Genomic DNA, 54,360 nt, shown 5'->3' with positions numbered 1-54,360 from the left:
CCGCGAGTCGCTCCTTTCCGAACTCCTCGACGTCCGTCGCGTCGACCTCGAGGACCGTCGACTCCCGGAGTCGATCCCTGAGCCACGTGACTCGCTCCGGATCCCGCTCCACGACCCGGGTACTCAGGTCGCGCTCCTCGAACAGCCGGGCGATCTGATAGCCCAACGGGTCACCGCCGACGACCATGATCTCGTCGTCCGGTTCCGGCGCCGGGCGATCGGAGACGTCGGCCGCGAACCTGGAGACGGCCGACTGACTCCCGATGACGACGAGGTCGTCGCCCGGCTCGATGACAGTCTCACCGTCGGGAATGAGGACGTCGTCCCCGCGGACGATGGCGGCGAAGGTCAACGACGGATAGCTGTCGGCCTCCGCGACGGTCCGGTTCGTGACCGGCGTGTCCTCGCCCACCCGGAACTCGGCGACCTCCGCCTGGCCGTCGGCGAACATCCCGACGTCCCGAGCGCCCGGCAACGTGATGGTTCGGACGAGCGCTCGAGCGGCGAGCAGATCGATGTCCAGCATCGTATCGACGCCGAACCCGCTCTCCGAGGACTGCCAGGCCCGGAACAGTCCGACGTCCTTGACCCTGGCGATCGTGTGCGGGTCCCCGACACGCTCTGCGGCGTTGCAGACCATCACGTTGGTCGCGTCGTTGTCGGTGCTCGCGATGACGACGTCCGCCCGTTCGAGCCCCGCCTCCCGGAGCGCCGTCAGCGATCGACCGTCGTCGACGACCCCCGTCGCGTCCAGATGCGCGGTCAGTTCGCCGACCCGCTCCGCATCGCGGTCGATGATCGTGAGATCGTGGGACTCGGAGAGGTCACGAGCGACGTTCGACCCCACGTCTCCCGCTCCGATGATCAGGATCTGCATCTCACACCCTCCTACAGTTCCGCCACCCATATAGGTTACTGGGTGAAAAATTAACGCGGATTATATTTTTGATAGGAAAATATAATCCGGATATTTTCAGGATTCAGTATAGAGAGGGTTAGACACCGGGGGATCGCCCGGAAAACGCCGTTCGAACGGCTACGAGTCGCTACGGGGGCGCGGGCCGCGACTGCCCGGACGATCAATGTTCGGTTCGCGCAGTACGCGGACGCCTTCACGTCCTACGCGTGATCGTAGGGGCGAATCGCCGGGGTGCGACGAGCGACCCGCTCCACGACGAACTCCCGGTGGGTCCTCAGTCGTCCGAGTCGCTACCCGAGCCGAACAGGCGCTCGCGGATCGAGCGCTTCGAGGGGCGTTCGGCGAGCAACACGGAACACTCGACCTCGTCGACCACGTCGAAGACGAGCGACCCCCGGACGAGCCGCGAGAGCAGGCCGCGCTCGGTCGCCCCGATGATCACGAGGTCGCGTTCGGCCGCGGCACGGCCGATCGCCCCCTCGACGTCGCCCGAGTCGTCGATCAGGATCTCCGCGCCCGAGAGGTCATGGCCGGCCGCCCAGTCTCGGAGGAACGCCTCGCCCTCCGCGCGCTCCTCGGGACCGTCGACGACGTACAACAGCGCGATCGCCGAGCCGACCCCATCGCGAAGCGTCCGGGCGACCTCGGCGCTCAGGTCCGAGTCCGGTCCCCCGGCGGTCGGCACGAGCACCCGATCGACGCCGAGGTCCCTGTCTTTGAGGACGAGGAAGTCACACGGCAGGTCGTAGGCGAGTTCGTCGAACGCGCTCTCGGCGCGGCCGGCGGCCCACGGGCGGTCCTCGCTCCAGCCCATCACGACGGTGTCCGCCTCGGTCCGTCGAGCGGCGTCGAACACCTCCTCGAACGACTCGTGGGAGACGATCGTCGTGGTCTCGACGGGCGCGCCGAACGTCTCCGCGTCCTCGCGGGCGGCGTCGAGGAGTTTGCTCGACTCGGCGTCGATCCGATCGACGTGTTTCGACCCCTGCTGGAGCGGGGTCTGGTCGGGAACCTGGACGACGTGGACGGCGTGGACGACGCCGTCGTTCGCCTTCGCGAGCGTGCTCGCGAGCGAGATCAAATTGCTCTCGGTCCGTGGGTTCGCGAGCGGGACCATCACCCGGTAGTCCGCGGCCTCTGGCTGGACCGTCTCGGCCGCCGAGACCGCGGCGTCGGGCAGTTCATCCGCCCGCGAGAGGATGTACTGGCCGAGGAGCCCCTGCTGTTCGGTTTCGGCCCGAGCATAGATGAAGAACCACGCGATCGCGCCGACGACGAAGAGCGCCGAGAGTGCGATCTCGACGGGAGCCATGAAGCCGATCAGCGCGAGCGAGAGTATCGCCCCGGCGATCGGCGTGATCGGATAGAGTGGCACGGTGAAGTCGGGATCGTACTCGGGGATATCGGCCCGACGAAACACGATCAATGCGACGTTCATCAGCGCATAGACGATGAGGTGGAGGACGCTCGCTGCTTTCGCGAGGATTTCGAGGTCGTTGCCGAGCCCAGCAATGAGAACGACGATGATCGCACCGGTGACGAGGATCGACCGATAGGGAGTGGCGAACTTCGTGTGGATCTCGTTCAGGGCGTCGCTAATCAGTTTATCGCGTCCCATCGCGAAATTGATCCGGGCCGACGCGAGGATCGAGGCGTTCGCCGAGGAGGCCGTCGCGAGCAGTGCGCCGAGTGTCATCATCGACGCGACTCCAGCGACGATGACGGCCGGAAGGCCGACATCGGCGAAGGCGACGTCCGCGGCCTGTGCGACCGGCGTTTCGAGGCTGAGATCGGGCCACGGAACGACTCCGACCATCACCGTCACGAGCACCGCGTAGATCACGGTGACGAGCGCGACGCTGCCGATAACCGCGATCGGGAGGTTTCGTCCGGGGTTTTTGAGCTCCTCGGCGACGGTAGCGATCTTCGCATAGCCCAGAAACGAGACGAACACGAGCGCGGTCGCAGGCAGGATCGCATCTGATCCGAACGGTGCCAGCCCGCCATCACCGACGAGCGTCGCGTAATCGAAGGTGAGGAAGCCACCGATCGAGAAAACCGCGAGGATTCCCAGCAGAATCAAGACGATAACGCTCTGGACACCACCCGTCTCCTTCGCGCCGATGTAGTTGATGCCGACGAACGTCACCCCTGCGAGTAGCGCGCCGAGCTGGACATCGGACAGGAAGAGCACGCTCGGTAGCGGGACGAACGTGGTGAGGTAGCCGCCGAAGCCGATGCAGTAGAAGGCGCTCGCGAACGCGAGGCCCATCCAGTCGCCCATGCCGGCGATCGATCCGAACACGGGACCGAGCGCACGATTGATCCAGTAGTACGCGCCGCCGGCCTTCGGCATCGCGGTGCCGAGTTCGGCGACAGAGAAGGCGTTGACCAGTGCGACCATTCCACCGACGACGAACGAAACAACGACTATGGGTCCGGCCTCTTGGGCGGCGACGCCGGGCAGGACGAAGATGCCCGCGCCGATCATCGTCCCGATACCGATCGTCAGTGCGGACAACAGTCCGAGATCCTTCGCGAGCTCCTGATCACTAGTGGTCATTGTATCGTTGGTAGCACTCCGGTGATGATCGAGGCGGTCAGGTCCCCTGCGGAACGGGAGGACTCATACACCTATCGAGAGGATCCAAAAGGATAAACACGACGATTCGATTGGCGGATACACATTATTCGTGAGAGAAGTTACGGATCCAAAAATCACACACATATTTAGTGCTGTATCGCCATCAGAGCGGCATGCACGAATGGCCCCGCGAAACGCGAACCGACTCGTCGTATCGGGTCGACGAGATCGACCGGCGCATCATCCACGCGCTGATGGCCGACGCACGGGAGACGTCCGCGCCGATGATCGCGGAGGAAGTGAACGTCTCCGCCGGAACCATCCGGAACCGTATTCGCCGCCTCAAAGAACACGGTATCCTCACGGGCTACCACGCGAAGGTCGATTTCGAGCGCATCAACGGCCGGCTCACGAACCTGTTCATGTGTAACGCGCCGTTCGAGAAGCGTGAAGTGATCGCCCAACAGGTACGGGCCCTCCCCGGCGTGATCAACGTCCGCGAGTTGATCGGCGGGCGGATGAATCTCCACGTGCTCGCGATCGGAACGGACACCGACGACCTCCATCGGATCGGCCGGTCGATCGCGGAACTCGGGGTCGAAATCGAGGACGAGGTGCTGGTTCAAAACGAGTGGGACGTACCCTACGCACCGTTCGGGCCCGACGACCAACCGCTGAAACCGCCGACGGATTTCATCAGCCTCGCCGGCGATTCCGAAGTCGTCGAGGTGACCGTCCGTACCGACGCGCCGGTAGCCGGTCTCACGCTCCAGGAGGCCGGTCGACGGGACTTGCTGGACGAGGACGTCCTCATCATCACGATCGAACGGGAGGGGACCGTCCTCACCCCGCATGGTGACACGGAGATTCGGTCGGACGACGTCGTGACGGTCTTCGCTCAAGCCGGGATCGACGATGGCGCACTGGACGCGTTTCTCGGCGAGGAAGCGTCGTGACCACACTCCGTCAAACGGCTCATCATGACCCTCCTCGATACCCTGCGAAAACGACTTCCCGTGCTCGTTCACCTCGTGAGCGGTGATGATCCGATGGTGTACGAGTGTCGCCGCTGCGGGACGTCGTTCGACACGAAACCCGAGAGGTGCTCACAGTGCGGCGCCACGTCGATCGCCAGCTACCACCCATCGACCTTTCGATAACACATGACCCGACCGACCGTCGACCGAGTACTGCTTCCGGTCGCCACCGAGGACGATGCGAAACGGACGTGTACCGCCCTCCGTCCACACCTGAGCGAGGACGGCGCGGAGATCATCGCGCTGTACGTCGTCGAGAGGCGAGCGGGAGGTCCAGCGGCGGCGTCGATCGAACAGCTAGAGGAACACGGGAGAAACACGCTGGCGACCGTCGAGGAGGCCTTCGATGGGTCGACGGTTACCGTCGAGACGGAGATACGGGACGGGAGAGACCTCGTCGGGACGATCTTCGAGGCTGCGAAGGACGGCGACGTCGACTGTATCGCGTTCGTCCCGCGACCGAAGGGCCGATTGGTGGCGTTGCTGTCGGGCGATCCCGGCTGGAAGCTCATCAACGAGACCCGGTATCCGGTTCTCGTGCTTCCCCGTCCTCTCGACCGAGAATGAGACGACCGAGCATCAGAAACCCGCGGTCGGTCTGGGACGTCATTGCCGTGTTGGCTACATACATCCTCTTCGAGTACACCGTACTCCGGATAACGGGTGACCTGCTCGTCCGTCGGGAACTCGTCGTCGTCGGGATCATCGTCGTTCTCTGGGCGATCTGGGCGGCGTTCCACGTACTCGACGAATCCACCTGAGGTCGTCGCCGAGCCCGGTCCGGGGTCCGTGGCGAATCCGCGTCGATCGCCCGTCGGACGGTTCGTTCGGATACGGAGACACCCGTAAGTCGCTGGTTGGAGGGCGTCGGGGAAGGACGACTCGCGCTGGCGAACGGGCCGACTGTCACGGTCAGGACGACTACATCGACGGACCGACGACCGTCGATCAGTCGTCCGATGGGCTGGTTCCGAACAGCCGATCGCGCAGCGACCGCTCGGACTTGCGTTCGGCGAGCAGCACCGAGCAGTCGAGGTCCTCGATGACGTCGTAGGCGAGCGACCCCCGGACGAGCCGCGAGAGCAGGCCGCGCTCGGTCGCCCCGATCAGCACCATGGTGTGCTCGGCGGCCGCCCGCTCGATGGAGCCCTCGACGTCGCCCGACGTGTCGACCCGGAACTCGGCCGCCGAGAGGCCGTTATCGACGGACCACTCCTCGAGGAACGCCTCGCCCTCGGCGCGTTCGTCCTCGTCGTCGACGACGTGCAACAGCGTGACCTCGGAACCGTACTCCTCGCGGAGCAGGCGTGCGGCCTCGGCGCTCAGGTCCGAGTCCGGTCCCCCGGCGGTCGGCACGAGCACCCGCGAGGGGTCGAACCCGCGGTCGTTGAACACGAGGAAGTCACACGGCAGGTCGTGGGCGAGTTCGTCGAACGCGCTCTCGGCGCGGCCGGGCGACCAGTGGGCGTCCTCGCTCCAGCCCATGATCGTCAGGTCGGCCTCGTAGGTCCGGGCGGCGTCGAACACCTCCTCGAACCCGCGATGGGAGACGAGCGTGTGGGTCTCGACGGGCACGCCGAACGTCTCGGCGTTCTCACGGGCGCGTTCGAGCAGCGTCGACGACCCGGCGTCGAGTTCGTCGATGTGGTCGGCGGCGGCCGACAGCGGCACCTGATCGGGCACCTGCACGATGTGGACGGCGTGGACCGTCCCCCCGTTCGCCCTCGCGGCGATGCTCCCGAGCGTGATGAGGTGCTCCTCGGTCCGGGGGTTCGCGAGCGGGACCATCACCCGGTAGTCCGCGGCCTCGGGTTTGACGCTCTCGGCGGCCGAGACCGCGGCGTCGGGCATCTCCTCCGAGCGCGAGAGGATGAACTCCGAGAGGACCCCCTCGTGTTCGGTCTTGGTCCGGGCGTAGACCAGGTACCAGACCGCCGCGAAGACGACGAACACCCCACAGAGGACGATCACGACCGGTTCGATGAAGCCGATCAGGGCAAAGGAGAGCACGGCGCCTAGTACGGGCGTGATCGGGTAAAGAGGAACGGTGAAGTCGGGGTCGTAGCCCGAGGGCTGGGCCTCGCGCATGACGACCAGCGCGACGTTCAGCAGGCCGTAGACGACCAGGTGGAGGACGCTCCCGGCCGTCGCCAGCAGTTCGAGGTCGCCGACGACGATGAACAGCAGGATCAACGCCCCGGTGATCGCGATCGAGCGATACGGCGTCCCGAACTTCGGGTGGATCTCGTTCAACTGCGGGCTGACGATCTTCTCGCGGCCCATCGCGAAGTTGATCCGCGACGACGAGAGGATCGAGGCGTTCGCCGAGGAGGCCGTCGCCAGCAGGCCCCCGAACAGCATCGCCGCCCCGCCCAGCGGCCCGATGAGGAGTTCCGCGACCTGCACGACCGCGGTGTCGTTGTCGGCGACGAGCGAGTTGGGCACCGCCGCGAGCACCGCGAGCAACACCAGCGCGTAGATCGCCGTCACGATCACGACGCTGCCGACGACCGCGATCGGGAGGTTCTTCCCGGGATTCTTGATCTCCTCCGCGACCGAGGTGATCTGGACGAAGCCGAGATACGAGACGAAGATCAGCCCCGTGACCGGGAGCAGAGCCGCGTAGCCGTCGGGTGCGAGCGGGCGAAGCGTCTCGAGGTCGGCGTTCAGCACGCCGAACAGCGTGAACACGACGAGGATCCCGAGCAGCGTCACGACGATGACGTTCTGGAGCCTGCCGGTCTCCTTTGCGCCGACGTAGTTGACGCCGACGAAGAAGCCCGCCCCCAGCAACGCGACGATCTCCGGGCCCGAGAGCGCGAGGGCGCCGAGGCCGATGCCGGGCACGGAGACGAACGCGGCGACGTACTCGCCGAAGCCGAACATGTAGAATGCCGAGGCGAACGTCAGGCCGATCCAGTTGCCCCAGCCGGCGATCGACCCGAACAGCGGCCCGAGCGCGCGGTTGATGTAGAAGTACGCGCCGCCGGACTTCGGCATCGCCGTGCCGAGTTCGCTCGCCGAGAGCGCGGTGAACAGCGCGATGACGCCGCCGAGAACGAACGACGCGGCCGCGAGCGGCCCGGCGATGCTGACGGCCGCGCCGGGCAGGACGAAGATGCCCGCGCCGATCATCGTCCCGATCCCGATCGTGAGCGCCGACAGCAGTCCGAGGTCCTTGGCGAGTTCCTCGTCGGCCATCAGTGATCGCGTCCGGTCGCGTGGCCTGTCCTACCGCGCTCCCGATCGATATAACTCGGAGAGGGTGACATGGCCCTTCCTTTTCGAGGAGGCTCCTTAACACGTTCGAAGCCGGAATCGTCGGCTAGTCGAACCGGAGGAACCGGGCGGCGTACTCCGGTTCGCCGTGGCGCGGGTAGATCATGACGAACGACCGGGGCGGGAGTTCGACGAGCCGACCGGGCAGTTCGGCCAGTTCGGAGTGCCAGCCGACCTCGCCCTCGCGCGCCGAGAGGGTGACGATCAGGTCGTCGGCCCCCGCGCGGTTCTCGAGCGTTTCCAGCAGGCCGCCCCACCTAGTCGTCCGAAACTCGGTGTCGACCTCGTGTTCGACCATCCCGAACAGCCGCTCGTACTGGTGGGTCTCGCCCTCCATCACCAGCACCGTCACCGGCGTGCCGAGTTTCGATGCCAGCCGTTTGACGACGTGGACCGCCTCGTAAAAGCCCTCGTGGTGGTCGATCCCGTCGGGCAGAACGAGGAACACCCGCTCGGTGGTGTTGATCGGGTGGCCGAGCCGCGAGACGAGGACGGGTATCGTCGTTCGCCGGAGAATCTGATCGATGATGTCGCCGAAGACCCGCCGGCCGAACGAGACGTTCGCGTCCCAGCCCATGAGGATCAGGTCGGCGCGCGTCTCGACGCTCCCGCGGACGATCCCCGAGGCGATGTTGTGGTTCACGCGGGTCTCGCTCGCGACGGGTACCTCGGCGGCACCGCCGAACGCCGCCGCGCGTTCGAGGTCGCGTTCGACCTGTGCGACGCGCTCTTCGGTCTCGCCGGATGTGGGCTGGACGACGGTCAGGAGGTGGATCGGTTCTACGGCGTCGGCTTCCTTGAGGACGAACGCGAACTCGAGCAGGCGCTGTCGTCGCTCGGCGTCGGCCGACAGCGGCAACAGGATCCGTGGATCGAGGTCGTCGCCCTCGTCGGGTTCGACCGCCGTCTCGCGGGCGAGGCGCTGGCCGGCGCGTTCGGTCCACCACGGGCTGACGACCGTGGCGACGAGCATCATCAGCACGACCGCGTTCAGCACGTCCGCACCGAACAGCCCCGCCTCGAACCCGATCAGCGTGATCGCGAGCGCCGCGGCGGCCTGCCCAACGGAGAGCCCGTAGATCACGCCCCGTTCGTTCGCGTCGTAGCCCTGCACCCGGCTCACGACCCACGCGGCGACCCACTTGGTCGCGAACATCGTCCCCAGAACCACCGCCGCGACCTGCAGGGTTCGGGGGCCGTCGAGGATCACGCCGGGGTCGACGAGCATCCCGACGTAGAGCAGGAAGAACGGGATGAAAAAGGCGTTCCCGAAGAACTCGATGCGGTTCATGAGCGTCCCGCCCCGCGGGACGAGCCTGTTGAGCGCGAGCCCCGCGACGAACGCCCCGAGGATCGAGGCCAGCCCGAGGACCTCCGCGAGGCTGCCCGCCGCGAACAGGACGGTGGCGACGAAGAGGAACTCGAAGTAGCTCTCCTCGCTCAGGTTCTGGAAGAACCACCGGGCGATCGGCGGGACGACGAACCAGACGCCGGCGAAGAGGACGACGAGCGACCCGAGCACCTGTGCGACCAGTAAGGGGGTCAGCCCGCCGTCGAGCGAGCCCATCACGAGCGCGAGCACGACGAGCGCGAGCGTATCGGTAAAGAGGATCCCGCCGAAGACGGCGGTGACGGCCCGGTTCTTCGTGATGTCGAGGTGGTTCGCCACGGGGTACGCGAGCAGGGTGTGCGAGGCGAACACCGCCGCGAGCAGCGCGGACGCCGGCACCGACAGCCCGAGGACCGAAATCCCGAGAGCGGTGCCGACCACGAACGGAAGCGAGAAGCTCGTCAGCCCGAAGAGAGCGGCGTTCTCGGGGGCCTTCGAGAATCCCCGGAGGTCGAGTTCGAGACCGACGGTAAACAGCAGGTAGACGAGGCCGACGTTGCCGAGCAGTTCGATCGCGCTCGTCAGCGAGAGGATTCCCAGCCCGTTGGGGCCGATCAGCGCGCCGACGAGGACGACTCCGACGATCCCGGGAAGGCCGGCGCGCCGGATCACGAGGGGTGCGACGAGGAAGACCGCGAGCGCGAGCGTGAAGACGACCACCGGCTCCTCGACCGGGAGCCACTCGAAGGGCCCGTCGAGGACCATCTAGGGCCTCCGCGACCGGAGTCGTCGCGACTGTTCGGAGCGAAGGGGGTGGATCACGGCGGGGGCTACGCTCGCGGGGAGAGGCGGGCAGTTCGACCGAACGGGACGCCGTCCGACCGGGTCGGGGCGATCGGCCGGCCGACTCGAACGCGTACGACCCTGAGAGTCGGGCCGATACGCGCGGTCGGTTCGACCGCCCGGCTGTTCACGGTTCGAACCCCTCGACCAGCGCGACCCCCGAAGAGGCGCCGATCCGCTCGGCCCCGGCGTCGAGCATCGCCCTCGCAGTCGCGTAGTCGCCGATCCCGCCGCTGGCCTTCACGGGGAGGTACTCCGCCAGCAACTCGACATCCTCGACGGTCGCCCCGCCCTCGCCGAAGCCCGTCGAGGTCTTGAGCATGGCGGCGTCGGCCTCGACGGCGAGTTCGGCGGCCTGCCTGATCCGCTCGGCGGGGAGTTCGGCCGTCTCGATGATCACCTTCACCGGGACCGGCACCGCGGCGACGATCTCGGCGATCTCGGCGTGGAACCGTTCGGGTTCGTCGCCCAGCAGTCGCCCCCGGTTGCAGACCACGTCGAGTTCGTCCGCGCCCGCCTTCCACGCCTCGACGCCCTCCTTTCGCTTGGTCTCGGGCCTGTTCTGGCCGTGGGGGAAGCCGATCACGGTCGCGAGCGTCACGTCGTACTCGCTGGCCTCCTCGACGTAACACGGCGGGATGCAGGCGTTCATCCCGTACTCGCTGGCCTCCCGGACGACGCCGAGTGCCTCGGCGCGGGTCGTCTCCGGACCGAGGACGGTGTGGTCGATGGCCGCGGCGAACTCCGCTCTGTCCATGCGCCGTCGGAGACGCTCTGGAACCAAATAGGCTACCGATCCGCGGGCCCGCACCGACCGGTCGCGATCACTGCTCGGGCCGTATCGGGCCGTGGGTCCGGCCGTCGTCCGAACGCAGCGTGCGCTCGATGAGCCGCCCGTGGCCGCGCCGGAGGCGCTCGGAGAGCGCCTGATGGGAGACGCCGAGCACGTCCGAGAGGTCGGAGAGGGAGGATTTACGGGGGACGTCGTAGTAGCCCATCTCCTTGGCCTTCAGGAGCGATGCGTGCTGTGAGTCGGTCAGCCCGTGTTTCGAGCCGTCGCTGCTGTCGGGTTCGTAGATCGCATCGACGGTGAGCGTGAGGCCGTTCTCCCCGCAGAACGTGTAGATCTCCGAGAGCGAGTGGTGTTCGGGACACATCAACTGGAACTCCCACGCCCCTCCGCCCGTCTGGAGGGCCGTGATCGCCCCGTCCTTTTCGAGCAGGAGGTCGAGGACGAAGCGGACCTCGTCGGCCCACTCCATCCGATAGAGCCGGTCGTCGTCGTACTCGGCGATACAGGAGGCGGCCTCGACGGAGGGATCGACCGCGAGCGCGCGTTCGAACCCCTCGAAGTCGTCCGTCCGGACCCGGACGAACGGCATGGCCGAATCGGTGGCCTGCACGGCGAAGCGCTCGGCTTCGACGTCGAGTTGCGCCACCGCCTCGAACGTCGTGGCCAACGCGAACCGGTCGAGGGGGATTCGGAACTCGATGATCGAGACCATGGAAACCTAATGCTACCGACCAGAATAAGGGTTCAGATCGTCCGGATCCCACACCTGTGTCGGAGACGCCAGGTCAGAATCGGCCGAACGAGGGCTATACCACCCGTTTGTAACCGTTTGATGCGAGGCACTATCGAATAGAACATACGAGGGGAATCGGGGACCGTCACGGACGGTCGCACTGTAGTCACGGGCGGTCGTAACGGTCGGCGGGTGCTCGAAGGGGATCGTATCGCAACGCTTTCTATTTCCGGGAGAGGTGTGCGGGTATGGTCCTTCCCGACGGCTTCTCCCTCCCCCCGCTCGCGTACCTCCTCGTCCTGCTCGCCGCGGCGGCGGCGGTCGCGGCACTGCTCTCGCGTCGGCGACCCCCGATCGGGGAGGCGACGGTGCTGGCGTTCGTCCCGTGGATGGTCGCCGGCGCGGCGGGCCACGTCCTCGAGGTGATCGACGCCGTCCCCGAGGTCGTCGCACCGCTTCTTGGGACCCCGAGCGTCTACGTCAGCACGTTCGTCCTCGCGGGGGCGGTCTGGGGGCTCTCGGACGACCGGGTACTCGCGCTCGCGGGCACGCTCGCGGCGCTGTTCGCGGTCGGGGCGGCCTTCGCCGTCGGCTACCTCCGCGGGACGATCACGCCCGTCTGGCCGGTCGTCGCGCTCGTCGGCTCGATCGTCCTCGCCGCGGGGACGTGGGGGCTCTTTCGGCGTGCGCTCCCGGGCGTGGCGGCGACGACCGGCGCGGCCGGCGCGCTCGTCGTCCTCGGGCACGCCCTCGACGGCGTCTCGACCGCCGTGGGGATCGACGTCCTGGAGGTCGCCGAACGCTCGCCGCTCCCGCGGGCGATCATGGGCTTCGCCGAGACGCTCCCCACCTCGGAGGTCATCGGCGTCGGCTGGCTGTTCGTCCTCGTGAAACTCCTCCTCGCGACGGGGATCGTCTGGCTCATGGCCGAGTACGTCGAGGACGCCCCGAGCGAGGGGTTTCTCCTGTTGGGCGCGATCGCCGCCGTCGGGTTCGGCCCCGGCGTCCACAACCTGCTGCTGTTCGCGGTCGGAGGGTGATACCGTCGGTCATAGCTCCGTGTATCGGGTGTCGCCACGACGGGCGTGATTCGTGCCCGTCGGATCACGCTACCGCAGGTCATACGCCCATGACCGACGGTATGGACCGCACGGCTTTTGCCCGGTCCCCGAGACTCGCGCGTATGGCGAAACAACCACACCTGCTGGTCGAAGAGGGCGACCTCAACGAGATCGCGCTGATCCCCGGCGACCCCGGCCGGGTCGACCGGATCGCCGGCCTCTGCGACGAAAGCGAGGTCGTCGCCGAGAACCGCGAGTACAAACTCGTCAACGCCACCTACGAGGGCACGGGCCTGACGATCTGTTCGACGGGAATCGGCTGTCCCTCCGCGGCCATCGCGATCGAGGAGCTAGAGCGCGTGGGCGTCGAGACCGTCATTCGAGTGGGTACCACGGGCGCGCTCCAGCGCGGGATCGAGATCGGGGACATGGTCGTCGCGACCGGCGCGGCCAAGGACGAGGGCACCACGAAGCGCTACGAGTCGGCCACCTATCCGGCGGTCCCGGACTTCGAGGTGCTCTCGGCGCTGGTCGACGGCGCGGAGGGTCGGGACGAGGAGATCCACGTCGGTCCGATCGCGAGCGACGACGCGTTTTACGCCGAGACCGACGAGTACGTCGACGAGTGGGAGCGGGCGGGGATCCTCTCGGTCGAGATGGAGGCCGCCGCCGTGTTCACGCTCGCGCGGCGCAAGGGGATGCGTGCGGGCGCGATCTGCACGGTCGACGGAAACCTCGTCGAGGGGACCCAGAAGGGCGAGACCGACGACGAGGAACTGCCCGAGAAGGCGAAGGACAACGTCGAGCGGGCGATCGGGATCGGCCTCGACGCCGTCCTCGCGCTCTCGTAGCGCCGGGTCGTTTTATCCCCCTCGATGGCGTGTCATCTCGCATGGACGTGAGCAGGGGGTTCATGCTGTTCGTGATCGGCGCGCTCGGCGCGCTGTCGCTCGCGATCGTCTGGCCCTTCCGCCAGTACCTGCTGCTGGCGGTGTTGATCGCGTACCTGCTCACCCCGGTCTATCGTCGTCTCGCACCCTTCGTGGGCGGGACCGGCGCGGCGCTGGCGCTGATGGGGGGTGCGACCGGCGCGGTGATCCTGCCCTTTGCCGCGCTGATCTCGTTCGTCGCGAGCGACGCGCTCGATCTGGCACAGCGCCTGAGCGACAGCGACATCGAACTCGCGGAGGTCGAGGCCGCCATCGCCGATTCGACGGGCCGGGAGGTCGACCTGTCGACGACGCTCGGGACCGCGGCCGAGAACTTCGCGAGCGTGCTCGTCGGGAGCGCCTCGGACCTGGTCGGCGTGTTCACCCACGCGGTGATCGGCATCACCCTCTCGGCGTTTCTCCTGTTTTTCTTCCTCCGGGACGGCCGCTACTTCACCGCGTGGCTGTTCGAGGTCACGCCGCTTCCCGACGGCGTTCTGAGGGAACTGTCCACGAACGTCGACGACCTCATGTGGGCGGTGCTCGTGGGCCACGTCCTCGTCTCGGCGATCCAGGGGCTGCTCGCGGGGATCGGACTCGCCGTCACGGGCATCCCGAACGCCCTCTTCTGGACGTTCGTGATGATGTTGCTCGCGCTGTTGCCCGTCGTCGGCGCGTTTCTCGTCTGGGGTCCGGCGGCGGCCTATCTCGTCGCGCTCGGCGATCCCGTCGCGGGCGGCGCGCTGTTCCTCTACGGGGCGACCGTCGTGGGCCTCTCGGACAACTACCTCCGGTCGATCCTCGTCGACCGCAGGGCACGACTCAACCCCGCGACGATCATGCTCGGGGTCGTCGGCGGGCTCTACCTGTTGGGCGTGATGGGGCTCTTTTTCGGGCCGGTGATCGTCGGCGCGTTCAAGATCGCAATCGAGACGTTCGACGAGTACTACGTCGACCGGTGACGCAAGCCGGCGTTTTATTCGGCGGGCGGGCAGAGGAACCGTATGAACGTGCGACGGGGGTTCCTGCTCGCGCTGATCGCGCTGTTGCTCGCGGTGTCGTTCGCGCTGATCAAGCCGTTCTTACAGTACGTGTTGCTCGCGCTGTTGCTGGCGTTCGTCCTCTATCCGCTGCAGCGGCGGCTCGAACCCCGGTTCGGGGAGGCGATCGCCGCCTCGGTCCTGATCGTCGGGGCGGTGATCGCCTTTTTCATCCCGTTCGCCGTGGTCGGCGCGACCGTCGCGGGCGACGCGATGGCGCTCGCACGGCAGCTCCAGACCGGCGGCTTCGGCGGATTCGGTATCTCGCGGGTCGAATCGCTCATCCAGCGCTACACCGGCCAGCAGATCGACATCGCCTCGCGGCTGAGCGCGTACGCCGAAAGCGCCGCACAGACCCTCGCCGGGAGCGCACCCGACGTGTTCTCGGCACTCACGCACGTCCTCGTGGGGCTCGGACTGCTCGTCTTTCTGCTCTTCTTCCTGCTGAAGGACGGCGAGAAGCTCTACGGGTGGGTTCGAAACACCACGCCGCTGCCGGAGACGGTCCAGGACGACCTCTATACGAGCCTCAACGCCATCACGTGGGCGGTGCTGCTCGGTCACGTCCTGGTCGCCGTCGTACAGGGCGGGATCGCGGGGCTCGGACTGATCGTCACCGGGATCCCCAACGCCGTCTTCTGGACGTTCCTCATGATCGTCCTGTCGCTGATCCCGGTCGTCGGCTCCATTCTGATCTGGGGGCCCGCGGCGATCTACCTCGTCACGAGCGGCCAGACGGTCGCGGGGGTCGCGCTGGCCATCTGGGGGCTGGTCGTGGTGAGCGCCACCGACGACTTCCTCCGGCCGATCCTCGTCGACCGCTACGCCGAACTCAACCCGAGCATCATCATCGTCGGCGTGATCGGCGGCGTCTACCTGCTGGGCTTTATGGGACTGTTCATCGGGCCGATCCTCGTCGGCGCGCTGAAGGTCGTCCTCGAGCTCTTCGACGAGTACTACGAGGCGCTGTAGCTCGACTCACCGATCGCCGAGCAGCCTGTCTGCGACGTCCTCGGTGTCCGTACGGCCCAGCGCCGACTGGACCATGAGCCGTCCCCCGATGGTCGCGGGGCTGATGACGGCGTCCGCGCCGGCGCGCCTGAGTTTGTCGACGTTCTCGCGGTCGGTCGCCGCCGAGACGATCCGAACGTCGGGGCGGAGCTGTCTGACGGTCAGCACGGTCAGGGCGTCCTCGGCGTCGGTGTCGGTCGCGACGACCGCCGCGCGCGCCCGATCGAGGCCGGCGCGCTCGATGGTCTCCTCGTCGCTGGGATCGCCCCGGAGGACGAGGACGTCGCGATCGGCGAGGCGCTCCGCGCGCTCGTCGTGGTCGGTCACGACGACGAACGGCGCGCGGGTTTCGAGTTCCTGCAGGATCGGCTCGGTGAGTTCGCCGTAGCCGAGAACCAGTACGTGATCGTCCAGTGAGGCGAGTTCTGCGTCGTTCATCTTTCCGAGTGCGGCCGCGAGGCGGGCTTCGATGACGGGGCTGAGCAGGGCACCGAGCGCGACCGCGAAACTGGCCGTACCCACGAGCAGGACCGACATCCCGAACAGCCGGGCCTCCTGGGTGACGGGGGTCGCGTCGCCGTAGCCGACGGTGCTCGCGGTGACGAGCGTGTAGTAGAAGGCGTCGAGGATGGTGTCGACCTCGGCGAACCCCTCCCGGAGCGCGTAGGTGCCGAGCGTGCCGTAGGCCTGTGCGCCCACCAGGGCGAGGCCGGCGGCGATCTGCGTGTTCGTGAGTTGGAGTTCGCGGTCGAAATGCGAGCGGTTCGCGAGCAGGTTCGGCATCGCGAGCGCGGAGACGACTATGAGGGGAAGCGAGAGCACGCTCGACTGGAGCAGTCCCTGGATCGCGGTCATCGGCAGCAACACGGCCGTCGACCACCAGGCCGCCCGGAGGCGGGTCCGAAGCCCGTAGGCCGAAAGCAGCATCAAAAAGCCGGTCATCGCGCCGGTGAAGCCGGCGGTCCGGTGGACGATCGCCGGGATGGCGATACGGTCGTGGAGCAGTCCGACCGCCGGCGCGCTGATGTTCGCGATCCCGGTGACGATCGAGAGGACGGCGACGATCGCCGTCAGCGCGACCGTCAGGTGCGTGCCGATCAGTCCCCAGCGCTCGCCCCACTCCATACCACCCATCGCTCGCTCGACGTTATAGACCTCTCGTGTTCACCCGAGGTCGCGTCGGTCCGCGAGCGACGAGAAGCCGAGTTCCTCGAGGGCGCGAAGCTCCTCGCGGTGGGTGACTTCGACGCCAGGGGCGGCGTCGCCCTCGATCACCGCCGTGACGTGTCCGATCAACTGGTCGGACGCGAGCACGTCCGGCACGACGACGTAGAGCGCACCCCGATCGAGCAGGGCGCGTGCGTCGTCGGTGTCGTCGGCCCGCAGGATCACGTCGGCCCCGAAGTCGAGTTCGAGGATCCGCTCGGAGACGGGCCGCTGGTCGATCGTCGAGATCACGAGGCGGGCGTCGTCGACCCGCGCCTTCTCCCAGGAGTAGCGGTGCATCGCGTCGCCGAAGACGTAGTTCTCACACTGTTCTCGTAGGGGGTCGAGCATCGCGGGATCGTTCTCGACGACGACGAACTCCCGACCGGATTCCTCGCAGGCGTGTGCGAGCCGACGACCCTGCCGGCCGAATCCCGCGATCACGACGTGATCGACGGGCGAGCCGATCCGACTTCGTTCGTCGATCTTCTCGGTGTGGACCCGCCCGGCGACGTGGCGCAACAGCGTCTCGTAGAGGCGGTGGTCGTGTCTCCGGGTGTAGGCGGAGGTGATCATCGTCACACCCGCCGCGATGATGATCGCGTCGAAGAGGGCGGGGGAGATCGCCCCCTCGATGAGCGCGCCGATCGCGAGAAAGAGCGCGAACTCGCTGACCTGATCGAGGCTCAGGCTCGTCAGCGAGGCGGTGCGGGCGTCGTAGCCCTCCCACAGCAGGGTGCCGAGCATGACGAGCGGCTTTACGACCGCCGTGAGGACGATCAGCGTGAGCGAGACGACCACCACCTCGACCGTCGGCGTCGAGACGAGCGCGCCGATCGTGACGAAGAAGATCGCGGCGAAGAAGTCCTTGATCGACTCGATCCCGTTCAGCATCCCGAGGTGGCCCACGTCGCGCTTGATCGCCAGCCCGGCGGCGAACGCCCCGACGACGATCGAGAGGCCGATGAACTCGGCGAGCGCGAGGAAGCCGATCAGGATCGAGATGCCCGTCATCAACAGCAGTTCCTGAGAATCGCCAGCGAGCCGCGAGAACGGGTCGAAGAGGTAGCGATGGACGACCCCCGCGGCCGCGAGCAGTAGCACGCCGTAGCCGAGTTTCATCGCGACGTCGTCGGCGGCGAAGGCCTCGGCACTGAGGACGAGGAGCAACACCACCGCGAGGACGTCCTGCAGGAAGTGAACCGACTTCGCGAGTCGACCGTGGACAAGGTTCTCGCGGATGTCGACCCTCCTGAGCCCCGTGCCGACGATGGTCGACGAGAGCGTGGCCGCGGCGCTGAAGTACAGCGCGTTCAGCGGGTCGAACCCGAGTACGAGGCCGACGCCGAAGGAGAGCGGGCCGACCACGAGCAACTGGACGATCGTCATGATCTCGCCGTCGCGGATCACGGTTCTCAACGAACCGAACTCGAGGCTCACGCCGAAGACGAACACGAGGAAGGCGATCCCCCACTGGGCGAGTTCGAGGAGTTCGGGCTGGTCGACGAACGCCCCCACCACCAGTCCGGCGAGGATGTAGAAGGGCACCGACGACAGCGAGAGGCGGTTGGCGATCAGCAGGAACGCCCCGGCGCTGATGAACACGAGCGCGAGGGTGTTGATCAGGTCAACCATCGATCCCACCCCGGCGGATCCGGCGGACGTCCTCGCCGATGGCGGCCTCGAACGCCTCGCGGTCGTCGAAGTACGACTCGAGGTAGGCGGCGAGTTTCTCGCCGGTGAGGTGCGTGCTCAGGATCACGTAGTCGGCACCCAGGTCGTACAGCCGTTCGGCGTCGTCGATTCGTTCGGCCTCACAGAAGACGATCGTTCCCGCCGAGACCTCCCCGAGCAGGCGTTCGTTGAGTTCGGGCTGGACGGTCGAACTCAACACGAAGTCGGCGCGTTTCAGGCCGGCGGCCTTGCGGATCTCGCCGTGTTTGAAGTCGCCGTAGACGGACTCGTACTCACCCTCCTCGCGCAGTCGTTCGATGTGATCCGTCCGGCGGTCGATGACGACCACCTCGCCGTAGCGCTCCTTCAACCGCGGGAGGGCCCGTTCGGTGATCTCGTCGTAGCCGATCGCGACGGCGTGATCGCGGTACTCGGGGAGGGAGACGTCGCCTTTCCCCTCGCCCTCGAAGCGGGCGAACCACGGCTCGACGCGGTCGTAGATCGCGTGGTTGTAGTTGATGACGTAGGTCGAGAGCGTCATCGTCAGCAGCGCCATCAGGCTGAGATAGCCCAGGACGGGGGTGTCGACGAACCCCTGTGCGACGGCGATCCCCCCGACGACGAGCGAGAACTCGCTGACCTGCACCATGTTGATCGAGCCCAGAAACGAGGTCTCGACGCTGAAGTCCTCGCGGTCGATGAGGTAGAACATGATCCAGAAGTTCCCGATCATCAACACCGCGCTCGCGACCACGGCCTCGACCCAGTAGGCGAGCAGGTCGTCCGCGGCCAGTCGAAGCCCGATCGACGCGAAGAAGACGAGGATGAAGAAGTCGGTGATCGGGGCGATTCGCTCCTCTAGCTCCTTGCTGTAGGGGAGTTGGGCGAGACTGATCCCCGCGAGGAAGGCCCCGACCTCGATCGAGAGGTCGAGCCCCTCGCTGACGACGATGAAGAGGAAGGCCCACGCGATGGCGATGACGAAGAAGACGTCCTTGTCGTCGGCGATCCGCCGGAACAGTCCGGGCAGGAGGTATCGCGAGGAAGCGAGCGAGAACAGGGCGATGGACGACATCATGACGGTGATCGTCACGAGGGTGAGCCCGACGTCCGCGACGCTCGTCAGGCCGCCCGCAGAGAGCATCGCGAGGACGAACACGAGGTAGATGTCCTGGACGATCAGCACGCCCACGTCGATCTTCCCCGGGAGTGCGGTGATCTCGTCCTTGTCGGTGAGGACCTTGACGATGATCGGTGTCGCGCCGAAGACGGTCGCGAGCGCGATGACGACCGTCTCGACGAGCGTGAAGCCCAGCACGTACGCGACCGCGAAGGCGAGCGCGGTCTGGAGGACCGTCTGCCAGACGGCGATGGTGACGATCGGCCGGAGGATGTTCCGGATGTCGTCGAAGCGCATCTTGATCCCCAGAAGGAACAGCAGGAAGCCGAGGCCGAGTTCGGCCATGAGTTCGACGAGTCCCTCCTCGGTGACGACGTCGAGGAAAACGGGTCCCAGAAGGAGGCCCGTGAGGATGTAGGCGATGATGGTCGGCTGGCCCGTCTGCTTCGCCACAAAGCCGATCGTCGTCGCCGCGACGACGATGACGGCGAAGTCCGTGGCGAGCGCGATCTGGTCCACCATCTACCGGTGTTCCAGCCTTCGGGTTCGGATCGATTAGTGGTTTCGTTTCACGCCTGCGTCGGTTCGTTCGATAATCTGGAGATCACACGGTCCTCGAAGACGCTCGAATACCGCATCAGGGTCGTCCCGAGGATGCTCATGACGAGGACGTAGCCCACCGCGAACGCCTGGATCGTGTTTGCCGTCGTCTCGGGGAGCGTCACGCCCGCGCCGCCGACGGCGACGGTGGCGATGATCAGCGAGAACTCCCCCCGGGTGACCATGCCCAACCCGACCCGCGTCGAGCGCCGGTCGTCGAGGTCGTAGACCCGGCCCGCGAGAAAGCCGCTTACGAGCTTCGTCGGCGTCGTGAGGAGGACGGCGAGCCCGACCAGCCCGGCGACCGCCGGGAACAACAGGGGATCGGTGACGAGGCCGATCCAGAAGAAGAAGACCGCGGCGAAGGTGTCACGGATCGCCTCCAAATTGTGTTCGAGTTCGTCGACGTAGTTCGTGGAGCTGAAGGCCATCCCGATGAAGAAGGCCGCGACGGCCTCGCTCACCCCGGCGGCCAGCGCCGCCCCGGCGACGAGGACCGTGATCCCGATCGCCCGCAGGACGAAGAACTCGTTCGAGGGGGTGTGGAGCGCGCGCTCGAACCACGCCGTCCCGAAGTAAACCACGAGGAGCAACACGAGGATGAAGCCCATCGCGAGGCCCACGGACTCGACGGCCTCGCTCACGTCGCCGCCGCCCAGAACGAGCGCCGAGACGATCGACAGATAGACCGCGATGAAGAGGTCCTCGTAGACCAGCGTCCCGAGCATGGGGTCGCTCTCCTGGTTGGCGATCCAGCCCAGGTCGATCAGCGACTTGGTGATGATGGCACTCGAAGAGATGTAGACGATCCCGGCGATCAACAGGGCGGGCAGGAGGGACCCGAAGACGAGGTAGCCGAGGACGAGCCCGACCCCGAAGTTGATCCCGAGGTCGATGGTGCCGGCCCGGCCGATGCGGTCCTTGTTCTCGATCAGTCGGTCGATGTTGAACTCCAGGCCGAGGAAGAACAGCAGGAAGACGATGCCGAGTTCGGCTCCGACCTCGACGAAGGTGGTCTCCTCGACGAACGGGAGGCCGAACGCCCCGAGGACGTGTGGCCCCAGCAGCATGCCGATCAGGATGTAGAAGGGGATCACCGACTGATCGGCCCGGTTGGCGACGACGCCGGCGGAGGCGACCGCAGCGAACATGATCCCGACGTCCAGCAGGTGGTTCTCGACGGCCATACTCAGCGACGCGGAAAGAGACGGGCGCTCGGCCGACGGTACATGTCTACCCGATTCGGGAGGCCGGGGAATAGCCTTTCCATCCGATCGAGGGGTCCCACATTTATAGGGTCGAGGACGACAATCGGAGCATGGACGTCTCGGAAACGGACCTGCCGGGGGTCGGCAAGCGCTTCGAGGTCGAACTCGAGGAGGGAGGTGTCGCCGTCGTCGTCATTCACAACAGCGGCCGGCGCGAACTGTTCTATCGGGAGTCGCCCGACGCCGACGGGGAGGAACTGCTCGACCTGACCGATCGGGAGTCCCGGGTCGTGGGGTCGATCCTCGAAGGGGCGTTCTTCCAGCCGGTCCGAACCCAGGCGCCGGAGACGACGCTCGGCGAGGGCGTCATCCTCGAGTGGTACACCCTCGAGCGAGACAGCCCGGTCGTCGGGGAGACGCTCGAGGAGAGCGACATTCGGAGACGGACCGGCGCGACGATCATCGCGGTCGAGCGCGGCGAGGAGGTCTTCGCCAGCCCGGAGGCCGACTTCACGCTCCGTGCGGGCGACGTCGCCGTCGCCGTCGGCACCCGCGAGAACCAGACCGAACTCGAGAACCTGCTGGAGTAGTCGACAGGCCTATGGTCGGTCGCCGGGAGCGACTCTTCATGCCCGACTCGATCCTCGCACAGGTCCTCGTGGGGCTGTATCTCGGCGCCCTCACGGGCGTGTTGCCCGCGCTCGTCTCGTGGGCGCTCGGCTTCTCGTTTCGTTACGTCACCGGCGTCACCGTCCCCGGGCTGGGTGTCGTCGTCGTCGCGGCGGCGATCGCCGGCGTCTCGGGGGGGTTGCTCGGCCTGCTCGATCCCGCCATCTCCGAGACCCCGGTGGGAGTGGTCGCGGCGCTGGTCGTGCTGATGGCCTCCTTCTGGGCGCACAACCAGGGCGACAAGATGGGCGAGGCGTTCCCGCGGCGGATCACCCTCGAATCCATCCGCCGGCGGACGCTCTCGGGCGAGGTCGTCGACCGGGTCGGCCGGTTCGGACAGGTTCGCGTGCGCGTGACGAACGTCGAGGACGTCGAGGGGTACCCGCCCCTCCCCGCGGGGGTGCGCGAGAAACTCGAGGGCGAGCGGTTCTCGCTGCCCGCCGACCTGCCGCTGTCGGAACTCGAAACGCGCGTGCGCGATCGCCTGCGCTCGTCGTACGACCTCGAGACGGTGAGCGTCTCGCTCGACCGCCGCGCGAACGCGACGGTCGCGGCCGCCCCCGCCCTCGGCGGGTTCTCCCGACGCGTGCCGGCGGGCCAGCGGGCGGTCTCGGTCGAAACGCTGGTCCCCGCGGGCGCCGACCGGGGCGACCGGGCGCTCCTCTGGCTGCCCGAAACGACCGTCGAGGGCCACGTCCTCGGCGTCGGGGAGCCGTCGGAGGACGACGACCGCCCGACGAGACGGCTGACCGTCGCCGTCTCGCCGGGCGAGGTCGAGGCGGTGCTCGCGGCCGAGGAGGTCCGGGTCGCCGTCCTCGGGGAGGCGAACGGGCGGGACCTGCTCGCCCGGCTCAAGGCGGCCGGGCTACGGGTTCGAACGCTCGAGTCCGTGCGCTCGCGGACTGTGGATCCGACGGCCCTTCGGAGCGAGACCGGCGCACAGGTGTTCGCGGTGCGTGGACCCGCCGGGCTACGGGTGCCCGACGGACCCGTCCGCGTCCGGGCGGGCGAGGAACTGCTCGCGGTCGGCACCCCCGACGCGCTGCGGGGGCTTCGGGAGGTGGTCGCGTGAACGGAGTGAGCGCGATTACGCCGGACGACGGTCCGGAGGTGGTCGCGTGATCCCGTTCCAGACGGAGGTCGGGACCCTGGTCTCGATCGCCGTCCGCGTCCTCGGCCTGGCGGTCCTCTCGGGGGCGGTCACGGGGACGGTCGCGGCGGGCTACCGCCTCTACGCCCGGGAGACGATGCCCGCGCGGCTGGGCGTGCTCGTCGGGCTGAGCGCGGTCGCGGTCTGGCTCAACACGGTCGTCGCGCTGACCCAGTACGTCGACACCGGAACCGATCCGCTCGCGACGACGCGTGCGGTGCGCAACGTCCTCGCGTTCGCCGCGAGCGCGGGGGCGGCCGACGTCGGGCGGCGGGTGGGCGATCGGCTCGCGGCGAACTCCTCGGTGCTCGCGGGGGCACGCTCGGTCGAGGGCGAGGTCAGCCCGCTCGTGAAGGCCGTCGGGCGCGTGATCACCGTCACGCTCCCGGCGACGGTCGAGGACGCGCCGGGCTACGAGCCGATTCCCGAGGAGACCAAAGAGGAGCTAGCGGGCGCGACGCTCGTCTTCCCGCGGGGGCTGACCGTCGCGGAGCTCCACGAGCGCCTCGAAACCCGGCTGGCCGACGACCACGGGATCGGCCACGTCGACTGCGAGATCGGCACGGATGGAACGGTGACGGACCTCGCGGTCGGGTTACGTGCGTCGGGGCTCGGCCCGCGCCTCGCGCCGGGAACGGCCGCGCTCGCGATCCACGCCGATCCGGCCCCGGGTGCGAGCCCCGGCGACACGGTCCAACTCTGGCGCGAGGGCGAGCGGGTCGCGACGGGCGAACTCCGGGACGCGAGCGACGAGGCCGCCACCGTCGCCCTCGAATCGTCCCTGACGCCGCTTCCCCCCGGAGAGTACCGGCTGGTGACGCTGGCGGAGGGAAACGGCGCCGAACGGAGCGCACGCGCGCTGTTCCGGTCGGGCGTGAACGAGCGCCGCGCCGACGCGGCGCTGGCGGGAACCCGGGTAAGAGAACACGAGGGCGTCGTGCTGGCGGTCGGCGGCGAGCGGTTCGAGGCGCTGCCAGATCCCGACCGCCGACTCGAAGAAGGCGAGGTCGTCTACGTGCTCGATCAGGCCGCGACGGCGTAGCGCTCGCCCTCGCGGGCGACGAACCCCTCGCTCGAGAGCGTATCGAGGACGGGGAACAGCGCGAGCTGTTTCATGCCGAGCGAGGACTGCAGTTCCTCGATGGTGGCCTCGCCGGCGGTGTGCAGGTAGAGGTAGACGAGTTTCGAACCGGCTGATTCGATTTCGGTCGGGATCTCGGTGCGGTCGTGAGTGAGTGTTGCCGTGCTCATACCCGAATGCTGTCTGCCATCCAATATAAACCTAGTCCATATATCGGATAATGCGTAAGTGTGTTATATAACCACATAATGTGGCGTGGTGGCGTGTGACGAGGGGGCGAGCGGAACGCTCATTCGGCCCGGGTGGCGAGTACGGGTATGGAGTGGAAACTCTTCGCCGACCTGGCGGAGCTAGCGGGCGGGAAACGGATCGCGGTCGACGCCGGGCCCGGCGACACGGTCGGGGAGGCGCTGGAGGCGCTGCTCGAATCCCACCCGGAACTCGAGGAACGCGTGCTCGACGACGAGGGCGAACTCGAGGATCACATCAACCTGCTTCGCAACGGCTCGAACGTGTTCACACAGGAGTCGGGGCTGGAGACGGAACTCGAGGCGGGCGACGAACTCGCGCTGTTTCCGCCCGTCAGCGGCGGGTCCGGGCAGCGGTGAGGTCCGCGCCCAGCACGAAGTCGGGTTCGTCGGCGACCCCGACGCGTGCGTAGGCGGCGTCCGATACCGCACGGGGGGTCTCGGGGATCAACACCCGTGTTCGGTCCGCGCCGACCGCGGCGGCGTCGCGGGCGATCGCGGCGAACAGCGCGCGGGCGGCCGGGAGGTCCTCCCAGGAGCCGACGCCGTACTCCGCCCACCGTTCCGTTTCGCCCTCCTGCTCGCGCTCGTAGGTCCGACTCCGGTAGGCCATTCCCCGCAGGCCGTCGTCCCGAACGGCGAGGACCGACGATTCCTCGGCCGCGCGTTCGAGGTCCGCCCGCGTGAGTTCGCGCACCGCCCACGACTCGTCGGCGTCCAGCGCCAACCCTCGTAGGTGCTCGCGGGCGTCGCCCTCGGCCCACGCACGCCACGCGGCGGCCGGATCGGCGACGGTTTCGAGGACGGGTTCGGCGTCGGGATTCGGCTCGGGATGCGCCCAGCGGAACTCGGTGACGGGGTCGAACCCCACGGATCGGGACTGGCCGAGTCCGACAGCGTTCCACGAGAAGACCATGTTGCGCGCGACGAGCGCGCCCCGCTCGCGCGCCCAGTCGAACGCCCCGTAGCTCAGCCGTTTCGAGACGTCCGCTCCCCGAAACTCGGGGTTGACGCGCATCCCCTGGCACCAGGCCTCGTCCGCGGAGAGCAACACGCACTGGACGATTCCCGCGATGTCGTCGCCCGCATCGACTACCAGGGTGTGTCTGTCCTCGCCCTCGATCCACTCGGGGTAGACCTCGGGGATGTAATCGCCACTCTCCCGGTCGGGCCACGTCTCGCGGGTGAAGGTCGCGACCGCCTCGTGGTCTTCCTGTCGTGCTTCCCTCAACTCCATGGCACGGATCGCTCGGTGAGTTCGCCCGCGAGGTCCGTCCGCATCGTTTCGTCCACTTCGGCGACCGACTCGGCGTTCGCGAGCGCCCACATCAGTTTGACCTTGGCAGTACCGGGCAGGGTGTCGCCGGCCTCGATGGTGCCCGCCTCGAGGAGGTCTCGACCGGTGTCGTAGACCCGGTCACAGACTCGACCCTCGATGCACTGGCTGGTCATCACCACCGGCGTCCCCGATTCGACCAACTCCTCGATCCGGGGGATCCAGTCGGTGTGGACGTGGCCAAGTCCCGTGCCCTCGATCACGAGGCCCGCGCTGTCCTCGGCGATCGAAAGGGCCTCGGGCCCCGTTCCGGGCGTGTATTTCAGGAGTTCGACGTCGGCTTCGAGGTCGGGAGAGAGCGCCGGATCGCGCTCGCCCCGCGTCGCGTGCTCACGACGGACCGTGATCTCGCGGCTCCCGTAGTCGATCTCCGCGAGGGGCTTTCGTCCAACGGTTTCGAAGGCATCCCTCCGAGAGGTGTGGTTCTTCCGGACCCGGGACCCGCGATGGAGCGCACACCGGTCGTCGGACTCGGTGGCGTGCATGCAGACGAGCACCTCCGCGAGGTCGCTCTTGGCGGCCTCGACCGCACAGACCGCGTTCATCACGTTGTCGGATGAGGGCCGATCCGCCGAGCGCTGACTGCCCGTGAACACGACCGGAACGGGGGTGTCGAGCATGAAGGCGAGGGCGCTCGCGGAGAACTGCATCGTGTCGGTGCCGTGCATGACTACCACGCCGTCGGCGCCGGCCTCGATCTCCTCGAAGACCGCGCGAGCGAGGTCCCGCCAGATCTCGGGCGTCATGTTCTCCGAGAGGATGTTCGCGACCACGCGCCCGCGGTAGTTCGCGAGCCCCGCGAGGTCCGGAACGGCCCGAAGGACGTCCTCGGCGTCGAACTGCGCCGTGACGGCCCCGGTTCGGTAGTCGACGGTCGAGGCGATCGTCCCTCCCGTCGAGATCAGCGAGACGGTGGGGAGGTCGTCGTCGAACGCGACCTCGCTGTCGCCCTCGCTCTCGCCGCCGATCTCGTAGACCCCGGGGTCGAGCACCTCGACCTCCGCGTGCTCGCGTTCGACCCCGACGTTGTACCCCCCGTCGAGTTTGAGGACGAGGTGCTCCTCGCTCGAGGAGGGCAGGAGGACCCCCTCGTACGTCGTGTCGGCCCGCCTCGCGCGGACGCGGTCGCCTGCGTTCATGGAGTTGGGTTCCCGACGAGCGGACTTCAATGCATCCGTTCGGCCGACCCCGTCGAAAGGTCCTTGCTCCTACGGAAACGAGCGTGTGTATGGCGGAACGAACCGACCAACTGACCGAGACCCGTCCCGTGGACCACGAGGTCGACATCGGCGAGTCCGCTTCGAGGGGCACCCGGATCCGCGAGCGGGCCGGCACGCTGTTCTCGCCGCGGCGCTTTCTCCTCGCGCTCGCGCTCGTCGCCGCGGGGACGCTCGTCGGCGGGGCGACGCTGCCGGTCGCCGGCGGCGTGCTCGGCGCGTTCGTCGGCGCGTTCGTCCTCGGCGTCGCGAGCGAACACCGTCCGATGGCCGAGGCGGGAACGGCGGGTGCGGCGGTACTGGGGCTCTCGACGGCGTTCGACTACCTCGTCTGGATGGTCGTCGGCAGCGGCCTGCCGATCGCGGCGCTCGGGGCCGGTCTCGGCCTCGTGGTCGGCGCGCTCGGGGCCTACCTCGGCTCGGACCTCCGCGACGGGCTGACCCGCGACCTCTAGTCGAGCGCCCAGCCCTTCTCGGTCCGCTGAACGATCCCGTTGTCGGCGAGCACCGAGAGGGCGTCCTCCGCGACCGGCGTGGGCAGGCCGGCCTCGCGGGCGATCGTCTCGGCGTCCGTCGCTCCGCCCTCGATCGCCGAGAGGACCGCGGCGTACAGCCGGCTGTTCTCGGCGTCGCCGATCGCCTCGCTGATGCGTTCGTGGGCCTCGGCGATGCGGCCCTGGACCCAGCGCTGGGCGAGCGAGAGTTCGTCCTCGAGTTCCTCGAGGGTTCGCAACTCGCCGGCCAGATCGCAGACGTCCCCGCCGTCGCTGACGGCGACGTTGATCGAGAGGTGAGAACAGGAACTCGTCATGTCGAGGCTGGAACTCGCGGGATAGGCGCTCTTCGAGGCGAAGCCGTAGGGCGAGACGCTCACTTCCAGCCGGAGGTTGCGCGCGATGTGGAAGTACTTTCGGCGTTTGTCGTCGACCCGGCTCTCGACCACCCCCGCCTCCTCGAGCTTTCGGAGGTGGTCGATCACCGCCTTGGGGCTGACGCCGAGGTACTCGGAGATCTCCGTGACGTAACAGGGTTTGTGCGAGAGGAGACGCAGGATCCGCCGCCGGTTTTCGTTCCCGAGGAGATCCAGCAACGCCGCGGAGTCCATCTATTCGAACGCTAAGCGACGGGGACTGAAAAGCGTGTCTCCGTTTCCACATTACCGGCTTGCAGGTGCAGGCTCCAGCCTGTCGAACGCCCGCGCGGCGAGCCACACCGAAACGAACGAGAGGCCGACGGTCGCGAGCGCGAGGACGAGTCCGGGGTCGTAGCGAAGCGGCGGGTGATACCCCAGAACGTAATCGAGGACGTCGTTGGCCAGAAGCACCGCGAGCGCGAGGCCGAGTGCCCCCCTCGTGGTTCGCCCGTAGTGCGGTATCAGGTAGGCTTCGAGGACGAACGCCAGGTGGGTGAGGACGATGAACCAGTAGTCGTAGAGGTCGGGAAAGTAGGCAGAGAAGCCGAGGTTGAGCGCGAGGAACGTCCACAGGCCGTACTTGACGAGCCAGACGAACGCGAGCGTGTGGAGGTACGCGAGCGCGCGGTTCTGCGGGACCTCGTCCAGCGGGTTCCCGAGGTTCCCGAGCAGCGTCACGAGCGAGAGCGTCGCCAGAAAGAGCGCGGCCGGCGAGTCGAGGTAGAAGGGCCACAGGAACGTCGGGACCGCGGGCATGGTCTCGACGTAGAAACGCACGCCGACGAGCATCGCGAGCACGTTGACGCCCAGCAACCAGACCAGACTGGGGGCGTTCTCGAGGTAGTAGCGGGCGTGCCGCCGGGGGAGCATCGTTCGTGGGCGGGGGTGCCACCCCTAAAGCCGTACCGCTGTCCTCGACTCGCGGTTCGACATAAACATGTCCCACAACCGTTATATCCTCGCGCGGCGAACGTGTTACCGAATAGCATGTTTGAGACGTTCTCCCGCAGCTACTACGTCGGGCGGCTGTTCGTCGAGCCGTACGACGGCGAGCACGCGGTGTTGCGCCGCGATCACCACGAGCGAGTCAACGAGCAGCTCTACGCCACCGGCGAGGGCGTAGAGCGCCTCGACCTCCCGCTCGTGATGAAGCTCGCCCAGCGCCACTTCGCCGTCCACGGCGAGGACGGCGTGCCCGAACACACGCTGTTGGTCCCCCGCGAGGGGCTCGACCCCGGCTACGTCGACACGCTACCGGCCCCCCGCGAGGTGTTGCTGGCGAAGGCGGACCGCGCCTCCCAGCTCCTGGACATCGTTTCTGCCGGTCGGGCCGGAAGATAAAAGCCGGCCCGCCGCCGCCCACCGGTATGCTCGACGGGTTGCTCGGCCGGACCGAACTCAAGGAACGCATCGAGGAGCTACGGGAGGAACGCGACCGCCTCGAGGAGCGCTTCGAGGCCGAGCGCGAGCGCCGCCGCGAGGCCGTCCGCGAGAGACAGGAGGCACAAGAGCGCGAGAACCGCCTCGAGGACAGGATCAGCGACCTGGAGGGACGCCTCGAACGGATCGACGAGGAGTCGGATCTCGAGTTCCGCGGGGTCGAGACCCTCCGCGGGGAGCGCCTCCGGGAGGTCCTCGACCGCCTCGACAGCTTTCGAACCGGCGAAGAGGGCGTGCTGACCGCGATGGTCGACGGCGAGGTCCCCGCGGCGGGCGAGGCGGCGTTCGGCGAGCGCGCCCCGCTGCTCGCGCGGGCCGAACCCTGCCTCGCGGTGGCCGACGACGCCGGCCTCGTGAGCGTCACCCTGACGCCCCCGCTCGCGCCCGATCCGTTCTGGACGTGGGGCGACACGGTCGACCTCGAGTACGGCTGGTTCCTCCCGGAGGGCGAGTTCGCGTTCGCGCTCGTTCGCTCGGACCTCTTCGCGATGGGCGAGTATCGCGGAACGGAACGCGAGTCGGTTCGCGCCTTCGAGAGCGACGTGAAGGGCGACCACTCGAAGGGCGGGTTCTCGCAGGGTCGTTTCGAGCGCCGTCGGGACAATCAGGTGAAAGCCCACCTCCAGAAGTGCGGAGACGCACTGGCCGACCGCGACGCCGACCGACTGATCGTCGTCGGCCAGCGCACCCTCTTAAAGGAGTTCGACGCCGACGTCACGCGGGCGGTCGACGCGACGGGAGACCCCGAGGACGCCCTAGAGAGCGCGTTTCGAGACTTCTTCACCGCTCGACTCTACCGGCTCTAGACGCCCCAGATGAGGGCGATCCCCAGCGTGGTGACGACCGCGAGGATCAGTTGGAGGGGAGCGCCCACGCGCGCGAAGTCGGCGAACCGGTAGCCGCCGGGGGCGTAGACCATGAGGTTGGTCTGATAACCGATGGGGGTGAGCATCGCGGAGGAGGCCGCGAACGTGACCGCCAGCACGAACGAGAACTCGTTGGCGCCGATCCGGTTCGCGGCGTCGACCGCGACGGGGATCATGAGCACGACGCTGGCGTTGTTGCTGACGACGTTCGTTATCAGCGCCGTGAACAGGTAGAACACCCCGAGGACGACCACGGCGTCGAACGCGGTCGTGTTCGCGACGACGTGCCCCGCGAGGAAGGCCGCCGCGCCGGTGCGCTCCATCGCCATCCCGAGCGGGATCAGCCCGGCGAGCATGAAGATCACCGACCAGTCGATGGCGTCGTAGAGTTCGGTGGGTCGCAGGACGCCGGTCGCGACCATCGCGACCGCACCGGCCATCGAGGTGACGAGGATCGGATAGAGATCGAGGGCGGCAACCGCGACGACGGCGGCGACGATCGCGAGCGCGATCGGGAGCTTCGAGCGGCGGTACTCGGCGCGGGCGACCTCGCTCCCAACGACGAAGTCGCGGTTCGCGCCCAGTCGCTCGATCGAGCCGCGGCTGGCCTGGACGAGCAGGGTGTCGCCGCCGCGCAGTTCGACGTGGTCCATCCGGCGATGGAGCACCGTCGGCCCCCGGCGGAGCGCGAGCACGGTCGCGTCGTAGCGATCGCGGAAGTTCGCACTCGAGAGCGTCTCGCCGACCAGCGAGGAGTCGGGCGGGATCATCACCTCGACGAGGTCCTGCTCGGTCCCGCGCTCGGTTCTGTCCGCTCCGTCCGCGGCCAGGTCGGCGTCGGTAAAGGCGACGTGCGGGAGCAGGTCGACCCCCTCGACGTCGATGATGTCGACCACGGTGTCCCGGCCGGTGCGCACCACGAGGACGTCGCCGGGTCTGATCGTCTTCTGGGCCAGCGGCTCGCCGAACACCTCGCCGTCCCGGACTAGCTGGACGAGGTCGAACTCGAACTCCTCGCCCTCGATCGCCTCCCGGACCGTGCGCCCGACGAACGGCGAGTCCTCGCGGACGACCACCTCGGTGAGGTAATCGGCCATCTCGAACTCCTCGGTGAGTTCGCCCTCGGCGGGAAGCCGGTCGGGCAACAGTCGTGGAGCGGCGACGAGCAGGTAGAGCGAGCCGACGACGAGGACGAGCGCGCCGAGGCTCGTGAACTCGAACATCGAGAAGGGACGACCGATCAGACGCGCCGAGACGTCGCTCGCGAGGATGTTCGTCGAGGTGCCGATCAGCGTCAGCATCCCGCCCATCATCGAGGCAAACGAGAGGGGGATCATGAATCGCGAGGGCGAGACCGTTACCCGGCGGGCCAGATCGCTCGCCATCGGAATCATGATCGCGACCACCGGGGTGTTGTTGATGAAGCCCGATGACAGGCCGGAGACGCCGATGATCGACCCCAGAAGCTTTCGCTCGTCGTCGCCGGCGAATGCGGAGATCCTCGCGCTGACGATCTGGACGAGGCCGGTCTTCCGGATCCCCTCGCTCAGGACGAACATCATCAGGACGGTGATCGTCGCGGAACTCGCGAAGCCCGAGACGCCATCTGCGGGCCCGATCCCCGTCCACGGTTCGAGGACGATCAACGCCACCATCACCGCGATCGCGGTGACGTCGATCGGCACCGGCGCGGTGATGAAGAGCGCGAGCGCGAGAAGGACGATCCCGAAGACGACGAGCATCCCCGCCGTGAGGGCGGGGATCTCGGCCGCCGCCTGCAAGAAGGAAGCGATATCGAGGAGGGACGAACGCGAGAGAGTCATCTCGTACCCATAGGGAGGAAACGAGTAAAAGCGTACAGGACCGCCGTCGTTCGATTCGATCCGGTCGTGGGGTTCGAAAGCGGGTTACGCGGGACCGCGTCGTCGATCTACCGGACGACCGTGACCGGGACCGGCGACCGGCGGGCGACCGTCTCGGCGATATTCCCGAGCAGAACGCGCGAGGAGAGGTCGCGTCCGTGTCCGCCCAGTACGACGACGTCGAAGGCGTCGGCCCGCTCGACGATCGTCCGGGCGGGCGGTCCGAGGGCGACGGTCGTGTCGATCTCGGCGTCGTGCTCGGCGGCGAGCGCGCGGGCGCGCTCGAAGACCGGCCGTGCGCGCTCGGCCGCCGCCTGCTGGGGGTCGTCGGCCAGCGCCAACCCGGTCGCCTCCCCCATGAACCACGTCGGGGCGCCGACGACGGTCAGGACGGTGATCTCGGCGTCGGGGTAGGCGTCGAGGGCGAACTCCAGGGCCTTCTCGGCCATCTCCGAACCGTCCATCGCGACGAGGACGCGAGCGATCATGCCCACCCTACGCGCCGGGGGACGATAAATCCGGGACGGCGAGTCACGGCGTCCCCGCGATCGGCAGGAGGACGAACGCGATGTACGAGAGGATCGTCGCCGTTGACGGCCCGATGATCCAGAAGGAGACGAACCGGATCACGGCCGACTCGTCGAACAGCCGCTGGACGCCCTCGAGGTCCTCGGGGTCCTCCTCGCCGACCCGCGGGATCTCCTCGGCCGTCTCGGCCGTGATCGCGTCGACCGACATGTCCGTCGAGACGTCGCCCCGCACGAGGTCCCGCGCGGTCGCCACCCGCGTGGCCCGTCCCCACCCGAGGCCGACGATGCACATCACCGTCGCCATCGCGAGGCTGATCGGAATGCCGAGCCACGAGAGGAACGTCGTGATGCTCGCGGCGACGACCATGACGATCATCGCCGCCAGAAGCGGCAGCGCCGTGAGGTCGTTGCCGACCGAGTCCATCGTCCGGCGTGCGATCGTAAAGGCTCCCAGCCCGATCGCGACCGTCCCGAGGACGACCCCTCCCTCGACGCCGACGAGGCCGCCCCCTACGAGCGGCGCGACGGCGTTGGCGACGTTGCTCGCGCCCGCGCTGAACGCCATGTAGCAGGCGATGGCGACGACGATCGTGGTGCTTGCGGCCTCCTTCGGCGTCGTTCCGGGTCCCAGCGCCGGTTTCGGGACCGTTCCCGTTCGGTCGAGGACGAGCAGGGGCCCCTCCGATTGCTCGAGGGCGACCTTTCGGTCGAGGTAGGGGTAGAGATACCGGCCGACGACGGCCCCACACCAGAACCCGACGATCGGCGCGACCATCCACCAGACGACGATTCCGCCCAGCACCTCCATGTCGAGCGTCCCCGTCGCCAATCCGAGGCCCGAAATCGCGCCGACGGCCGTCATCGAGGTCGAGACCGGCACGCCGTAGACGTTGGCCAGGAGCATCCCGAGCCCGATGAAGAAGAGGACGACGATGCTCGCCTCGATCGTGAAGACCGTCTGCGGGACGACCTCGCCGCCGAGGGTCTCGATCACGTTGCGCCCGACCGTCCACCCGCCGAAGAAGACGAAGAACGTCATGAGCGCCGCGGCCGCCGTCTTGTCGATGATCCGCGCACCGACCGACGGTCCCCACGCGACACCCGTCGACGACCCGCCGATGTTGAACCCGACGAACACCGCCGCCAACATGCCCAGCGCCAAGAAGAGGGAGATCATACGATAACTTACGGAATGGATAGGGGTATACGTTCCGATACTGATAGAATGAGAGACAGGTGTGCCGTACCGGACGGGACGGCCGGGGACGCCCCGCGGCGCGGTCGGCATCTAAAGGGTTAACATCCCCTTGTGCCTCCCTCCGGTATGCAAGTCGCAGTTCTCGCACACGAGAAGTTCCCCGAGCGCGCGAAGACCGCCGTCGGCGTCATCCGGTACGGCGAGTACGACGTGACCGCCGTGCTGGACCGCGACCGGGCCGGGGGGCGGGTCAACGAGTACCTGCCGGGCGTCCCGGACGCCCCCATCGTCTCGGGCATGGCCGACGTCGAGGAGGCCGACGCCCTCCTGATCGGAATCGCTCCGATCGGCGGGGGGTTCGACGAGAGCTGGCGCGAGGACGTCGAGAACGCCCTCTCGAGGGGTTGTGACGTGATCTCGGGACTGCACTACTTCCTCTCGGAGGACCCCGAGTTCGTCGAACTCGCCGCGGAGAACGACTGCGAACTGTGGGACGTCCGAAAACCCGACGAGGACCTCACCGTGAGTCGTGGGATCGCCCACGAAGTCGACGCCGAGGTGATCCTGACGGTCGGAACCGACTGTTCGGTGGGGAAGATGACCGTCTCGATGGAACTCGCACGTGCGGCCCAAGAGCAGGGGATCGACGCCGCCGTGATCCCGACGGGACAGACGGGGATCATGATCGAGGGGTGGGGCAACCCGATCGATCGCGTCGTCTCGGACTTCACCGCCGGCGCGGTCGAGGAGATGATCGTCGAGAAGGGCGACGAGCACGACTACCTGTTCGTCGAGGGCCAGGGGACGATCATCCACCCCGCCTACTCGGCGGTCACCTGCGGCATCCTCCACGGATCGATGCCCGACTCGCTGGTGCTCTGTCACGCCGCCGGCCGCGAGGCGATCCACGGCTACGAGGACTTTTCGATCCCGCCGGTCGAGACCTACATCGACCTCTACGAGGGGCTCGCCGCGCCGGTCCACGAAACGGAGGTCGCCGCGGGCGCGCTCAACACGATGGACATCGTCGAGGACGGGCCCGCCCGCAACGCCGTCGACGAGTACGCCGCCGACCTGGGCGTGCCAGCGACCGACCCCGTCCGGTTCGAGAGCGACGAGGTGTTGGAGGCGCTTCTGTGAGCCTCGAGACGGCGTTCGAGCGCGTCTCGCTGCCGCTCGAGTTCCCGTTTACGATCTCGCGGGGGACGACCGAGACGGCGGAGAACGTAGTCGTTCGCGTGAGCGACGGCGATCTCGTCGGAATCGGCGGGGCCGCACCCTCGGCCCACTACGGCGAGACGGTCGAGACGGTCGAGGCCGTCTTACCCACTCTCCTGGAGGTCGTCGAGGACATGGGCGACCCCCACCAGTTGGCGCGGATCGAGCGCCGGATGCGAGAGCGGGTGAACCTGAACCCCGCCGCCCGGTGTGCCGTGTCGATCGCGCTGCACGACCTGGTTGCCAAACGGCTCGACCTCCCGCTGTACCGGTACTGGGGGCTGGATCCCGAGGAGGTGGTAGAAACCTCCTACACCATCGGGATCGACGAAATTGAGACGATGCGCGAGAAGACCGCCACCGCCCGCGAGCGGGGCTACTCGACGCTGAAGATCAAACTCGGGACGGGAAGGGACGAAGAGATCATCGAGACCGTCAGGGACGAAGCGCCCGACGCCACGATCCGGGTCGACGCGAACGAGGCGTGGTCGCCGCGCGAGGCGGTCCGGAAGATCGAGGCGCTCGCGGCGTACGACGTCGAGTTCGTCGAACAGCCCGTTCCCGCCGAGAACCCCGAGGGAATGCGCTTCGTCCGCGAGCGTTCGGAACTTCCGATCGCCGCCGACGAGTCCTGCGTGACGCTGTCCGATATCCCACGGGTCGCCGAGATCGCCGACATCGCGAACGTCAAGCTCATGAAGTGCGGGAGCCTGCGCGAGGCTCGGGCGATGTTCGCGGCGGCGCGCGCCCACGGGCTGGAGACGATGCTGGGCTGTATGACCGAGTCGAACGCCTCGATCGCCGCCGCCTGTGGGTTCGCGCCGCTTCTGGACTACGCCGACCTCGACGGCTCGCTGTTGCTCGCGGAGGACCCCTACGCGGGCGTCGCCATGCCCGGCGGACGGATCGACCTCTCGGAGATCGATCGGGGGACGGGCGCTCGACCCGCCGAGTAGTCGGTTAGGACCACGCGACGAACGGCTCGCCCGCCCGCTCGACGTACTCGCGTTGCATCCCCCGGATCGCCTCCCGGAGGTCCGCCCCGTCGTCGATCCGATCGCGGACGCGGGCCACCTTCCAGCGACTCGGCGTCGTCTCCCGCTCGACGCGCCGCTCGATTGGCGCGAGGTACCCCTCGACCGCAGAGCGCGACACGCCCGAGTCGCGCAGACCCCGGCGGGCGACGTCGAACAGCTCCCCGTAGACCGCACCCGGATCGCTCGTCGGCTCCCCGTCGGCGGTCATCCAGATCACCTCGGCGTCGAACCCGTCCCTGACGACGTCGTAGAAGCCCTCTCTCGCGTCGTCCCATCCGAGGGTCGCGAGGGGGTGGTCGGTCGCGACGAGCCCCCGGAGCAGACCGGCGACGAGCGCCTGCAGCCCGACGGTGTCCTCGACGCTGGGCTGGGTGGGCAGCGGGCGGTACTCGATGCGCAGCGAGCGCTCGTCGTTCGCCCCGTCGATGGGCTGGCCGCCGATCACGCCCCTGAGCCACCGCCAGTAGGTGCCGCGTTTGTGCTCGAACTCCGGGAACCGGTCGGTGTACTCGTCGTTCGTCTCCCTGGTCCACTCGGAGAGGAACGGCGCCTGCGTCCGATCGGCGGCGATCCGGTCGATCACGTCGGCCGCCGACTCGACGTCGCCCGGAAACCGGACCTTTCCCTCCTCGTCGACGTTGATCGCGCGCTCGAAGACGGGCACACGAAGCTCGTGGTACGTCGCGTCGACGAGCGCGTGGGCGTCGGTCCCCTCGACCGCCGGATACAGGTCCGCGGGGGCGAACGGGGAGTTCGTCGCGAGCGCGAGCACCGGCCCCATCGTCCGGATCGCGGCGTTGTAGTACGCGGGAAACGCCTCGGCGCGGGGGATCTGGAGGTGTGGCTGCATCGAGGTCGCGAGCGACTCGACGAGGATCGTGGGGAGCGACAGTTCGAGCCCGGGGAGGTCGACGTCGATCGAGCCGCCGCGTTCGGCGAGGATCGCGTTGTCCAGCGCGTGGTACCGGGGCGACGGGCGCATGTTCGCCGCGAGGACCACCCCGTCGCGCTCCTCAACGGCCGCGAGGTACTCCCTGCTCCCCTCGTCGGGCGGGACCGTCCACATCGCGTCGAGGACGAGCCGTCGATCCGCGGTTCGGGCGGCCCGTCTCGCCTCGGCGAGCCGTCCGCGGAGCGCCCGCGTCTGGTCGTCGAGTCCCGCCCCGTCGAGGAGGGTCGCCGGGGTGTTGATCTCGACGTTGTGCCGACCGAGCTCCCCGGCACAGCCCTCGATCCCGAGGACGCGCTCGGGCACCGCCACGAGGCGTCCGTCGGCGTCCGTCGCGTACGCCTCGAGTTCGAGACCGACCGCGAAGTCGCCGTTGTCGAGCGCCCCCGAATCGAGCTGTTCGCGGAGGAACGCCGCCTGCGTCTCGACGCGCCGGTCGAACTCGCGTCGGGTCGCGTCCTCCAGCGAGCGACGGACCCGGTCGGTGAGGTCGCTCATCGGCTCGGTCCGTCGGTGGCGTCCGGGATTCGCGCGGGTTCCGTCGCGTTCGGTCGGTCGTCCATACGGTCCCCATCGGCCCCCGCGTCCTTACCTCATCGGCTTCGCTGGCCCGTTCCGCCGCGTCAGTCGGGGAGGCCGACGACCGTGATGTCGTAGTCGGCGATGTCGGCCGGGGATTCGAGCAGGATCACCTGAAAGCTCCACTCCGCACCCCCGTCGAGGTCGCCCGTGGAGTCGAGATACAGCCCGAGCACCTGGTCGTCGGAGTTGTAGACCCGCACGCGGACCTCCGCGGTCCCGACCCGCTCGCCGCTCGTGTTCTCGACGGTCCCCTGCACCGTCGACCCGGCGTAGCCGCTCTCGAAGACGAACTCGTGATCTTCGATCGAGAGACCGTCGAGCGGGGCGAGGTCGTCCCGCGGCGTCACCTCGGCCGCGGCCTCGGCCGCGGTCGTCTCCTGGGTCGTCCGCTCCTCGCCGTCGATGTCGTCGGGCACGTCGCCGGACTCGTATGCGGGCTGGCCCGTCGACCCCGACCCCGATCCGAGACAGCCCGCGAGGCCGACCGCGGCGCTCGTCGTGGTGCCGGCGAGCGCGAGGAATCGCCGTCGAGAGGCGCACTGCCGCGTCATCGTCGCGTTTCACCTCGTCCTGTCCGCATCAGCAGCGTCATCACACGCGATAGGAGACGCCGCGGCCGTTTCAGTGTAGTGCCGGCAGGTCGTACGCGCCCCGTCGGTGATCGCCCCGTCGGTCGCGCTCGTCCGTCTCAGACGTCGCTGTCGGCGTCGCGACTCGACTCCCGGAGGATGAACGGCCCCATCGCGAGCGTGCGCTGGGCGACGGTGGCGATCCGGAGGACGAAGCTGATCAGGAGCACGAACGGCGCGAGCGTGAGCACGAACGCCCCGCTCACCAGCAGCGTGAGGCGCTCGATCCCGAGGACGGTCCCCGTCACCGAGGAGGGCTCGACGTACATGATCATCGCGGCGACGACGACGAGCGCCGGCGGCCCGGCGTACAACAGCGCCCGCGAGAGGTTGATCAGCTCCCACTGGAAGTACAGCGTCTTGAAGTGCTCGCGCGCCGGGCCGAAGAACTGCAGGGAGACGATCATGTCGTCGAGGGCCTCGTCGGCCTCCGCCGAGAGCGACTCGCCGTGGTCGTCGCGGATCTGCCGTGCCTGGAAGATCTTCCACGAGTAGTTGAAATCCAGCGCGGCCCACATCACGTCGAACGTGCCGAACTGGGTGTCCTCGATCTTCTCTCGGACGGTTTCGGCGTGTTCGTCCAGCGCGTCGACGTACTCGTTGACGCGCTCTTTGAGCTTCTCGTCGCGCTCGTCGGCCACCTCGTCCCGGAGGTCTTCGGCGTGGTCCTCGATTCCGGCGACGAGTTCGCGCAGGAACGCCGCCGGTTCGGGCGGGCTGACGTCCAGATCGGTCTTGGACTCGATGTCGCGGCGGAACTCCATGGCGTCCTGCATGCGTTCGCGCTGGTCGCCGACCGCACCCAGCTCCTGCGAGAGGACGAGTTGGCCGATCGTCGCCACCAGCGTCACGCCCGTGATGATCGGCCCGATCATCGAGCTGAACAGCGTCTGGATCGCGTCCGGGTCCTGAACCGAGAGCACGCGAAGCGGGTTCATCCCGACGAACCCGAGGAGCACGATCGTGACGAAGACCCCGAGCATGACCGCCCCGGCGAGCGCGTAGCGGTTCAGGCGCATCAACACCCACAGCCGGAGGCCGCTCCCCTCCGTCCGCTCGCGCATCGTGTCGTCGGGCTCGTCGCTCATGACGTGACGGTAGCGGAGCGCTCGAAAAAGCGTGTGGATTCGATCGTCGGGCGCGAGAAAGTCGGCCGCGTCCGCGAACCCGACCGGCTACGACCAGTCGATGTCCTCCTCGCGTTCGGCCTCCCGGAGGATGAACGGTCCCATCGCGAGCGTCCGCTTCGCGAGCGTCATGATCCGCAGGACGTACGACAGCAGGATCACGAACGGCGTCACGCCGACGGTGAAGCCGAAGGCGGCGACCCAGACGAGGTTGTCGACGCCGAACGTCCGGCCGGGAAACGACCCCGGGCCGACGTTCATCAGGATGGCGCCGACGACGATCAGCGCGGGCACCGAGACGTACAACAGCGCGCGGGCGACGTTGATCAGCTCCCACTGGAAGTACAGCGTCTTGAAGTGCTCGCGCGCCGGGCCGAACAGCTTCAACAGTTCGATGGTGTCGTCGAACGCCTCCTCGGCCTCCGCCGAGAGCGACTCGCGGTGGTCGTTTCTGATCCGTCGGGCGCTGAAGATCTTCCACGAGTAGTTGAACTTGAACGCCGCCCAGAGCACCTCGAACGTGCCGAACTGCGCCCCCTCGAGGCTCTCGCTCACCTCGTCGCCGTTCTCGGCGAGGTTGTCGACGTAGTCGTCGATCTTCTCCCTGAGCTCCTCGTCGCGTTCGTCCTCGACCACGTCCCGCAGGCGCTCGGCCTGCGTCTCGGTTCGATCGACGAGCAACTGGAGGAAGGCGGCGGGTTCGGGCGGGCTCACCGCGAGGTCGGTCGTCTCCTCGATGTCGCTGCGAAACTCCATGGCGTCCTCCATGCGTTCGCGCTGGTCGCCGACCGCACCCAGTTCCTGCGAGAGGACGAGCTGGCCGATCGTCGCCACCAGCGTCACGCCCGTGATGATCGCGCCGATGAACGACGAGAAGATCCACCAGAGCGCGTCGTGGCTCGCGATCAACGCCCGGACCGGGCCGATGTCGGCCATCGTCGCCACGACGAGCGAGCCGAAGACGACCGCGAGAACGGCGCCGGCGAGCGCCCAGCGGTTGAGCTTGAGAAGCAGCCACAGGCGAACGTCTCCGAGGTCCATACGCCGAGTACCGCCGGCCGACCGAAATACGTCACGCCTGCGGCCGGGGTCGCCGTTGCCGGGTGGCCGTTTTTACTCCCCGGCCGTGATAGGTCGAATACATGGGTGACGATCGTGCGGACTCGACGGTCGGCTCCGGAGGCGGACCCCTGCGATGGGTCCTCATCGACGGGAATCGGTTCGTCATCACCGCCGGCATCCTCGCGGGCTGTGGGGCGGTGCTCGCGGCGCTGACGGCGACGGGCGTGATCGCCTTTACGAACGAGAACTCGGTCAACCGCCTCGCCAACGGCATGGTCGCGGGCACGTTCAGCGTCGTCACGATCGTCATCACGATCAACCAGCTCATCCTCTCGCGGCAGTTCGGCGCCGCGGGCGAGCTTCGCGACCGGTTGGACGGCGTCATGGAGCTTCGAGCGGACGTCGAGGAGAAGGCCGGGATCCCCGCGAGCCCCGCCGAGCCGACCGCGCTGCTCGAGGTCGTGATGGGCGCAGTCGAGGAGCGGGCGGTCCGTCTCAGACGGAGCGTCGAGGACGGCGATGACGAACGAAGCGAGGAGATCACCGCGTACGCCGAGACCGTCGCCGAGGCCGCGGCGCGCGCCCGGGAGAACCTCGCCGAGGCCGACTTCGGGACCTTCAACGCCGTCTCGCTCACCATCGACTACGACGACTCCCAGCAGATCTACGCCGGCCGATTCCTGCGGAACGAACACGCCGGGGAGATCGGCGAGGAAACCGGCGAGGCCCTCGACGAGCTGCTCGAAACGCTCCAACTGTTCAACGTCACGCGGTCGCACTTCAAGACGACCTACATGGAGCGCGAACTCTCGCGGCTCTCGCGGCTGATCACCTATCTGGGGGTCCCGGCGATCCTCGCGGCGCTCGTCATCGGCCTGCTCTACGGCGACGTCGGGGGGCTGACGGTCTCGCCGCAGGTCGCGCCGACGGTGATCGTCCCCCTGATCCTCGTGGTGCTCTCGCCGCTGGCGCTGCTCTCGGCGTTCGTGCTTCGCTCGGCGACGGTCACCCGGCGGACCGCCTCGATCGGGCCGATGGTCCCGAGCAAGGAAGAGGGGGAGGGGACCGCGGCGTCGACGGACGTGACCGAACACTGAGGGGGCGGCGGCTACTCCCAGTCGAGGTCGCTCCCCCGCTGGGTCTCCCGGAGGATGAACGGCCCGATGGCGAGCGTCCACTTCGCGACCGTCACGACCCGGAGGATGTAGGCGAGGAAGATGACGAACGGCGTCGCACAGACCGCGAACGCGACGCCGATGAACAGAAGCGAGTGGTTGAGCCCCGCCGTCGTTCCGGCGATCGGGTCGGGTTCGAACACCAGAAGCATGTACGCCGCGACCACGAGCGCCGGAAGCGCCGTATAGACGAGCGCGCGCGAGACGTTGATGATCTCCCAGCGGAAGTACAGCGTCTTGAAGTGCTCGCGCGCCGGCCCGAAGAACTCGAGGACGGAGAGGAGGTCGTCGAGCGCCTCCCGTGCCTCCGGCGGGAGGGCGTCCCGGTGGTCGTTCCGGAGTCGGCGTCCGGCGTAGATCTTCCACGAGTAGTTGAAGTTGAGCGCCTCCCGGACCACGGCGAACCCCCCGAACTGCTCGCCTTCGAGGGCGGCGCTCACGCGCTCTGCGTCCTCGAGGACGTCCTCGCCGTACTCCGTGACGTCGGTCCGAACCGACTCTTCGACCCCGGAGACGGCCTCGACGAGCCGGTTCGCCGGCTCCCTGGTCGCGTCGACGAGCCCCCGGAGGAACAGCGAGGGCTCGGGCGGACTGGTCCCGCCCTCGACGGCCTCCTCGGCGTCCTCCCGGAACGTCAGCGCCTCGCTCATCCGCTCGCGTTGCTCGCCGAGGGGGCCGAGTTCCCGCGAGAGGATCATCTGGTTGAACGTCAGGACGATGCTCACGCCCATGACGATGGCGATGACGAGCGGGGTGAACAGGCCGGCGACCGAGGCCCGGTCGAAGATGTTGCGTATCGAACCGGGAGCGAACTCGCCGAGAACGATCAACAGCACGTACACGGCCCCGAGCATCAACAGCGCGACGGCTGCTCGGTTGCCGTCGACGAGAAACCAGAGCATCGGCCGCCCGCCTCTAATCCGATCCTGCAACCTGTCCTCTTTGCTGTCGTCCGACCGGTCCATACGGGGGCTACTCGACGGCTACGGACATACGTTCCGCTCCCCGAAGACGGCCAGCCGATGGGTCGGGCCTCAGCGGCCTTCGTCGCGGATCTCCTCTAACTCCTCGTCGATCTCGCTCGATTCGAGTTCCTCCTCGACGTCGACGTCCGCCTCCGCGTCGCCCTCCGTTTCCTCGGACTCCTCGACCGAGGCGGTCTCCTTGCCCATCTCGCCCTTCAGCGTCTCGAGTTCGGCCTCGACCTCGCTGTCGGTGCGTCCGGCCGCGAGTTCGCGGTCGATGCTGTCCTCGTCCGAGAGCGCGTCGTCGAACGCCCCCGTGTCCTGGAGTTCGTCCATCGCCGCCGCGCGGGCCTCCATGTCCTCGGTCTCCTCCTCGGCGCGTTCGATGGCCCGCGAGACGTCCTCCATCTCGTCGCCCGCGCCGGTCATCGCCTCCGAGACGCGGACGCTGGCCTCGCTGGCCTCGTACTGGGCCTTCATCGTCTCCTTTTTCGTTCGGAACTCCTCGATCCGGCCCTGGAGTTCGTTCTTCTGCTCGACGAGATTGTCCTGTTTCTCCTGGAGGTCGGCGATCTGCGTCTCCAGTTGCTCGATCTGGTTCATCTTCGTGTTCTTCTTCTCGAGGGCCTGGCGGGCCAGGTCGTCGCGGTCCTGGGCGACGGCCTCGCGGGCCTGCTCGTTGTGTTTCTCGACGTTCTCCTCGAGGCGGCGTTTCTGCATCTCGAGGCGCTTTTTCTGCGTGGTGAGGTCGGCGATGCCCTGTTTGACGTCCTGCAGGCGGTCGCGCATCTGCTCGTACGAGTAGTCGAGCGTCTCGCGCGGGTCCTCGGTTCGATTGAGGATCGCGTTGACCTTCGACCGGATGACGTACGACATCCGCGAGAGTATTCCCATGGGCCGTAGTTGCGGCCCAGACCTTAAAAATATCCCCGCCGAACGACCGGTATGACCGACGTGATTCTGCCGGGCGTGCGGGACGTTCGGGGGACGCTCGACGGCGATTTCGAGCGCGTGGTCGTCGCCTGCCCGCCCCATCCACAGCACCGCGGCCACCGGGGCGATCCCCGGCTGAAAGCGGTGAGCGCGGCGCTCTCCAAGCGGGACGTGGCGTGTCTGCGTTTCGACTACGGCGAGTGGGACGAGGGCTACGGCGAGCGCGAGGACGCGAGAAACGCGATCCGGTGGGCCGCGGGGGAGTTCGATTCAGTAGGGATTTTCGGCTACAGCTTCGGCGGGGCGATGGCGATACTGGCCGCCGCGAGCGTCGAGGAGCCGGTACTGGGGGTCTCGGCGCTCGCACCCGCGGCGGGGGTGGGCAGGGACCTCGACGTAGCCGGCGCGGTCGCGGCTCTCGAGTGCCCGCTGCAGGTGCTCTACGGGACGCGCGATTCGACCGCCGAGTGGGGGCCGATCGTGGAGGCGGCGCGGAGACGAAACGCGACAATCGAGGAACTGGCCGCGGATCACTTCTTCCTCGGCAAACACGACCGGATCGCGGGGTCGGTCGCGGCCTTCTTCGCCGAACCGTTCTGATCGACGCTCGCGCCTGCCGGCCGGCCGCTTAACCACCGGCGAACCGACTAGACAGGCATGGCGACGCTTCTGATCTACGGGTCGTACGGCTACAACGGCCGGCTGATCGCCGGGGAGGCGACCGACCGGGGGCTGGAGCCGATCCTCGCCGGCCGCGACGGCGAGGCGCTCGCGGAACAGGCCGCCGACCTCGGCCTCGAACACCGCCGGTTCGACCTCTCGGATCCGGCGGTCGTCGCCGAGGAGCTATCGGACGTCGACTGCGTGTTGAACTGCGCCGGCCCCTTCTCGAACACCGCGGACGAACTCGTCGAGGCCTGTCTCGAGAGTGGGACGGACTACGTCGACATCACCGGCGAGATTCCCGTCATCGAGCGGATCAGACGCCGGAGCGACGAGGCCGAGGACGCCGGGATCACCCTCTTTCCAGCGACCGGCCTCTCGTCGGTGCCGATGGACTGCCTGGCGGCCCACCTGGCCGAGCGCCTCCCCGGGGCGACCCACCTCGCGCTCGGCGCGGAGACGTTCCGGCCGCCCTCCGTGGGCTCGATCACGACGCTGCTGGAAGGGTTGGAGGACGGCGGGGCGATCAGGGACGAGGGCAGACTGGTCCACGTCCCCGCGGGCTGGAAGTCCCGGCGGATCGACTTCGGGCGGGGGACCCGCCCCGCGGTGACGATGCCGCTGGGCGACGTTTCCACGAGCTACTACACCACGGGAGTCCCGAACGTCGAGGTCTACGTCTTCGCGCCGCCGCCGACGCGGCTGGCGCTGCGGGCCCACCGGTACGTCGCCCCGCTGCTCGCGACCGGCCCCGTTCGGGAGGGACTGAAACGGGTCGCACAGGTCGCCCGCGAGGGGCCCTCGGAGCGCGCCCGCGAGCGCGGGTCGACCTACTTCTGGGGGGAGGCCAGCGACGGGGACGAGCGCGTCGTCTCGCGCCTGCGGATGTCGGACCCATACGTCGTCACCGGGGCGTGTGCGCTCGCGGTAACCGAGCGGGTGCTCGACGGCGAAGTCTCGCCGGGCTACCGGACCCCGGCCGGCGAGTTCGGCCCGGAGTTCGTCCTCGGGATCGACGAGGCCGCGGGGTTTTTCGACGAGGGGACGCCCTGAGGGACCGTCCCGAAACGGTTTTTTATCCCCTTCGCACAGGGTCAGTATGCCGACCGAACCGGACACCGACTACGATCCTTCTCTCGGCCGCAAGTTCATCTTCGTGACCGGCGGCGTGATGAGCGGGCTGGGAAAGGGGATCACCGCCGCGAGCACGGGCAGGTTGCTGAAGAACGCCGGGTTCGACGTGACGGCGGTGAAGATCGACCCGTACCTCAACGTCGACGCGGGGACGATGAACCCCTACCAGCACGGCGAGGTATACGTATTAAAGGACGGCGGCGAGGTCGACCTCGACCTGGGGAACTACGAGCGCTTCCTCGGGGTCGACATGACCTCGACGCACAACGTCACGACGGGCAAGACCTACCAGCACGTCATCGAGAAGGAGCGCGCGGGCGACTACCTCGGCAAGACCGTCCAGATCATCCCCCACGTCACCGACGACATCAAACGAAGAATCAGGGAGGCCGCCGAGGGGACCGACGTCTGTCTCGTCGAGGTCGGGGGCACCGTCGGCGACATCGAGGGGATGCCCTACTTAGAGGCGCTCCGGCAGTTCGCCCACGAGGAAAACGAGGAGGACGTCCTCTTCACGCACGTCACGCTGGTCCCGTACTCGAAGAACGGCGAGCAGAAGACCAAGCCGACCCAGCACAGCATCAAGGAACTCCGGTCGATCGGCCTCCAGCCCGACATCGTCGTCGGGCGGTGTGACGACCGCCTCGAACCGGAGACGAAGGAGAAGATCGCCCTGTTCGGCGACGTCCCCACCGAGGCGGTGTTCTCGAACCCGGACGTCGAGGACATCTACGAGGTGCCCCTGATGGTCGAGTCCGAGGGCCTCGACGAGTACGTGATGGAACGGCTCGGCCTCGCCGGAGAGGCGCTGCCCGCGGGCGAGCGAAAGAACGAGTGGCGCGAACTCGTCACCCAGGAGGCCGACCGGAAGATCGACGTCGCACTGGTGGGCAAGTACGCCCTGGAGGACGCCTACCTCTCGATCCACGAGGCGCTGAAACACGCCGGCCTCGAACGGAACGTCGAGGTGAACGTCCGGTGGGTCGACTCGGACGAGATGGCCGCCGCCCACAAGGAACGTCTCACGGGCGCCGACGGGATCGTCGTCCCCGGCGGGTTCGGCTCGCGGGGGACGCGCGGAAAGCTCGAGGCGGTGCGCTACGCACGCGAGGAGGGCGTCCCGTACCTCGGGCTCTGTCTGGGCTTCCAGATGGCGGTCGTCGACTACGCCCGGCACGTCTGCGAACTGGCGGACGCCCACTCGACGGAGATCGACCCCGACACCGCGCACCCGGTGATCGACCTGCTGCCCGAGCAGTACGAGACCGAGGACATGGGCGGGACGATGCGCCTCGGTGCCCACGACACCGATATTCAACCGGGGACCCTCGCGAGCGAGGTCTACGGCGGTGCGAAGGTGTGTACCGAACGCCACCGCCACCGCTACGAGGTCAACCCCGAGTACATCCAGCAGCTAGAGGCCGAGGGGCTCGCCTTCTCGGGGCGGGCGAAAAACCGCATGGAGATCCTCGAACTCGAGGACCATCCCTTTTTCCTCGGGACGCAGTTCCACCCCGAGTTCCGCTCGCGGCCCGGCCGGGCGAGTCCGCCCTTCGTCGGGTTCGTGGACGCGGTCCTCGAGCGCACCACTCGGGAGGTCGAGGCCTGATGGTCCGACCGCAGGAGTTCGTCGACGAGGCGGTCGCGGAGATCCGCGAGGAGATCGGCGACGCCAACGCCGTGATCGCGCTCTCGGGCGGGGTCGACTCCTCGGTCGCGGCGGCGCTGGCCTACGAGGCCGTCGGCGACCAGCTCACTCCGGTGTACGTCGACACCGGGCTGATGCGAAAGGGCGAGACCGAGCAGGTGAGCGAAACGTTCTCGTACATGGAGTCGCTTCGCGTGGTCGACGCCGAGGAGCGCTTTCTGGACGCGCTCTCGGGCGTGACCGACCCCGAGGAGAAACGCGAGGTAATAGGGGAAGGATTCATCCGGGAGTTCGAGCGCGAGGCGCGCGACGCCGACGCCGACTTTCTAGTTCAAGGAACGATCTACCCCGACCGCATCGAGAGCGAGGGCGGGATCAAGTCGCATCACAACGTCGGCGGCCTCCCCGAGCGGATCGACTTCGAGGGGATCGTCGAACCCGTCCGCGATCTGTACAAGGACGAGGTCCGCGAGGTCGCGCGCGAACTCGGTCTCGATGAACTCGTCGCCGAGCGCATGCCGTTTCCCGGACCGGGCCTCGCGGTGCGCGTGATCGGCGAGGTCACGAAGGAGAAACTCGAGGTGGCGCGCGAGGCGTGTCACGTCGTCGAGGACGAGCTAGAGGCCTACGAGCCGTGGCAGGCGCTCGCGGCCGTGATCGGTAAGGCCACTGGGGTAAAGGGCGACAACCGGGTCCACGGCTGGGTCGTCGCCGTCCGCTCGGTCGAATCGCGCGACGGCATGACCGCCCGCGCACAGGAGATCGACTGGGAGACCCTCCAGCGCATCCAGAGCCGAATCACCGGCGAGAACGAGAACGTCGCGCGCGTGGTCTACGACGTGACGCACAAGCCGCCGGCGACCATCGAGTACGAATGAACGCCATCATCGCGGGCGAGGACGCCGAGGGACTGGGCGAGGCCCTCGAACGGGAGGGCTTCGAAGTGACTCGGATCGAGGGGTTCGCGGACCGCGAGGCGCTCGAAACCGCGGGGATCGACTCCGCTTCGGTCTTCGTGATCACGGACACGGTTCACGCCACGGGCATCCCGGTCGCGCGCGAACTGAACGAAACCGTGAAAATCGTCGTCTACGCCGATGACTCGCTGCCGGAGTTCGCCCGGCCGCTCGCGGACCTGATCGTCGATCCCGAACTGTTGGGCCCCGACGCGGTCGCCGAGGAGCTGTGACGACCGCGGGAGTTTTGGGCCGGCGCGTCGAGTCCGACGCATGGGACTCGATCGCTATCCCGACCTCGACCCCGACGAGGGCGAGGTCATAAGCGAGGAACTGGTCGCGGAGGACGACGTGCTGGTCAAGGCGTTCGCGCTCGGGCCGGGCGCCGAACTGGCGGCGCACGAACACGGCGACTCGACGAACGTCTTTCACGTCCTCGAAGGGGTCGTGACGGTGCTTCAGGGCGACAGCGAGGAGGAGGTCGCCGCGCCGGGGGTCGTGCTCCACGAGCGCGGGGTCGCCCACGGCGCGCGAAACGACACCGACGACACCGTGGTGTTCACCGCGAGCCTCTGTCCCCTGCCGTCGTAAGGCGAGTCACTCCTCGTCTTCGTCCTCCTCGGCAGCGAGATCACGGGCGGCGAGGCCGACCAGATGCGAGGCTTCCTCGACGACGATCTCCTCACATCCGAGACGGACGGCGTTCTCGCTGCCGGGAAGACAGAACACGACGACGCCATCGGCCACGCCCGCGATCGCTCGCGTGGCGACGACGTGGGTGCCGACCTCCTCGTAGGAGAGCCTGCGGAACAGTTCGCCGAACCCCGGAAGCGTCTTGCCGAGCAGCGGTTCGACGGCCTCGACGGTCACGTCGTCGGGCGTGACGCCCGTCCCGCCGGTCGTGACGATGAGGTCGACGTCGTCCCGGTCGGTGAGGGTGTCGACCGTCTGCTGGACCCGGTCGAAGTCGTCGGGAATGAGTTCGCGGTGGGCCAGTTCGATCCCGTGATTTTCGAGGATCTCGATGATCGCGTCCCCCGCGGGGTCCTCGTCGGTCCCCCGCGAGGTCGAGACGGTCACGACGCCCGCCGATATCTCCTCGGCGTCGTGGGCGTGATGGTCGTGATCGTGGTCGTGGCCCTCGCCCTCGTGGTGGTCGTGGCCGTTCCCGTGGTCGTGTCGTGTCTCCTCGGCCATAATCGACCTTCTCGCGCCAGCGTCTAAAAGGCCGCCACCAGTACAGTTTTGGGTGCGCTATCCATGCCCACGCGTATGGACGCAGTCCAGTTCGCGGAACACGGCGGGCGCGACGTAATCGAGTACGGCGAGTTCCCCGATCCCGAAATCGAGGGCGACGAGGTGCTCGTCGACGTGAAGGCCGGCGCGCTGAACCACCTCGACATCTGGACGCGAAAGGGACTCCCCGGACTCGATCTGGAGATGCCCCACGTCCCCGGCAGCGACTGTGCGGGCGTCGTGAGCGAGATCGGCGAGGACGTCACCCGCTTTTCGGAGGGCGACCGGGTCGCGCTCATCGCGGGGGTGGGCGACGAGCGCATGGACGACCCGACGCTCGACCCGCGCTTTCACATCATCGGTGAGCACGTCCGGGGGGTCCACAGCGAGTACGCGGCGATCCCCGAGGCCAACCTCGTTTCCGTGCCCGAGGGCGTCGAGTGGGAGACCGCCGCTGCCGCGCCGCTGGTCTTTCAAACGGCGTGGCGTATGCTGATCGAGCGCGGCGAACTCCAGGCCGGCGAGGACGTCCTCGTCCTCGGGGCGTCGGGGGGCGTGGGCCACGCCGCCGTGCAGGTCGCCGCCCACGCGGGCGCGACCGTCTACGCCACCGCCAGCAGCGAGGAGAAGTTGGAGTACGCCCGCGAGATCGGCGCCGACGAGACGATCAACTACGCCGAGACGGAGTTCGGAAGCGAGGTCAAGGACCTGACCGACGGGCGGGGCGTCGACATGGTGGTCGATCACATCGGCGAGGCGACGTGGGACGAGTCATTGAAGAGCCTCGCGAAGGGCGGGCGGATCGTCACCTGCGGGGCGACCACGGGGCCGAACCCCGACGCCGGGCTCAACCGGATGTTCTGGAACCAGCTCTCGGTGATCGGCTCGACGATGGCCACCCCCGAGCAGGCAGAGACGGCCCTCTCGCTGGTGTGGGACGGCACCTTCGAGCCCAAAATTCGAGAAACGCTGCCGATGAGCGAGGCCGCCCGCGCCCACGAGATCATCGAGGAGCGCGAGGGATTCGGAAAGGTAGTTGTGGTTCCGGACAGTGAACTGTAGGTGATGGGTGACTACTGTCGGTCCTGGGAGATCCGACGTCACGTGCGCACGGTTCGACAGGCTACGGCACGAGTTTGCCCTCGCTTGGCCGTCGCAGATCGGTGTGATCATGACCGACAGTAACGACCGGGGGTACGTCTACGAGCCGGGGGTCGAGCCCGCGACCAGCCCCGACGAGCGGGAGTTCGACTGGCGGGGCTGGACGCTCGTCGGCGTGATCGTTTTCGCCTTCCTCGTCGCGCCCGCGGTCATCCTCTTTCACCCGCCCGACGCCCTGCCGTTTTTCGTCGCGTACCTCGTCCTCCCCCTGCTTCCGGCGGTGCTGTTGGGGTTCGTGGCCGTCTGGTCGACGACGCGCTAGTTCGAGAGGTCCACGGGACCGACCTGCTCGACCTCGTCGGTGAGGTCCCCGACCCGGTCGACGGGGCCGCGGACGAACAGCGCGTGGGCGATCAGGGCGATGGCGAACCCGGCCGTGACGACCACGGCGGGGACCGTCCCGACCGCCGTGAACGCGCCGAGTGCGCCCCCGAGGACGAGGCTCCCGAGGACGCCGAGGAGGACGAGGTCGTAGTACTTGATCGCCATGTCTAGTCGTATCGGATCCGACCGAATAAGGGTTCGGCCTTACAGTCCGGCCGCAACCCGTCGGAGGACGGCACTCGCGCCCGCGGTGATGGGGTCGCCGTGGCCCGGCGCGCCGTAGTCGAACGTCGGCGTTCGCTCGGACAGCTTCTTGATGCTCTCGTGGTTTCGATCGGAATCCGCACACAGCCAGCCCGGCATGGGCTGGAGGGTGTGTTCGCTCTCCCGGACGCAGTCCCCGAGGAAGGCGATGTCGAACCCGGAGTGGAGGTAGACCGTGTGGCCGGCGGTGTGACCCGGCGTGCGGTAGGCCCGGAAGTCGCCGATCTCCTCGTCGTCGGTCACCGGAAGCGACGTGAGGTCGGGGAAATCGAGGTTTCGACCCAGAACGCGCTGCATGAGCCCCTTCGCGTTCGAGAGCGGCGGCTTCGCCGCCCCCGTCACGTAGGTCGCGTCGGGTTCGCCCGCGTGGATCGGGGCGTCGAGGCCGAGGGAGGCGAGCGCGCCGACGTGGTCGTAGTCGTAGTGGGTGAGGAGTACGCGATCCACGTCGACGACGGCGTGACCGAGCGCGCGGATCCCGTCGCGGATCGGCTTCGCGCTCCCCGGAACCCCGGCGTCGACGAGCGTGAGGTCGCCGTCGTCGACGAGGTAGACGTTCGAGGGGTCGTCGACGAGGCGATAGACGCGGCTGTCGAGTGCCATACACGCGCTTCTCGCGCCGGAGACAAAAAGGCCCTCAGTCGGAGTCCCGGCGCATCGCGATCTCGGGGACGGAGGTCACAGCCAGCCGTCCAGCCACTCGATGTGACCTCGCATCTCGTCCGGAGTGAAGAACCCGTCGATCTGTCTGATCGCACGCAGGAACTCCTTGGGAGCGAGCGTCTGTCGCTCGTAGTAGACGATTCCGGCGTGTGAGCGGTCCCGTGCGAGCCGGACGAAATCGTCGTCGTTGGTGAGAACGACGAGTCCATCACGTCGGCAGCGATCGAGGTGGTTGACGTCTTCGATTCCGCCTTCGTAATCCCGGCCGACGGCTCAAACCTCGTAGCCGTTCGAGCGGAGGATCGTGACGTACGCGCTCGCGACGTGCTCGTCGGCCAGGAATCGGAGCCGCTCCATCTACTGTATCGCGGCGTCCGGCGCTTTCGACTGCGTTTTCAACCGCTCGACCGTCTCGCGACGGCGCTGCCTGATCGCGTCCATCTCCTCGGGGTGATCGTAGTAGTACGCGAGCGCCGTGTGGACCTCGGCCAGGGAGATGTCGAGCTGATCGGCGATGTACTCCGGCGAGTAGTCGCTGTCGACGATCATCTCCCCGATCTGGAAGACGGAGATACGTCGTCCGTCGAGACGGGCTTTCCCGCCGAGTACACCCTCGGTTCGGACGATCTCGGTCATCGATACCAGTTCGTGTCCGTCACACATAAGCGCTCGCCAGCGATCCGGGACGACGAAAACGGCCCACCGGATCCGAAAGCGTATCAGTCGAAGTCCCGGCGCATCGCGATCTCGAACCACGGACAGAGCCGAAGCTGGCGGTACCAGTTCGGGTTGTCGTAGAGGCGCTCGTAGGGCACCCACAACAGCCCCGCCACTTCGGCCTCGTCGGGGTTCAGGGCCGTGTCGTCGAGCGTGCATTTGAGGACCGAACAGACCTCCCACTCGACGCCCTCGTTGGGGTAGTAGCGCTTGTACTCGAACTTGTCGGTCACGCGCAGGTCGGTGTACTGGCTCGACTCGACGCCGAGTTCCTGGGCGAGTCGGGCCTCGGTGGCCGCCTCCTGGCTCTGGCCGTCGACGGGGTGGGAGGCGACGGTTCCGTCCCAGTAGGTGTCCCAGAGGCGTTTCTCGGGGCTTCGCTGGGCGAGCAGAACGTGACCGTCGTGATCGAAGACGAGCGCCGTGAAGGCCCGGTGGCGGATCCCGTCGCCGGTGTGGGCTTCGAGCCTGTTCACCACGCCCTGCTTGGTGTCGTCGGCGTCGACCGCGACGACGTTCTGACGGGCGTTCTCGTGGGTCTCCTCGCCCGCCGAGTCCTGAACGCTCATACCCCGATATCTGCGGGCGGGGTCAAACATCCTCCGGTTCGGGCGGAACCGGGTCGTAGGCGTCGCCGACGCGGACCGCGAGGGTCCGCGGCCGGACGCGACACGAGAGGCGGTCGAACTCCGCGATCTCCCCGTCGAAGCTGAACGACACCGGCTCCCCGCCCCTGACCTCGACGGTCATCGACGGGGCCGTAAACCGGTGGATGCTGCTCACCTCGCCGCCGAGCAGTCGCCGGGCCGCGGTCTCGCGCACCAACTGCCCCGTCGAGACGTCCTCGATGATCGTCGCCTCGAACAGGCCGTCCTCGACGTTCGCCTGCTGGCTCCCGCCGGCGGGGAATCGACGGGCGTTGCCGATCAGGGCGAACATCGCGTCGCCGTCCCAGACCTGGCCCTCGTCCTCGGCGTGGACGTGAAGCGGGATGGACTCGAAATCGCGCATCCGGTCGATCGTCCTGAAGACGTACGCGAGTTCGCCGAATCGGCCCTTCAGCTCCGAGGAGGTCGCCTCGCTGGCGTCGGCTGTCAGCCCGCAGACACACGAGTTGACGAACAGTTCGTCGCCGGCGACCCCGAGGTCGATCCGTCGGGTCTCGCCCCCCGCGAGCAGCGAAAAGCCGTGTTCGACGCCCTCGATGCCGACGTTGCCCGCGAAGTTGTTGCCCGTGCCCGCGGGGATCACCCCCAACGTCGTCGCGTCGAGGGCGTCGGCCGCGTCGATCCCGCGGACGACCTCGTTTACCGTTCCGTCGCCGCCACAGGCCCCGATCCGGGTCGCGCCCGCCTCGACCGCCTCGCGGGCCAACGAGACGGGTTCGCCCGCCTCCTCGGAGACCGCGAGTTCGAAGCCGTGTTCGGCCGCCAGTTCGCGGATCTCCGATATGTCGTCGTCGCCTCCGCCGCTCTCGGGGTTCACCACGACGACACAGTCGCCCTCGTCACCGGCCATACCCGATCGAGGAGACCCAAACGCAAAGCGTTGGCGACACGTAGCGGGGGTGTGCTCTCGCTCGATCTCCACGCCCACACGCGATTCTTCCACGGCCACGACCGCCTCGCTGCTCAGTTCGACCCCTACGGCCACGCCGCCCTCGCCGCGGTCGCCAGGCGTCGCGGGCTCGATGGGGTGGCGCTGACGAACCACGACTACTACCGGCCGCTCGGCGATCCCGTCGGGGAGTTCCTCTCGATCCCGGGGATCGAGATCTCGACGACGAAGGGCCACGTCGTCGTCCTCGGACCCGACCCGCCCACCCGGACGGAGAAAGGGGAACTCACCCCCGAGGAGGCGGTCGAACTGGCCCACGACCGGGGCTGTGTGGCGATCATCGCCCACCCGTTTCGCAACAGCACGATCCGTGAGACCGACGTCGCCTTCGACGCGATCGAATGCAACGGCAAACACCCCCGGACGTGGCCGCTGGTGCGGGAGATCGCACGGGAACGGGGGATCCCGCTGGTCGGCGGCAGC

Annotated in this window: 57 protein-coding genes (2 of these 57 cut by a window edge); 26 read left to right on the top strand and 31 right to left on the bottom strand. The window is 67.9% G+C overall.

The features are described 5' to 3' along the window. Both trkA and QRT08_RS12095 read right to left on the bottom strand, forming a co-directional pair. Positions 1-877 carry the 5' portion of a Trk system potassium transporter TrkA gene (gene trkA, locus QRT08_RS12100; protein ID WP_286046213.1) on the bottom strand. It extends 458 nt beyond the left edge of the window, so only the first 877 of its 1,335 coding nucleotides appear in the window; its start codon is at positions 875-877; its stop codon lies beyond the left edge, outside the window. 316 nt (positions 878-1,193) lie between these two features. Then, a complete protein-coding gene (locus QRT08_RS12095) occupies positions 1,194-3,482 on the bottom strand; it encodes an amino acid permease (protein WP_286046212.1) in 2,289 nt (762 codons plus the stop codon). Between the two features lie 194 nt (positions 3,483-3,676). Between QRT08_RS12095 and QRT08_RS12090 the strand changes: the two genes are divergently transcribed. The 3 genes from QRT08_RS12090 to QRT08_RS12080 all read left to right on the top strand — a co-directional run bounded on the left by QRT08_RS12090 (position 3,677) and on the right by QRT08_RS12080 (position 5,301). Further along, on the top strand, positions 3,677-4,459 hold the full coding sequence (locus QRT08_RS12090) for an Lrp/AsnC family transcriptional regulator (RefSeq protein WP_286046211.1): 783 nt from the start codon (positions 3,677-3,679) through the stop codon (positions 4,457-4,459). Between the two features lie 207 nt (positions 4,460-4,666). Further along, the gene (locus QRT08_RS12085) at positions 4,667-5,107 is read left to right on the top strand and encodes a universal stress protein (protein WP_286046210.1); all 441 of its coding nucleotides are present in this window, start codon (positions 4,667-4,669) and stop codon (positions 5,105-5,107) included. Next, positions 5,104-5,301 carry a hypothetical protein gene (locus QRT08_RS12080; RefSeq protein WP_286046209.1) on the top strand — a complete coding sequence of 66 codons (198 nt, stop codon included), beginning with the start codon at positions 5,104-5,106 and terminating at the stop codon, positions 5,299-5,301. Before QRT08_RS12085 ends, QRT08_RS12080 begins: the two co-directional genes overlap by 4 nt. A 187-nt stretch (positions 5,302-5,488) precedes the next feature. Here the strand turns inward: QRT08_RS12080 and QRT08_RS12075 are convergent, their stop codons facing one another. The 4 genes from QRT08_RS12075 to QRT08_RS12060 all read right to left on the bottom strand — a co-directional run bounded on the left by QRT08_RS12075 (position 5,489) and on the right by QRT08_RS12060 (position 11,497). Then, complete coding sequence (locus QRT08_RS12075) at positions 5,489-7,741, bottom strand: amino acid permease (RefSeq protein WP_286046208.1); 2,253 nt, start codon at positions 7,739-7,741, stop codon at positions 5,489-5,491. Positions 7,742-7,865: 124 nt separating this feature from the next. Continuing rightward, a complete protein-coding gene (locus QRT08_RS12070) occupies positions 7,866-9,914 on the bottom strand; it encodes a cation:proton antiporter (RefSeq protein ID WP_286046207.1) in 2,049 nt (682 codons plus the stop codon). A 205-nt stretch (positions 9,915-10,119) separates the two neighbouring features. Further along, entirely contained in the window at positions 10,120-10,749 is a 630-nt protein-coding gene (gene deoC, locus QRT08_RS12065) for a deoxyribose-phosphate aldolase (protein ID WP_286046206.1), read from the bottom strand. A 67-nt stretch (positions 10,750-10,816) separates the two neighbouring features. Next, positions 10,817-11,497: a helix-turn-helix domain-containing protein gene (locus QRT08_RS12060; RefSeq protein ID WP_286046205.1), complete on the bottom strand. Its 681-nt coding sequence runs from the start codon at positions 11,495-11,497 to the stop codon at positions 10,817-10,819. Positions 11,498-11,766: 269 nt separating this feature from the next. Between QRT08_RS12060 and QRT08_RS12055 the strand changes: the two genes are divergently transcribed. The 4 genes from QRT08_RS12055 (at position 11,767) to QRT08_RS12040 (ending at position 15,520) form a co-directional block, all read left to right on the top strand. Then, positions 11,767-12,558 carry a DUF63 family protein gene (locus QRT08_RS12055; RefSeq protein ID WP_286046204.1) on the top strand — a complete coding sequence of 264 codons (792 nt, stop codon included), beginning with the start codon at positions 11,767-11,769 and terminating at the stop codon, positions 12,556-12,558. A gap of 143 nt (positions 12,559-12,701) precedes the next feature. Further along, on the top strand, positions 12,702-13,430 hold the full coding sequence (locus QRT08_RS12050) for a guanosine phosphorylase (protein WP_286046203.1): 729 nt from the start codon (positions 12,702-12,704) through the stop codon (positions 13,428-13,430). A gap of 41 nt (positions 13,431-13,471) precedes the next feature. Next, positions 13,472-14,470, top strand: coding sequence for an AI-2E family transporter (locus QRT08_RS12045; RefSeq protein ID WP_286046202.1), 999 nt, complete (start codon positions 13,472-13,474; stop codon positions 14,468-14,470). A 42-nt stretch (positions 14,471-14,512) separates the two neighbouring features. Then, positions 14,513-15,520 (top strand): AI-2E family transporter, encoded by a 1,008-nt coding sequence (locus QRT08_RS12040; protein WP_286046201.1) that lies wholly within the window; start codon positions 14,513-14,515, stop codon positions 15,518-15,520. A 6-nt stretch (positions 15,521-15,526) separates the two neighbouring features. On the opposite strand, the gene QRT08_RS12035 is transcribed toward QRT08_RS12040, so the two are convergent. Genes QRT08_RS12035 through QRT08_RS12020 form a run of 4 tightly spaced genes read right to left on the bottom strand, consistent with a single transcriptional unit; the run spans position 15,527 to position 21,346 of the window. Next, on the bottom strand, positions 15,527-16,684 hold the full coding sequence (locus QRT08_RS12035) for an NAD-binding protein (protein ID WP_286046200.1): 1,158 nt from the start codon (positions 16,682-16,684) through the stop codon (positions 15,527-15,529). Between the two features lie 39 nt (positions 16,685-16,723). Continuing rightward, positions 16,724-18,400, bottom strand: a complete 1,677-nt coding sequence (locus QRT08_RS12030; RefSeq protein ID WP_286046199.1) for a cation:proton antiporter — start codon at positions 18,398-18,400, stop codon at positions 16,724-16,726. Next, positions 18,393-20,078 carry a cation:proton antiporter domain-containing protein gene (locus tag QRT08_RS12025; protein WP_369684839.1) on the bottom strand — a complete coding sequence of 562 codons (1,686 nt, stop codon included), beginning with the start codon at positions 20,076-20,078 and terminating at the stop codon, positions 18,393-18,395. Before QRT08_RS12025 ends, QRT08_RS12030 begins: the two co-directional genes overlap by 8 nt. A gap of 50 nt (positions 20,079-20,128) precedes the next feature. Then, a complete protein-coding gene (locus QRT08_RS12020) occupies positions 20,129-21,346 on the bottom strand; it encodes a cation:proton antiporter (RefSeq protein ID WP_286046197.1) in 1,218 nt (405 codons plus the stop codon). Positions 21,347-21,477: 131 nt separating this feature from the next. On the opposite strand from QRT08_RS12020, the gene QRT08_RS12015 reads away from it, so the two are divergent. From QRT08_RS12015 to QRT08_RS12005, 3 genes are read left to right on the top strand one after another with little or no spacing between them, the layout of a single operon-like run. Further along, complete coding sequence (locus QRT08_RS12015) at positions 21,478-21,957, top strand: cation:proton antiporter regulatory subunit (protein WP_286046196.1); 480 nt, start codon at positions 21,478-21,480, stop codon at positions 21,955-21,957. Between the two features lie 38 nt (positions 21,958-21,995). Beyond that, positions 21,996-23,108, top strand: a complete 1,113-nt coding sequence (locus tag QRT08_RS12010) for a DUF8167 domain-containing protein (RefSeq protein ID WP_286046195.1) — start codon at positions 21,996-21,998, stop codon at positions 23,106-23,108. 46 nt (positions 23,109-23,154) lie between these two features. Continuing rightward, on the top strand, positions 23,155-24,228 hold the full coding sequence (locus tag QRT08_RS12005; RefSeq protein WP_286046194.1) for a DUF8167 domain-containing protein: 1,074 nt from the start codon (positions 23,155-23,157) through the stop codon (positions 24,226-24,228). On the opposite strand, the gene QRT08_RS12000 is transcribed toward QRT08_RS12005, so the two are convergent. After that, positions 24,210-24,437, bottom strand: a complete 228-nt coding sequence (locus tag QRT08_RS12000; RefSeq protein WP_286046193.1) for a helix-turn-helix domain-containing protein — start codon at positions 24,435-24,437, stop codon at positions 24,210-24,212. The two genes, QRT08_RS12005 and QRT08_RS12000, sit on opposite strands and share 19 nt — an antisense overlap. Before the next feature lie 147 nt (positions 24,438-24,584). Between QRT08_RS12000 and QRT08_RS11995 the strand changes: the two genes are divergently transcribed. Continuing rightward, a complete protein-coding gene (locus QRT08_RS11995) occupies positions 24,585-24,875 on the top strand; it encodes a ubiquitin-like small modifier protein 1 (RefSeq protein ID WP_286046192.1) in 291 nt (96 codons plus the stop codon). Here QRT08_RS11995 and QRT08_RS11990 read toward each other — a convergent pair. Then, positions 24,850-25,752, bottom strand: coding sequence for a GNAT family N-acetyltransferase (locus QRT08_RS11990; RefSeq protein ID WP_286046191.1), 903 nt, complete (start codon positions 25,750-25,752; stop codon positions 24,850-24,852). The two genes, QRT08_RS11995 and QRT08_RS11990, sit on opposite strands and share 26 nt — an antisense overlap. Then, complete coding sequence (gatD, locus tag QRT08_RS11985; RefSeq protein WP_286046190.1) at positions 25,743-26,990, bottom strand: Glu-tRNA(Gln) amidotransferase subunit GatD; 1,248 nt, start codon at positions 26,988-26,990, stop codon at positions 25,743-25,745. Before gatD ends, QRT08_RS11990 begins: the two co-directional genes overlap by 10 nt. A gap of 89 nt (positions 26,991-27,079) precedes the next feature. On the opposite strand from gatD, the gene QRT08_RS11980 reads away from it, so the two are divergent. Further along, positions 27,080-27,523: a hypothetical protein gene (locus QRT08_RS11980; protein WP_286046189.1), complete on the top strand. Its 444-nt coding sequence runs from the start codon at positions 27,080-27,082 to the stop codon at positions 27,521-27,523. Here the strand turns inward: QRT08_RS11980 and QRT08_RS11975 are convergent. After that, on the bottom strand, positions 27,520-28,173 hold the full coding sequence (locus QRT08_RS11975) for an ArsR family transcriptional regulator (protein ID WP_286046188.1): 654 nt from the start codon (positions 28,171-28,173) through the stop codon (positions 27,520-27,522). The genes QRT08_RS11980 and QRT08_RS11975 overlap by 4 nt on opposite strands. Positions 28,174-28,224: 51 nt before the next feature. Further along, positions 28,225-28,851 carry a DUF1405 domain-containing protein gene (locus tag QRT08_RS11970; RefSeq protein ID WP_286046187.1) on the bottom strand — a complete coding sequence of 209 codons (627 nt, stop codon included), beginning with the start codon at positions 28,849-28,851 and terminating at the stop codon, positions 28,225-28,227. A gap of 117 nt (positions 28,852-28,968) precedes the next feature. On the opposite strand from QRT08_RS11970, the gene QRT08_RS11965 reads away from it, so the two are divergent. Beyond that, on the top strand, positions 28,969-29,322 hold the full coding sequence (locus QRT08_RS11965) for a DUF5802 family protein (RefSeq protein WP_286046186.1): 354 nt from the start codon (positions 28,969-28,971) through the stop codon (positions 29,320-29,322). A gap of 26 nt (positions 29,323-29,348) precedes the next feature. After that, positions 29,349-30,227: a Vms1/Ankzf1 family peptidyl-tRNA hydrolase gene (locus tag QRT08_RS11960; protein WP_286046185.1), complete on the top strand. Its 879-nt coding sequence runs from the start codon at positions 29,349-29,351 to the stop codon at positions 30,225-30,227. Here QRT08_RS11960 and QRT08_RS11955 read toward each other — a convergent pair. From QRT08_RS11955 to QRT08_RS11945, 3 genes are all read right to left on the bottom strand, one after another. Further along, positions 30,224-32,029 (bottom strand): SLC13 family permease, encoded by a 1,806-nt coding sequence (locus QRT08_RS11955; protein ID WP_286046235.1) that lies wholly within the window; start codon positions 32,027-32,029, stop codon positions 30,224-30,226. The genes QRT08_RS11960 and QRT08_RS11955 overlap by 4 nt on opposite strands. A gap of 188 nt (positions 32,030-32,217) precedes the next feature. Next, a complete protein-coding gene (locus QRT08_RS11950) occupies positions 32,218-32,637 on the bottom strand; it encodes a universal stress protein (protein WP_286046184.1) in 420 nt (139 codons plus the stop codon). A gap of 43 nt (positions 32,638-32,680) precedes the next feature. After that, the gene (locus tag QRT08_RS11945; RefSeq protein WP_286046183.1) at positions 32,681-33,856 is read right to left on the bottom strand and encodes an inorganic phosphate transporter; all 1,176 of its coding nucleotides are present in this window, start codon (positions 33,854-33,856) and stop codon (positions 32,681-32,683) included. 147 nt (positions 33,857-34,003) lie between these two features. Between QRT08_RS11945 and QRT08_RS11940 the strand changes: the two genes are divergently transcribed. After that, entirely contained in the window at positions 34,004-35,017 is a 1,014-nt protein-coding gene (locus QRT08_RS11940) for an N-acetyltransferase DgcN family protein (RefSeq protein WP_286046182.1), read from the top strand. Then, positions 35,014-36,051 (top strand): dipeptide epimerase, encoded by a 1,038-nt coding sequence (locus QRT08_RS11935; RefSeq protein WP_286046181.1) that lies wholly within the window; start codon positions 35,014-35,016, stop codon positions 36,049-36,051. Before QRT08_RS11940 ends, QRT08_RS11935 begins: the two co-directional genes overlap by 4 nt. 4 nt (positions 36,052-36,055) lie before the next feature. Here the strand turns inward: QRT08_RS11935 and QRT08_RS11930 are convergent, their stop codons facing one another. The 4 genes from QRT08_RS11930 to QRT08_RS11915 form a co-directional block, all read right to left on the bottom strand. Then, positions 36,056-37,579 (bottom strand): glutamate-cysteine ligase family protein, encoded by a 1,524-nt coding sequence (locus QRT08_RS11930; protein ID WP_286046180.1) that lies wholly within the window; start codon positions 37,577-37,579, stop codon positions 36,056-36,058. 125 nt (positions 37,580-37,704) lie between these two features. Continuing rightward, positions 37,705-38,214, bottom strand: coding sequence for an FxLYD domain-containing protein (locus QRT08_RS11925; protein WP_286046179.1), 510 nt, complete (start codon positions 38,212-38,214; stop codon positions 37,705-37,707). Between the two features lie 137 nt (positions 38,215-38,351). Continuing rightward, entirely contained in the window at positions 38,352-39,380 is a 1,029-nt protein-coding gene (locus tag QRT08_RS11920) for a DUF7972 family membrane protein (RefSeq protein WP_286046178.1), read from the bottom strand. An 87-nt stretch (positions 39,381-39,467) separates the two neighbouring features. Then, a complete protein-coding gene (locus tag QRT08_RS11915) occupies positions 39,468-40,460 on the bottom strand; it encodes a DUF7972 family membrane protein (protein ID WP_286046177.1) in 993 nt (330 codons plus the stop codon). Between the two features lie 101 nt (positions 40,461-40,561). Here QRT08_RS11915 and QRT08_RS11910 point away from each other — a divergent pair, with 101 nt between their 5' ends. Further along, positions 40,562-41,578 carry a DUF7972 family membrane protein gene (locus QRT08_RS11910; protein ID WP_286046176.1) on the top strand — a complete coding sequence of 339 codons (1,017 nt, stop codon included), beginning with the start codon at positions 40,562-40,564 and terminating at the stop codon, positions 41,576-41,578. 11 nt (positions 41,579-41,589) lie between these two features. Here the strand turns inward: QRT08_RS11910 and QRT08_RS11905 are convergent, their stop codons facing one another. Together QRT08_RS11905 and QRT08_RS11900 are read right to left on the bottom strand one after the other, a co-directional pair. Continuing rightward, positions 41,590-42,621, bottom strand: coding sequence for a DUF7972 family membrane protein (locus tag QRT08_RS11905; RefSeq protein WP_286046175.1), 1,032 nt, complete (start codon positions 42,619-42,621; stop codon positions 41,590-41,592). A 69-nt stretch (positions 42,622-42,690) separates the two neighbouring features. Next, positions 42,691-43,515, bottom strand: a complete 825-nt coding sequence (locus tag QRT08_RS11900) for a PspA/IM30 family protein (RefSeq protein ID WP_286046174.1) — start codon at positions 43,513-43,515, stop codon at positions 42,691-42,693. Positions 43,516-43,566: 51 nt separating this feature from the next. Here QRT08_RS11900 and QRT08_RS11895 point away from each other — a divergent pair, with 51 nt between their 5' ends. From QRT08_RS11895 to QRT08_RS11870, 6 genes are read left to right on the top strand one after another with little or no spacing between them, the layout of a single operon-like run. Continuing rightward, positions 43,567-44,154: a dienelactone hydrolase family protein gene (locus tag QRT08_RS11895; RefSeq protein ID WP_286046173.1), complete on the top strand. Its 588-nt coding sequence runs from the start codon at positions 43,567-43,569 to the stop codon at positions 44,152-44,154. A 57-nt stretch (positions 44,155-44,211) separates the two neighbouring features. Then, complete coding sequence (locus QRT08_RS11890) at positions 44,212-45,270, top strand: saccharopine dehydrogenase family protein (protein ID WP_286046172.1); 1,059 nt, start codon at positions 44,212-44,214, stop codon at positions 45,268-45,270. A 46-nt stretch (positions 45,271-45,316) separates the two neighbouring features. Next, positions 45,317-46,960, top strand: a complete 1,644-nt coding sequence (locus QRT08_RS11885) for a CTP synthase (protein WP_286046171.1) — start codon at positions 45,317-45,319, stop codon at positions 46,958-46,960. Continuing rightward, on the top strand, positions 46,960-47,877 hold the full coding sequence (gene guaA, locus QRT08_RS11880; protein ID WP_286046170.1) for a glutamine-hydrolyzing GMP synthase: 918 nt from the start codon (positions 46,960-46,962) through the stop codon (positions 47,875-47,877). The genes QRT08_RS11885 and guaA overlap by 1 nt, the downstream gene beginning before the upstream one ends. Continuing rightward, a complete protein-coding gene (locus QRT08_RS11875) occupies positions 47,874-48,188 on the top strand; it encodes a DUF7126 family protein (protein WP_286046169.1) in 315 nt (104 codons plus the stop codon). The genes guaA and QRT08_RS11875 overlap by 4 nt, the downstream gene beginning before the upstream one ends. Before the next feature lie 40 nt (positions 48,189-48,228). Next, positions 48,229-48,546, top strand: coding sequence for a cupin domain-containing protein (locus QRT08_RS11870; RefSeq protein ID WP_286046168.1), 318 nt, complete (start codon positions 48,229-48,231; stop codon positions 48,544-48,546). A gap of 6 nt (positions 48,547-48,552) precedes the next feature. Here QRT08_RS11870 and QRT08_RS11865 read toward each other — a convergent pair whose 3' ends face one another. Next, positions 48,553-49,152: a MogA/MoaB family molybdenum cofactor biosynthesis protein gene (locus QRT08_RS11865; RefSeq protein WP_286046167.1), complete on the bottom strand. Its 600-nt coding sequence runs from the start codon at positions 49,150-49,152 to the stop codon at positions 48,553-48,555. Positions 49,153-49,227: 75 nt separating this feature from the next. Between QRT08_RS11865 and QRT08_RS11860 the strand changes: the two genes are divergently transcribed. Both QRT08_RS11860 and QRT08_RS11855 read left to right on the top strand, forming a co-directional pair. Further along, on the top strand, positions 49,228-50,253 hold the full coding sequence (locus tag QRT08_RS11860; protein ID WP_286046166.1) for a zinc-binding dehydrogenase: 1,026 nt from the start codon (positions 49,228-49,230) through the stop codon (positions 50,251-50,253). 109 nt (positions 50,254-50,362) lie between these two features. After that, complete coding sequence (locus QRT08_RS11855) at positions 50,363-50,614, top strand: DUF7977 family protein (protein WP_286046165.1); 252 nt, start codon at positions 50,363-50,365, stop codon at positions 50,612-50,614. On the opposite strand, the gene QRT08_RS11850 is transcribed toward QRT08_RS11855, so the two are convergent. The 6 genes from QRT08_RS11850 to QRT08_RS11825 all read right to left on the bottom strand — a co-directional run bounded on the left by QRT08_RS11850 (position 50,611) and on the right by QRT08_RS11825 (position 53,838). After that, positions 50,611-50,841: a DUF8015 family protein gene (locus QRT08_RS11850; protein WP_286046164.1), complete on the bottom strand. Its 231-nt coding sequence runs from the start codon at positions 50,839-50,841 to the stop codon at positions 50,611-50,613. The two genes, QRT08_RS11855 and QRT08_RS11850, sit on opposite strands and share 4 nt — an antisense overlap. Positions 50,842-50,880: 39 nt before the next feature. Further along, positions 50,881-51,543, bottom strand: coding sequence for an MBL fold metallo-hydrolase (locus QRT08_RS11845; RefSeq protein WP_286046163.1), 663 nt, complete (start codon positions 51,541-51,543; stop codon positions 50,881-50,883). 75 nt (positions 51,544-51,618) lie between these two features. Continuing rightward, positions 51,619-51,849: a DUF5615 family PIN-like protein gene (locus tag QRT08_RS11840; RefSeq protein WP_286046234.1), complete on the bottom strand. Its 231-nt coding sequence runs from the start codon at positions 51,847-51,849 to the stop codon at positions 51,619-51,621. Between the two features lie 111 nt (positions 51,850-51,960). Further along, positions 51,961-52,239 (bottom strand): DUF433 domain-containing protein, encoded by a 279-nt coding sequence (locus tag QRT08_RS11835; RefSeq protein WP_286046162.1) that lies wholly within the window; start codon positions 52,237-52,239, stop codon positions 51,961-51,963. 83 nt (positions 52,240-52,322) lie between these two features. Beyond that, entirely contained in the window at positions 52,323-52,889 is a 567-nt protein-coding gene (locus QRT08_RS11830; protein WP_286046161.1) for an NUDIX hydrolase, read from the bottom strand. Positions 52,890-52,911: 22 nt separating this feature from the next. Further along, positions 52,912-53,838 (bottom strand): diacylglycerol/lipid kinase family protein, encoded by a 927-nt coding sequence (locus QRT08_RS11825; RefSeq protein WP_286046160.1) that lies wholly within the window; start codon positions 53,836-53,838, stop codon positions 52,912-52,914. A 51-nt stretch (positions 53,839-53,889) separates the two neighbouring features. Between QRT08_RS11825 and QRT08_RS11820 the strand changes: the two genes are divergently transcribed. After that, positions 53,890-54,360, top strand: partial view of a PHP-associated domain-containing protein gene (locus QRT08_RS11820; protein WP_286046159.1) — the 5' portion only. The gene runs 222 nt beyond the window's last position; the window shows 471 of its 693 coding nt (coding positions 1-471); it begins with the start codon at positions 53,890-53,892; the stop codon falls past the right edge of the window.

The sequence above is a fragment of the Halalkalicoccus sp. NIPERK01 genome (assembly GCF_030287405.1).
GTDB lineage: Archaea > Halobacteriota > Halobacteria > Halobacteriales > Halalkalicoccaceae > Halalkalicoccus.
This window is presented reverse-complemented; position numbering and strand designations above follow the sequence as displayed.

What these genes read in the sequence shown, in the direction of transcription:
- QRT08_RS12095 (WP_286046212.1), bottom strand. Translation starts at nt 3,482, where the DNA reads ATGACCACTAGTGATCAGGAGCTCGCGAAGGATCTCGGACTGTTGTCC.
- QRT08_RS12090 (WP_286046211.1), top strand. Translation starts at nt 3,677, where the DNA reads ATGCACGAATGGCCCCGCGAAACGCGAACCGACTCGTCGTATCGGGTC.
- QRT08_RS12085 (WP_286046210.1), top strand. Translation starts at nt 4,667, where the DNA reads ATGACCCGACCGACCGTCGACCGAGTACTGCTTCCGGTCGCCACCGAG.
- QRT08_RS12080 (WP_286046209.1), top strand. Translation starts at nt 5,104, where the DNA reads ATGAGACGACCGAGCATCAGAAACCCGCGGTCGGTCTGGGACGTCATT.
- QRT08_RS12075 (WP_286046208.1), bottom strand. Translation starts at nt 7,741, where the DNA reads ATGGCCGACGAGGAACTCGCCAAGGACCTCGGACTGCTGTCGGCGCTC.
- QRT08_RS12070 (WP_286046207.1), bottom strand. Translation starts at nt 9,914, where the DNA reads ATGGTCCTCGACGGGCCCTTCGAGTGGCTCCCGGTCGAGGAGCCGGTG.
- deoC (WP_286046206.1), bottom strand. Translation starts at nt 10,749, where the DNA reads ATGGACAGAGCGGAGTTCGCCGCGGCCATCGACCACACCGTCCTCGGT.
- QRT08_RS12060 (WP_286046205.1), bottom strand. Translation starts at nt 11,497, where the DNA reads ATGGTCTCGATCATCGAGTTCCGAATCCCCCTCGACCGGTTCGCGTTG.
- QRT08_RS12055 (WP_286046204.1), top strand. Translation starts at nt 11,767, where the DNA reads ATGGTCCTTCCCGACGGCTTCTCCCTCCCCCCGCTCGCGTACCTCCTC.
- QRT08_RS12050 (WP_286046203.1), top strand. Translation starts at nt 12,702, where the DNA reads ATGGCGAAACAACCACACCTGCTGGTCGAAGAGGGCGACCTCAACGAG.
- QRT08_RS12045 (WP_286046202.1), top strand. Translation starts at nt 13,472, where the DNA reads ATGGACGTGAGCAGGGGGTTCATGCTGTTCGTGATCGGCGCGCTCGGC.
- QRT08_RS12040 (WP_286046201.1), top strand. Translation starts at nt 14,513, where the DNA reads ATGAACGTGCGACGGGGGTTCCTGCTCGCGCTGATCGCGCTGTTGCTC.
- QRT08_RS12035 (WP_286046200.1), bottom strand. Translation starts at nt 16,684, where the DNA reads ATGGAGTGGGGCGAGCGCTGGGGACTGATCGGCACGCACCTGACGGTC.
- QRT08_RS12030 (WP_286046199.1), bottom strand. Translation starts at nt 18,400, where the DNA reads ATGGTTGACCTGATCAACACCCTCGCGCTCGTGTTCATCAGCGCCGGG.
- QRT08_RS12020 (WP_286046197.1), bottom strand. Translation starts at nt 21,346, where the DNA reads ATGGCCGTCGAGAACCACCTGCTGGACGTCGGGATCATGTTCGCTGCG.
- QRT08_RS12015 (WP_286046196.1), top strand. Translation starts at nt 21,478, where the DNA reads ATGGACGTCTCGGAAACGGACCTGCCGGGGGTCGGCAAGCGCTTCGAG.
- QRT08_RS12010 (WP_286046195.1), top strand. Translation starts at nt 21,996, where the DNA reads ATGCCCGACTCGATCCTCGCACAGGTCCTCGTGGGGCTGTATCTCGGC.
- QRT08_RS12000 (WP_286046193.1), bottom strand. Translation starts at nt 24,437, where the DNA reads ATGAGCACGGCAACACTCACTCACGACCGCACCGAGATCCCGACCGAA.
- QRT08_RS11995 (WP_286046192.1), top strand. Translation starts at nt 24,585, where the DNA reads ATGGAGTGGAAACTCTTCGCCGACCTGGCGGAGCTAGCGGGCGGGAAA.
- QRT08_RS11990 (WP_286046191.1), bottom strand. Translation starts at nt 25,752, where the DNA reads ATGGAGTTGAGGGAAGCACGACAGGAAGACCACGAGGCGGTCGCGACC.
- gatD (WP_286046190.1), bottom strand. Translation starts at nt 26,990, where the DNA reads ATGAACGCAGGCGACCGCGTCCGCGCGAGGCGGGCCGACACGACGTAC.
- QRT08_RS11980 (WP_286046189.1), top strand. Translation starts at nt 27,080, where the DNA reads ATGGCGGAACGAACCGACCAACTGACCGAGACCCGTCCCGTGGACCAC.
- QRT08_RS11975 (WP_286046188.1), bottom strand. Translation starts at nt 28,173, where the DNA reads ATGGACTCCGCGGCGTTGCTGGATCTCCTCGGGAACGAAAACCGGCGG.
- QRT08_RS11970 (WP_286046187.1), bottom strand. Translation starts at nt 28,851, where the DNA reads ATGCTCCCCCGGCGGCACGCCCGCTACTACCTCGAGAACGCCCCCAGT.
- QRT08_RS11965 (WP_286046186.1), top strand. Translation starts at nt 28,969, where the DNA reads ATGTTTGAGACGTTCTCCCGCAGCTACTACGTCGGGCGGCTGTTCGTC.
- QRT08_RS11960 (WP_286046185.1), top strand. Translation starts at nt 29,349, where the DNA reads ATGCTCGACGGGTTGCTCGGCCGGACCGAACTCAAGGAACGCATCGAG.
- QRT08_RS11955 (WP_286046235.1), bottom strand. Translation starts at nt 32,029, where the DNA reads ATGCTCGTCGTCTTCGGGATCGTCCTTCTCGCGCTCGCGCTCTTCATC.
- QRT08_RS11950 (WP_286046184.1), bottom strand. Translation starts at nt 32,637, where the DNA reads ATGATCGCTCGCGTCCTCGTCGCGATGGACGGTTCGGAGATGGCCGAG.
- QRT08_RS11945 (WP_286046183.1), bottom strand. Translation starts at nt 33,856, where the DNA reads ATGATCTCCCTCTTCTTGGCGCTGGGCATGTTGGCGGCGGTGTTCGTC.
- QRT08_RS11940 (WP_286046182.1), top strand. Translation starts at nt 34,004, where the DNA reads ATGCAAGTCGCAGTTCTCGCACACGAGAAGTTCCCCGAGCGCGCGAAG.
- QRT08_RS11930 (WP_286046180.1), bottom strand. Translation starts at nt 37,579, where the DNA reads ATGAGCGACCTCACCGACCGGGTCCGTCGCTCGCTGGAGGACGCGACC.
- QRT08_RS11925 (WP_286046179.1), bottom strand. Translation starts at nt 38,214, where the DNA reads ATGACGCGGCAGTGCGCCTCTCGACGGCGATTCCTCGCGCTCGCCGGC.
- QRT08_RS11920 (WP_286046178.1), bottom strand. Translation starts at nt 39,380, where the DNA reads ATGAGCGACGAGCCCGACGACACGATGCGCGAGCGGACGGAGGGGAGC.
- QRT08_RS11915 (WP_286046177.1), bottom strand. Translation starts at nt 40,460, where the DNA reads ATGGACCTCGGAGACGTTCGCCTGTGGCTGCTTCTCAAGCTCAACCGC.
- QRT08_RS11910 (WP_286046176.1), top strand. Translation starts at nt 40,562, where the DNA reads ATGGGTGACGATCGTGCGGACTCGACGGTCGGCTCCGGAGGCGGACCC.
- QRT08_RS11905 (WP_286046175.1), bottom strand. Translation starts at nt 42,621, where the DNA reads ATGGACCGGTCGGACGACAGCAAAGAGGACAGGTTGCAGGATCGGATT.
- QRT08_RS11900 (WP_286046174.1), bottom strand. Translation starts at nt 43,515, where the DNA reads ATGGGAATACTCTCGCGGATGTCGTACGTCATCCGGTCGAAGGTCAAC.
- QRT08_RS11895 (WP_286046173.1), top strand. Translation starts at nt 43,567, where the DNA reads ATGACCGACGTGATTCTGCCGGGCGTGCGGGACGTTCGGGGGACGCTC.
- QRT08_RS11890 (WP_286046172.1), top strand. Translation starts at nt 44,212, where the DNA reads ATGGCGACGCTTCTGATCTACGGGTCGTACGGCTACAACGGCCGGCTG.
- QRT08_RS11885 (WP_286046171.1), top strand. Translation starts at nt 45,317, where the DNA reads ATGCCGACCGAACCGGACACCGACTACGATCCTTCTCTCGGCCGCAAG.
- guaA (WP_286046170.1), top strand. Translation starts at nt 46,960, where the DNA reads ATGGTCCGACCGCAGGAGTTCGTCGACGAGGCGGTCGCGGAGATCCGC.
- QRT08_RS11875 (WP_286046169.1), top strand. Translation starts at nt 47,874, where the DNA reads ATGAACGCCATCATCGCGGGCGAGGACGCCGAGGGACTGGGCGAGGCC.
- QRT08_RS11870 (WP_286046168.1), top strand. Translation starts at nt 48,229, where the DNA reads ATGGGACTCGATCGCTATCCCGACCTCGACCCCGACGAGGGCGAGGTC.
- QRT08_RS11865 (WP_286046167.1), bottom strand. Translation starts at nt 49,152, where the DNA reads ATGGCCGAGGAGACACGACACGACCACGGGAACGGCCACGACCACCAC.
- QRT08_RS11860 (WP_286046166.1), top strand. Translation starts at nt 49,228, where the DNA reads ATGGACGCAGTCCAGTTCGCGGAACACGGCGGGCGCGACGTAATCGAG.
- QRT08_RS11855 (WP_286046165.1), top strand. Translation starts at nt 50,363, where the DNA reads ATGACCGACAGTAACGACCGGGGGTACGTCTACGAGCCGGGGGTCGAG.
- QRT08_RS11850 (WP_286046164.1), bottom strand. Translation starts at nt 50,841, where the DNA reads ATGGCGATCAAGTACTACGACCTCGTCCTCCTCGGCGTCCTCGGGAGC.
- QRT08_RS11845 (WP_286046163.1), bottom strand. Translation starts at nt 51,543, where the DNA reads ATGGCACTCGACAGCCGCGTCTATCGCCTCGTCGACGACCCCTCGAAC.
- QRT08_RS11835 (WP_286046162.1), bottom strand. Translation starts at nt 52,239, where the DNA reads ATGACCGAGATCGTCCGAACCGAGGGTGTACTCGGCGGGAAAGCCCGT.
- QRT08_RS11830 (WP_286046161.1), bottom strand. Translation starts at nt 52,889, where the DNA reads ATGAGCGTTCAGGACTCGGCGGGCGAGGAGACCCACGAGAACGCCCGT.
- QRT08_RS11825 (WP_286046160.1), bottom strand. Translation starts at nt 53,838, where the DNA reads ATGGCCGGTGACGAGGGCGACTGTGTCGTCGTGGTGAACCCCGAGAGC.